Raw genomic sequence first — 55,064 nt, 5'->3', positions numbered from 1 at the left:
TTCGATTTTACCGATCCGGCAAATTCCAAGCTTTGCTTGGCAACTGGCGTTTCATAGAAATCGAAATCGCTGTCTTCCCGGTAATCTTCCACTAAGCGAATCACTTGCAGTTCAATATAATCGATTTCCTGATCGCCGCCTCCCCCGTCCAAGTAAACCGTGCCGTTCAAGGTTTCGCCTTCTTCAAGATGCGGCCTTTCCACTACCGTGTCCACTTTGACCGAACCGATGCCGATCGAAGATAAAAAGTCTTTGAATTTCATAAAAATCTCTACCCCCAAAATTTGATAATTCTCCATACCACTTTTTCCTTGCCCGTAAACTGCAGCCCTAAAGCTCGGTGTAATCGTATTGTTTGTCCAAATCTGTCTCATACCGGTTATAACGCCGTTTGAACAGCTTGTACAGATGGCTGACGATGACCCGCAGCAGCGCATACATCGGGATGCCCAGTATGACCCCAACGACGCCAAATAAGGAACCAGCCGTCAACAAGACAAAAATGATCGTTACCGGATGGATGTACATCGTCTTGCCCATCACTTGCGGGGAAATCAAATTGCCTTCCACCAGCTGGACGACGGTCCACACAATCGCGAGCTTCACGAGCATGAACGGCGAGGTAACGAGTGCAATGATCGCAGCGGGCGTAATCGCGATTGCTGGGCCAATATAAGGAACGATACTGGTCACCATCGCCAGCGCGCCGAGCAAAAGCGCATAATCCATGCCGATGATCAGAAAGCCGATATAGACCATTACGCCAATGCAGAAAGCGACAATGAGCTGGCCTTGGATATAAGCCCCCAGTTGCTTGTCTGCGTCCTTTAAAACTTCTCTTGTATCACCCCGAAATCTTGGCGGCAGCAACTTCAGGAAATAGCCTGGAAGCTTATCGCCATCCTTCAATAGGTAAAACAGGATGAACGGCACGATGACAATCGACAGGATAACCCCCGTAATGGTCGAAATCCAGCTCGTGACGCGCGTGATGATGCCCGTCACAGTCGCTTGCAGTGTATCCGCGATGCTGGCCGGCAAGGTGGCGATCAAGGCTTCGATATTGAAGCTTGAATCCCGGTAATAATCACCGACTAAAGAATTGCGCAAGAATTGGTCAATATTGTTCAATAAGCGCATGAAATAATCCGGAAATTCCTCGATCAAGTTCTGGAACTGTTCCCTTAAAAATGGAAACACCAGGACGCTCAGCAAAGTCAAGAGCCCGATGCCCCCTAGGAAGATAATGAGAATGCCCCAGATTCTTGGAATTTTAAAACGTTCCAGAAGACGCAATACCGGCCGCAGCAAGTAATACAAAATAAGAGCCAGGACGACCGGCAAGACAACCGTTTTCATGAACACATTGAGCGGATTGAAGATAAACGATACTTCCCTGAAGATGAACACGACAAGCCCGATCAAGATCAAAATTAATAGGGTGAAGAGCGTATTCCTGCCGCCGAGAAAGCGAATATAGTTGGTAGCGAAAAACGGTGGTCTATTGTCATCTGGCGGCATGGCGATCCCCTTCTTTGTATAGGCTTCTACCTGTAGTTTAGCATATTATCTGACAAATTAGTCGAGTGGCTGGGACAAAAATTCTTCCAGCGCACGGCGGTTTTGCTCTATATCGATTTCAAGAACCGAGCCGGCTTGCGGGTAATTTGCATAGCTGTATCCGCCTTCCACCGGAATCGTCAAGCGTTCGATTTCGCCGCTGCCACCGGTACCAAGTTGTGTCGCCAACTTGATTTGGTCGACCAAAGGCATATCGGTCTGCACATAGCCTTGTGCCGCTCCTGCAAGCTTCGGCAGTTTCGGGATCGACGACACGCTGATCAATTCATCTTTTAAGGCAGCGATCACTTGCTGCTGGCGGCGGACACGGCCAAAGTCGCCTTCATTATCCGACCGGAAGCGCGCATAGCCGAGCAGTTCTTGTCCGTTCAACTGCTGGACTCCCGGAGATAAGGTCACCCCGATCTTCTCGGACATCTCTTTTTCAACATCGATTTCCACACCGCCTGGCGCTGCGATATCGACGAGCGTTTCAAAACTCTTGAAATCGACAAGTGCATAATTATGGATTTCGACACCGAACATCTCACGCAAAGTCGACGCCAGCAAGTCGACACCGCCCAAATAATACGCGGTATTCAATTTATAGGATTGATAGCCCGGAATATCTGCATAAATATCACGCATGAACGACGTGATCTTCACTTCATTGTTTTCACGGTCATGGGTCACCATCATCATCGTGTCCGTACGGGACTGCTCTTCCCCACGCGAATCCACCCCGAGCACGAGGATATTCTGGTACCCGCTATTGTCTTCGTCTCCTGAAAATGGTTCCGGTTCAATCTCCGTTTCGCCGGCTATGTTTTGCCCTTGTTGGTATTGGATAAAAAAATAGATTCCTGCGCCGAGCAATAAAATGATCAATAATAAGAAAAGTTTGCCTCTCGGGCGGAACCGTTTCCGTTTTCTTCTCTGCCTCGTTTCGTATTGTTCTTCCATGATGTTTACATTCCTTTCTGAGCTGTAGCAATTGATTAGACGCATATGAATGAAGACAGGTTTCCCTTCAATACGTTTTTATTGTCTGTGCTTGGCTGGAGTGGTAAAATTCTTCTTATTCTCAGGCGCTATTTTCCATCTCTGACCGAACATCCAGCCGGCTCATGTCCAAAGCTGGGTGTCCGGATGGAGGGTGGCTGCCAGTTTAATAGATAGAGGGAGGCAATCCGATGTTTGAAAAAGCGACATTCGCTGGCGGCTGTTTTTGGTGCATGGTCAAGCCCTTCGATCAATTCGATGGCATTGAATCTGTGGTTTCTGGATATACAGGCGGCCATTTGGCGAATCCTTCATATGAGCAAGTAAAAAGCGGCCATTCCGGCCATTTGGAAGCAGTCGAAATTACCTTTGACCCTGCGGTATTTCCGTACAAGCAATTACTGGATATTTTTTGGCAGCAAATCGACCCAACCGACAATGACGGACAGTTCCAAGACCGCGGGGCTTCCTATCGCCCGGCCATCTTTGTCCACAATGAAGCGCAGCGGCAAATGGCGCTTGCTTCCAGAAAACAGCTCGACGCAAGCGGCCGTTTCGATAAGCCGGTCATCACTGAGATTCAAGATGCGGAACCTTTCTATCCGGCAGAAGAATATCACCAGGATTTTTACCTGAAAAATCCCGAACATTATGCACAGGACCGCGCCGAATCCGGGCGCGATGAATTTTTGACTGCTGCGTGGAAGAAAGCCGACGCTTGATGCGCCGGCTTTTTCTAGTTGTGTAAAACCGTGAGCACCGCTTTGCCATTTCTGCTCTCCACAAGGTTTCTATATTTTTTATTGACAGATTATTCACTTAGTTTAAAATCAGGATACGCGGGTCTTCCCGCCACACTGCGTTAAACAGGAGGCATCATTATGCAATGGCTCAGCACATTGGACATCTTTTTCGTGCAATTGATCCTTTTTCCGCCGATTGTCATTCTGCTTGGCGTCTCATCCGCTATCCTAGCCAGCCGGATATTCATCGGCCCTCTCATCACGCTCGTTTCAGCGCTTGAACTGAATTATTGGTATTTCTCAACGATCCTTCCGGAGGCGGATATCCCTCCGATGATGATTGCTTCATGGGCCATTCTGTTCCCGCTTTTGTCGCTATATTTTTCATGGCTGGCGCTCGCCCCGCCCCATAAGCAAACCATCAAGGCTTTCGATTGAGCAAATAAGCAAACATGATCATGAAAAAGACGAATGCCAGGAACAGCCACAAAGTGATATCGTGGTTTCCTGTCTGGTCATAAACCACTCCGATGACAAAAGGCATGAATGCCGAAATCAAATAACCGCCGGATTGGGTCATTGCAGCCCAACTGTTCGCTTCGTCAGCTGAATCCGTGGCATCGAGGGGCAAAAGCAAAGCAATCGGAAACAAGCCGCCAAGCGCCACGCCGATCGAGGCGGCAGCGAGCCACACCGCCCAGGTTCCCGCTAGCATCAATAACAGGATGCCGGCAGTCCCGAACGCAAGCACAGCCACTACCCATAGGAAACGATTCGGATAACGGCTGAATAACAGCGGGATGGAAATATTGCAGACGATCTGTACCGCTGTCATGATCGTGACGACCGCGCCAGCTGACAAGACGCTTAAGCCTTTATCGATCGCAATAGGCGCAAGCCATGTCAGCATCGAGAAAAAGAAGGCTGATTGGAAACCGAAAAACAGCAGCATATACCAAGCTTTCAAGTTTTTCCACGGGCTGACGCTAATCGGCACGGGACCGTCCGGCGCCTTTTGCACTTGTGCCTTCGTCTCAGGCATCCTCAGCCACATGATGAGGGCAACAACCGCCAAGCCTGACCAGACCGCAAGCCCCGCCGGCCACCCGGATGCAGCATAGACAACGCTCGTGAGCCCTGCGGCAAGTGTCGCACCGAGCCCCATGCCGAATGAATAGACCCCAATCAAGGAAGCGGTCCGGTTTGGGAAATCCCGTTTGATCATCGCTGACAGCATTGGCCCGATGATTGCGATGGCGATGCCGATGAAAAATGAACTGAGCAATAAATTGAAATAACTTGGCCAAAAGCCACGCCCTAAAGTAAAGACGCCGATGACGGCCAGTAAAAAGCCGATGGAACGCTTCAAGCCGAACCGGCGGTTGAAGATGATGGCAAACGGCGCGAACAGCCCCATGCACAGCACAGGTACAGCGGTCAATAAACTGACTTGCCCATTGGTCAGCCCGAGATCGGAACGAATCGGCTCGAGCATCGGGCCGATCGAAGAAATGGCCGGCCGCAAATTGAGCGCCACTAAAAGGATGGCGAAAATGACACCGGTCAAGGCCGCTTTTTTCCTGTCTTCCCTCATATTTCCTCTCTCCTTCTCCTTCAGCACCAAACTTGTGTTCCTGCTGCCGCTTACCTTAAAATAAGATTGGAAAGGCGGGGTGCTGGATGAAGCTCATAAATTGGAGCTACGCAAAACGATACAACATTAAAGCCACGTTTGATGAATTTCCGCACGTCGTCGTGCTGTTCCGCCAGATCGGCGGCTATTACTTTATTTTCTCGATGAAAGGCCTGACGCCGGAACATGTTCCGGGCAGGCGCGAATATGTACAGATGGAATACCTTTTGAATAAGGAACTCGGCCAATTGGATGCTTATCTCCGCAGAAAAAACCGATAACGTTTATCCTTTATTAGTTTAGCCGACAAGGGCTTTGAACGCTACCGGTTTCGGGCGGATTCGTGTTATACTATTCATATTGTGAATTTTAGGAGGACGAATAATAATGATAGCAGTAAACGATGTATCCTTGCGTTTCGGCGACCGCAAATTATTTGAAGATGTCAACATCCAGTTCAACCCGGGCAATTGCTACGGCCTCATCGGGGCGAACGGCGCCGGTAAATCGACGTTCATCAAAATTCTTGCCGGCGAACTTGAAGCACAATCCGGAAATGTTTCTATGGGCTCTGGCGAACGCCTCGCCGTATTGAAACAGAACCACTTTGAATATGAAGAGCATGCGGTTCTTGAGACAGTCATCATGGGCCATAAAAAACTCTACGAGGTCATGTCTGAGAAAAACGCCATTTATATAAAAGAAGATTTCTCCGACGAAGACGGCATGCGCGCAGCTGAACTCGAAGGCGAATTCGCGGAGCTGAACGGCTGGGAAGCTGAATCCGAAGCCGCCATCCTCTTGCAGGGCCTTGGCATTTCCGAGGATCTTCACGACAAAAAAATGGCCGAACTCTCCGGGTCCGATAAAGTCAAAGTGCTTTTGGCACAAGCTCTATTCGGCAAACCGGATGTTCTGCTTCTGGATGAGCCGACCAACCACTTGGACTTGAAAGCCATCCAATGGCTGGAAGAATTCCTGATCAATTTTGACAACACTGTCATCGTCGTGTCGCATGACCGCCACTTCCTCAACAAAGTGTGTACGCATATCGCCGACCTTGATTTTGGGAAAATCCAGCTCTATGTCGGAAACTACGACTTCTGGTATGAATCCAGCCAATTGGCAACTCGCCTGGCATCCGACCAGAATGCGAAAAAAGAGGAAAAGATCAAAGAGCTTCAAGCCTTTATCGCCCGTTTCTCTGCCAACGCATCGAAATCCAAGCAGGCGACGTCACGTAAGAAAATGCTCGATAAGATCGAGTTGGACGATATCCGCCCATCTTCCCGTAAATACCCGTTCGTCAACTTCACCATCGGCCGCGAAATCGGCAATGATGTATTGACTGTTAAAGACTTGAGCCAAACCGTCGACGGCAATCAATTATTGAACAATATCAGCTTCAATATGAACAAAGACGATAAAATCGTCTTGATGGGCGACCCATTGGCGAAATCGGCGCTCCTTCGCGTACTTGCTGAAGAAGACGAGCCGGCTTCCGGTTCTGCCCGCTGGGGTGTCACCACTTCACGCGCCTACTTGCCGATCGACAATACCGAATACTTCGAAGGCAATGAAACTTCTTTAGTGGATTGGCTGCGCCAGTACTCGCCAGAAGATGAAAGCGAAACTTTCCTTCGCGGCTTCCTCGGCAGAATGCTGTTCTCGGGTGAAGAAGTGAAAAAGAAACCTTCTGTTTTATCCGGTGGCGAAAAAGTACGCTGCATGCTATCGAAAATGATGCTGTCGCATGCCAACGTACTGCTATTGGATGAACCGACCAACCACTTGGACCTTGAATCGATCCAAGCCTTAAACAACGGCATGATCGCCTTCAAAGGCGCCATGGTCTTCACTTCCCATGACCATCAATTTATCCAGACCGTGGCCAACCGCGTTATCGAAATCCAGGAAGATGGCTCGATTCTCGACAAGCAATTGACCTACGATGAATTCTTGGAATGGAAAGAAGCTCAAGGCATCGCCAAATAGCATCCTGACACGTAAAATCCCGCAGAAACGGCTGTTTCTGCGGGATTTTTTATGTGTTTTGGGTTTATTTCAGGAAGCGTTTCACGGCTTTCCCGGCTGGCAATTTCGCTGCCCACCGGTCCCCGGAATTCGCCAGTTTGCTGAGTACTTTCAAAAGATCTTCGTCTCCTGCCCAGTGCTCTGTCACCACTTCTTTCGGGAATCGGTTCAACACCGTGTTGATGACGTACACTGCGACGATGACATCGTCCATGAATCCGCCTGGCCCGACGAGAATTTCCGGAAGTAAATCGATCGGCGCCATGAAATACAGCACACCGGCGCCAACGTAAGCTTTGCTTTTCTTATCGATCCGGCTGTCCAGCAGCAAACGGGTCAATAAATGGAAAAGGTCCGGTGCAAATAACACGAATTGGCCAGCGGAATCCAGTTTTGGCGATTTGTTCTCCAGCCAATTGTGCACCCTGACACGAAGCTTTTGATAGAAATCCCGTTGTTTTTCTTCACTTGGCAATGGCTTCTTTAAATATTCGTTAACCATATGTGTTCCCCTTTCGTCCAGCAATTAGAAGACTAATGTGACGTTCGTCGCTACCCGTTCCTTGCCGGGAGCCCCGTCGTAAATGGTAAATTCAACGTGCTGGTTTGGCACAAAACGGCGGAAGCCGTCTTCGTTGATATTGATTGTTTCGAAATAGAACAATTCGCCCGTATCACCTTCGATATAACCGAACCCTTTATCGTCATTAAATTCCTTGACTTTTCCTTGCATGGATAAATCCCCCTTTATCATTCTTGGCAATCTACTTTAGATATACCCGAAAGAGCGGGAATATTAAACAAGGGTAAGCTCCTTAAAAAATCCATCAAAAAAGAACTGCCGCAATGGCAGTTCTTGGATTGGAGAATTAAAGTTTAGTTACGTTAGTAGCTTGAGGTCCGCGGTTGCCTTCCTCTACTTCAAATTCTACGCGCTGTCCTTCATCAAGCGTTTTAAAGCCTTCGCCTTGAATCGCTGAGAAGTGTACGAATACATCGTCGCCGCCTTCAACTTCGATGAAGCCAAAACCTTTTTCTGAGTTAAACCATTTTACTGTACCTTCTTGCATCTTAAATTACCTCCTGTGGTAAAAAAAATTTTTCAATATGCGAACTTTCATAAAAAAATTCACATATTCCCAAAAGTACCGACACGTGCTGATCACTTTTGGGAATATGTGAATAGCTGTTGCGGAAGTTCGTATGTTGAATTACCTTAATTATATCAAATTGACTATAAAAGTCAAACAAATCTAAAAACTTTCTGAATTTTTTCCAAACTATTTTTTAACCTCTCTAAAAAAACCTTATAAGCATTATGCCAAATTTATGGGAAATTGTAAAGGATTAATGCGTTCAATAGCCGAGGGTCCGGAAGTTTGTATTGGCTCTCCTGTTCACGTAAAATAAAGGATAGAGATGCGCATAATGAAACTTTTTCCTGCGCCGCACGTATAGTTTAGTAGCCGTTAAGGAGGTTAAAGCATGAAACCCATTAAGCCGATCGAAAACTTCATCAAAAGACAATCGGTCAGCCTCCCTCTCATGTCCGCCATGTTCCCGATTCTTTATCTGGGCGCGGAAATCGGGCTGCTTGCTTCCGGTGCTGTTGCAGCCGGCACATATTTTGCCAGCAATACGTCGATGAAGCAATACCAGCTGTCGAGCGACTCCAAGCAGCTCGGCATGACCAGAAGCGAGTACCGGAATATCCGCGTGCAGCTCAAGGAAGGCAAAGAAAAAATCAAAACCTTGCAAAGCCAATATTATAAAGTGCGATCCATTTCCTCTTTCAAGCAATTGATGGACATGGTCAAAATCGCCAATAAAATCCTGCTCATCGTCCAGCAAAACCCGCGAAAGTTCTATCTGGCTGAGCCGTTCTTTTATTCACACCTGGATTCAGCCATCGAATTGACCGGCAAATATACATTATTGGTCGGGCAGCCTGTCAAAGACATGGAGATGCGCATCGCTTTGCAGGAAACACGCGAAATGCTGCGCTCATTGCAGCATGTGATGGAAGCCGACCTGAAGCGCGTGCTGTCTACGGACGTGGAGCAATTGCGCATGGAACTCGATTATGCGCGGCTCGCTGTCGACCAGCACAATACGAGGACGATTGACCAGCAACAGCAAATCGAACATAAAGGAGACATGGAAAATGACCAACAATCAGACGAGAAATGAGTTGGATGAGCTACTTGGCACCCCTTTTGGCATGGAAGAAGCATCCCGGCAAACACAATTAGCGGAGACAGAAGGACAGCCTGTCGCGCTGCTCGACCGCCTGAGTGCCGAAGAACAGGACAAAGCCCGCGAATTGGCCAAGCAAATTCCGACCGGCAACCGCGAAGCCATCCTCACTTACGGCGCCAATGCACAAAACCAGCTGAGCCAGTTCTCGCATAAAATGCTCGATCACGTTCAGCGGAAAGATATCGGGCCTGTCGGGGATGTGCTCCATGACCTGATGAAAAAGCTCGAACAGCTGAACCCGGAAGAATTGACCCAGAAAAAGCAAAAAGGGCTGCGCAAAGTGTTTAACCGCGCGAAGTATTCCGTCCAGGAAATGATGAGCAAATACCAGAAGTTAAGCACGCAAGTGGACCGCATCAGCGTCCAGCTCGACCATTCAAAACGGGGATTGTTGGAAGATGTCCAGATGCTCGAGCAATTATACGACCAGAACAAGACCTATTTCCAGGCCTTGAACGTCTATATTGCTGCAGCCGAAATCAAGCGGGACGAGATTATGAACGAAACGATTCCCGCATTGCGCAAAAAAGCAGAAGCATCCAACGACCAGATGGCCTATCAGGAAGTGAACGATATGGTCCAATATGTCGACCGTTTGGAAAAACGCCTGTATGATTTGCAATTGTCGCGCCAGATCACCATCCAAAGCGCCCCGCAAATCCGCATGATCCAGCAGACCAACCAAACGCTTGCAGAGAAAATCCAATCGTCGATCATGACGTCGATTCCGCTATGGAAAAACCAGATTGCCATCGCTTTGACCTTGAACAAGCAAATGAAAGCGGTCGAGGCGCAGAAACAAGTAACCGCCACTACTAATGACCTGCTGTTGAAAAATTCGGAAATGCTTAAGATGAACTCGATCGAAACGGCACGTGAGAACGAGCGCGGCATCGTTGAAATCGAGACCTTGAAGCAGACCCAGGAGAATTTGCTTGAGACGATCGAAGAAACCTTGAAAATCCAAGCAGAAGGCCGCCGCAACCGAAAAGCGGCAGAGCTTGAAATCGGCCGCATGGAAGAAGACTTGAAGCAACGCCTGCTCGCCATCCACGATGGCCAGGAAAAGAACTGACAAAAAACCCTTCCGCAAAAAATTTGCGGAAGGGTTTTTTAGGTTCTTCACTACAAAGCCTGGACGACCAAATGCAAGGTGCGTTTCAGTAACCGCAGCGTCTGTTCGACAAATTGCTCCAATGAATCGGCACTGACCGACTTATTGCCGTACAGCATCCGGTAGAACGCTGCTTGTTCCTCGCTCGTCGCCTCACCGCTCAAAAACAGGTGCATCACTTCGATGCCCATTTTCTCGGTTTCCGAAACGGCTTGAGCCGTATCGATAATGCCGTTGTCGGCATAATTATAGGCAGACGGCTCGCCGTCCGAAAACACCAGCATGAAACGGTGTTTCTCCGGACGCTGTTTCAGGCGTTCAGCCATCCAGCGAATCGCAAAGCCGTCGCGGTTGTCTTCATGGGCATCGAGCGAAAGGATTTCAGCTGCATGGTCTATTGTCCCGTCGGTGAATTTATGCAGCCATTCGAAGTAATTGGGCTGTTTGTCATCTCCTGCCTCATAGGCATCTTCATAAAATACTGCAATTTCATGCGGAATGTTGAGCGCCCTGAGCACATCGTGGAACAACAATACCGACTGCTTCGTTTCGTCGAGCTTGTCGACCATCGAAGCGGAGCCGTCGATCATCAAGCTGAAAACCGCATCCAATTGTTTCGATGGGGCGGTTTTCCGGTAGAAAGGCTTGGGCCGTTCGTCGGTGACGAGCGGCAGCAGGTTTTTCGACAGGCGGCCGGCATGCAAGTTCGTCCGGTGGCTTTCAATTCGCTGCTGCATGCGCTTTTGCATTTCCTTCAGCAATGCGCGCACATATGGTGCTTGTTCGCTCCGCCACAGCTGCAGTTGCTGGCGGTCGAACGGCAAAGCTTCGATACGCGACTCGTAATAGACGACGCCATCATTCGCTGAGCCAAAACGGCTGTTTGCTTTTTTCGGTTTCTTTTCGTCTTTCCTCTGTTCATCAGCGAGATTGTCCTCTCGGTGTTCGCCTTTGGACTCTCCGGTTCCGGTCTGTTCGACTTCCCCGGCGCCTTCTTCTTCCCTGCCCCCATCAGCGAGCTTCGAATCTCCGCGCTCGAGTTCATACTCCAAAGCAGCCGCATCGTTCAATTCGGTTTCACGGTGCCAGGACTGGAACCATTCTTCGATCGTGTCGATCTCCTCTTCCCCTTCGGCCTGTTCTGCCTCAATGCCTTCATGATACCTTGGCGGCGGCATTTTTTCAGCCGGTTCACCAAATGTATAATACGTATGGAGGGCATCCGAACCCAGCAAATATTCCAGCCGCGGTAAGATTTTTTGGACGGTGCGTACGGAATCTTCCGTTGTGTCGGCACTGAATAATTCCGTCCATGCCAGAAATAACGGATCCAGTTCATCACTTAACGATACATCTTTGCCCCGTAATTTTAAGTAGGCGGCATTCAAGAAAGCATCGGCCCAAAAGCCTTTTTTTCGGTTCTGTTCCAGCTGGTCGGAGTGAAAGCCCGTGACGATTTTCTCCCTCACTTCAAATGCTTGCTTCGTTCCAGGGCGCTCCGCTGTGATGCGGTCACTCAAGCGGAATTCTTCCGCCATCAACAGCAACTGCGTGGCAAGTTCCGGCAAGCGGGTCTCCACCTCCCGGAAACGGCGCCACGAACGCATACAGAAATGGCGCCAAAAACCCGCGCTCATCAAATAAATATCCGAAAGATAACCGGCTTGTTCGATTTCCTTTGGCCGGTGGCGCCAGAATACGCTCATCGAAACAGCGCCTTCGGATGGCCGAAATTCCCAAAGCTTCCGGGTCGTCAACCGCAGGTAAGGCGCGGATGACAGTGCTCTCGCAAGCTGTTCCATCCGGTTGAGGAGCCTCGTATCAACCGTTTCGTTATTGAATTGGATAAAGCGATTGATTGAAGTCATCCTGCTTCCCTACTTTCGCCAAGTATTCGCTAAATCCATCAACAAATTCCGTTCGCTTTCGTCGTCCAGTTTTTCCGCAATGGCGTAGCGGACGGCGCGCAGCGCATCGATATGCATCGCGAGCGCAGTGGCGTCCAACAAGCTTCGGATCGATGCAGCTTCTTCTGACATTAGGCCGCTCTCCACTTGCTTCATCAAATCCGCTGCCAAGTTCAACATGAACGTTTTCAGCTCCGTGTCGGCATCCGGAAATTCCCTGTCCCATAGGCCCCGGAGCTGCTCGCCTGACAAGTAGGGAGTTGGATAGGAAATGAATCGGTTTTTTAGCGCTTCATTCATTGGCGATGTTCCGATATACCCTTCATTGATGGCAGCCACTACCGAAAAATCAGGATGTGCCTGGATCACTTCGCCGGTGAATGGATTGGTCAGCATCCGGCGATAGTCGAGCGCACTGTGTAGGATTGGCAAGGTTTCGGCTTTCGCCATATTGATCTCATCGATGTAGAGGATATGGCCATGCTTCATGGCGGTCACGACAGGGCCTTCAACAAATTCGATTGCGCTTTGCCCACCGCGCTGCACCAATGTCTTAAAGCCGAGCAGCGCTTCCGCGTCCAAGTCGACAGAACAGTTGATGCTTTGGATCGGCTGCTGGAACAGCTCAGAAATGCTTTCGGCGAGTTTCGTTTTCCCGGCTCCCGTCGGCCCTTTCAACAGCACCGGTTTTTTCAGCACGACAGCTGTCAGGATATCGTTCCATAAATTTTCATCCGGCGGGATATAACCGCCTTCCCCGATCAGGTTTGAGTCTTCTGCGTGGTCTCGCTGCGTCCGTTTTTTGATTTCCTCATCAATAATTGTCATCTGTTCCACTCCCGTCTCCATAGAAAAAACCGATGGATTCATCGGTTTTTGTCATCACTCGAAATAAGTTTTGTAATAGCCGCCGACTTTACCTGTGTTGTCGACAACAAACAAAAATTCTTCAGTTTCATTTTTCACGTCGTATTGCTGTCCGGGTGTCAGGACATTCGATACTAAAAATTTGTCGGCATCGGTGTGCTTGCACGTAACGGTGCGGACGGTTTCTTTTTCCAGCCAATTGGTATGTATCATCGATATCATCCTTTTCTGTCAATGTAAATGTAATGTTTTCCTGCTCTCTTCAGTATAAGGAAAACTGCCCGGGAATTCAAACTTGCCCACCCTTGCCGCCTTTTCGAACGATGGCCAGATACCCGATCACCCCGATGACCGCGATACTCGATAAGGCAATCAAAAACCATTGCAGATGCCCGAGAATCGCTTCATAGGCATATGGGAAACTGCGGCCCAAAGTGAAATAAGCGAAAGTCCAGACAAATCCGGCAGGCAGCGCGAACAATAAATAGCGCGCAAGCGGAAAGCGGTCAGCCCCCACCACATAAGGCATTGCCCAGCGCACGCCCGGAAGGAAAAAGCTGAAAGCGATCGCCCAATTGCCTTTATGGGCTAGAAACTGCCGGAACCGTTCAATGCCGCTCTGCAGGAACGTCGTCTGCAGCCAACCGATCAAGCGATGGCCGAACAGCCACCCGAGCCCATAGGCGAATAAATTGCTTGTGACCAGCCCGCTATACGCTGATAAAAAGGCCGGAAACGGCTTGAAGTCGCTTGTCTCCGTCACGACGCCTGAAAACGCTGCGGCGAATTCATTCGGAATCGGCAGGCCAAACAGCAATAGCCAATTCACCAAGAACATACTTAAATATCCATATTCCTTCGCCAATTCCCATAAAAAATCCAGCTCCATCAAAATCCCCCGTCTCTATGCCACATTATCCCATAACAAAAGGCAGCCCCGCAATGGAGCTGCCTTGTGGAATGTGGACTTAAGATTCGAGCAATAGGTCTTCTGGGTTCTCGATCAATTCTTTCACTGTTTTCAAGAAGCCGACAGAATCGCTGCCATCGATGACACGGTGGTCATACGATAGCGCTACGTACATCATCGGGCGGATTTCAACATTGTCGCCTACTGCGATCGGGCGCTTCTGGATCGTGTGCATGCCGAGGATCCCGACTTGCGTACCGTTCAAGATCGGTGTAGACAAGAGTGAACCGAAGACACCGCCATTTGTGATCGTGAACGACCCGCCGGTCATATCGCCGATCGACAATTTCTTGTCGCGAGCTTTTGTCGCCAATTCGCCGATGGACGCTTCGATTTCTGCAAAGTTCTTTTTATCCGTATCGCGGACAATCGGCACGACAAGGCCTTCCTCAGTCGACACAGCAATCCCTACATCATAGAACTGCTTCATGAGCACGTCTGTGCCATCGATTTCAGCGTTAACGTACGGGTATTTTTTCAATGCAGCTGTCACTGCTTTGGTGAAGAATGACATGAATCCAAGCTTGACGTCGTGGTCTTGCTGGAATTTATCTTTCTTGCGCTTGCGCAGTTCCATTACATTGGTCATGTCGATTTCGTTGAACGTCGTCAGCATCGCAGTCGATTGCTTCACTTCAAGCAAACGCTTGGCAATGGTCTGGCGGCGTCTTGTCATTTTTTCACGGACCACGCGGCCGCTTTCCTCATCGGAAGAAGGTGCTGCCGATGCAGAAGCTTTCGGTACTTCTTGCTTAGCTGGAGCTGGCGCCGCTGCCGGTTTCGAACCGTGCGCTTCAACGTCCTGGACGCGTACGCGGCCCATTGGGTCAACTGGCGTGATGGAAGCCAGGTCGATGCCTTTTTCACGAGCCAATTTACGGGCTGCCGGGCTTGCGATCGTGCGGTCGGAAGAGGCGCTTTCTTCTTCTGTCGGCGCAGCTTCCTGATCTGCAGGAGCTTCTTGCTTCGCTTCTTCTTTGGCAAGGTCCTCTTTTGGTGCTTCTTCTTTCGGTGCTGAAGCTGCCGCTTCGCCGGAACCTTCTCCGACAGTTGCGATTACTTGGCCGACTTCAACTGTATCGCCTTCTTCTGCGAGCAGTTCCTGGACGACGCCCGCTTCTTCGGAGATGACTTCAACATTGACTTTGTCTGTCTCAAGTTCAACGATGAATTCCCCTTTTTCTACCGTATCGCCCGGCTGTTTCAGCCACTGGGCGATTGTTCCTTCTGTAATCGATTCTGCTAATTCCGGTACTTTGATCTCTGCCACAATTAATTCCTCCTTAAAAGTTCATCATTTCGATTTAGCTAAAGCTTCATCGATGATGCGTGCCTGTTCGACTTTATGTGACTCGCCGTCGCCTTCTGCAGGGCTTTGGCGCTTCATGCGTCCGTAGTATTTCACTTCTTTGCCATCTGCGAGTTCGCGCAAGTAAGGGTCGGCAAATGACCAAGACCCCATATTTTGCGGCTCTTCCTGGACCCAAGCCAATTCCTTGGCATTCGGGTAGCGGTCGACAATCGCTTTGATTTTTTCGGCCGGGAACGGATACAATTGCTCGACACGGACGATATGCGCCCACTCGTAGCCTTTTCCGTCTTTGACGCGTTCCGCCAAATCAATGGCCATCTTACCGCTAGCAAATAGCAAGCGTTTCACTTTCTTCGCATCTTGCCCTGTGCCCGGCTGTTCAATGACTGTCTCGAACTTGCCTTCTGCCAATTGATCGACTTCAGCCCCAACAAGCGGGTGTCTCAGAAGTGATTTCGGCGACACGATGATCAATGGGCGGATGGCTTCTTCGCCAAGCATTTTCGCCTGGCGGCGGAGAATGTGGAAATAGTTCGCTGCGCTGGATAGGTTAGCGACTGTCCAGTTGTTTTCTCCAGCCATCTGCAGATAACGCTCAAGGCGTGCACTGGAGTGTTCCGGTCCTTGTCCTTCATAGCCGTGCGGAAGCAGCATGACCAGGCCGGATTTTTGGCCCCATTTTGCGCGGCCGGACGAAATGAATTGGTCGAACATGACTTGTGCCATATTGGCGAAATCTCCATATTGAGCTTCCCAAATGACTAAAGCTTTGTCGTTTTCAACATTATAGCCGTATTCGAAGCCGAGAATCGATGCTTCACTTAGCGGGCTGTTGTAAACGACGAATGATGCTTTCGAGTCGGAAATGTGGTGAAGCGGAACAAGTTCGTTGCCGTTCTTCTCATCGTGCAGCACAAGATGGCGGTGCGCGAATGTTCCGCGCTGTGCATCTTGCCCTGTCAGGCGGATCGGGTTGCCGTCTTGCAAAATGGCACCGAACGCCAATGTTTCTGCATGGGCCCAGTCGATTTTGCCTTTTCCTTTAAACGGCTCTTCGCGGCGTTTCAAGATGCGCGCCAATTTGCCGAATGCGGAAAAGTCTTGTGGCCACGACAACAGTTCATTGTTCATTTTTTCAAGGATGTCTTTGCCGACGCCCGTTTCGATTTCAGGGAAACCATTCAAGACAGCTTCTGGCATCTCCAATTTCGGATGATCGTCGGATTTGTTTTCTTTTACTTTATCATACGCTTCCTGCATCACTTTTTGGATGTCTGCATCAAGCTTTTTGACATCATCTTCCGAAAGCACGCTTTCAGAAGCCAGTTGTTTTCCGTATAATTCACGGACCGTATCGTGCTTGTGGACGCCGTGGTACATCATCGGGTTCGTCACCAAAGGCTCATCCATTTCATTATGGCCATAGCGGCGATAGCCGATCAAGTCGATCAGGATGTCCTTGCCGAATTTCTCGCGGTATTCAAACGCGAAGCGGGCAACAGCTACAACAGCTTCCGGATCGTCTGCATTGACATGAAGTACCGGAACTTCAAAGCCTTTTGCAGGGTCTGATGAATAATGCGTCGAACGGGAATCGTGCTGTTCCGTTGTGAAACCGATCAGGTTATTGGCGATGATGTGGATCGATCCGCCCGTCTGGTAACCTTTGATGCGGCTGAAGTTCAAGGTTTCCGTCACGATGCCTTGCCCTGGGAACGCGGCGTCGCCGTGTACGAGGATTGAATAGGCTTTTTTCGGATCGTGCGGTGCCAAGCCGCTCTGTGCAGTCATCTCTTGCGCAGCGCGTGTTTGCCCTGTAACGATTGGGCTCACGACTTCCAGGTGGGAAGGGTTATAGGCAAGCTTGATCTTTGTTCCTGCTTTGGAACGGTGTGCAGCCCCCATATGGTATTTCACGTCGCCGAACCAGCCTTTGGTGATTTCAAGCGATCCGTCTTCCGGAAGGAACGCTTCATCGCCGACATGCGCGAACCCAGCGAACATCATTTCATACGGTTTATGGAGAATGTGCGTCAAGACATTCAAACGCCCACGGTGGGCCATGCCGATCATGATGTTTTCAGTGCCTGCCGATTCAGACATGCGGACCAGCTCATCCATCAAAACGACGAGCGAATCGACGCCTTCGATTGAAAAGCGCTTTTGGCCGACGAATGTGCGGTGAACGAACTTCTCGAATCCTTCAACGCGCGTCAAAAGATCCAACACCTGTTGTTTCTTGTCGGCATCGAGTTTCGGCTTCATGTCGCCCGCTTCGATTTTCGACTGGATCCAGCTGCGTTCCTGCGGTTGGATGACATGCGAAAATTCATAAGCAATTTTGTCCGTGTAAAGTGATTTCAGGTAATTGATGGCATCAAGCCCGTTTTTTACCTCGGCTGGGGCGTTTTCCAGTATTAGGGATACGGGGACATCTTTCAAATCCGCTTCAGTCAAGCCGTATTTTGAAATTTCCAGTCTTTCCGTATCCCGCGGCTGGTCTTTTAGCGGATAGATATCCGAAGCCAAATGGCCGTGTGCACGGATGGCTTCCGCCAAATTAACCGCTGCCAATACTTTTTCAAAACGGTTCGGTTCGATTGCAGCACCCGCAGCAGTGCCAGTGGCATCTCCTGTCTGTACGACAGGCTGCTCTGCAGGCGGGCCGTATTGTTTGAATAGCTCTGCAAACTCAGGGTCGATCAATTCAGGGGATTCCTGATAAAGCTCGTACATCTCCATTACGTACCCTAGGTTCGGGCCGGTTATGGAATTCCATGGGGATTTTGTGTCCGGTTGATTGGTAGACATTGAATAACCTCCAACTATTTGCCTTATGGCATTCACTTTTATTTATAGGTCTTTCCTATTTTAGCACGCCCCTCGCCCGACTTAAAGCGGCAGGGCTGTAGCGGTACTGAACGAATTTCCATATCAATCTTACTACTTCCACCGAAAAAAACAATGCTTTTACTTGAAAAGATTCAGTTAAAGCACAATGAAGCGCTTACATGCAGCCAAGGGGGCAGAATTTCCGAATTATAATGGAAGAAACTCATGCTTCGCCGTGAAAACAGACAATGCCCCCGCCTTTTTTCTTCGCTTCATACAGGGCATGGTCAGCTTTTTGGATCAGCTCCTCAAACTCGCTTCCATCTTCCGGATACAAAGCGCTGCCTATGGAGCACGTCGGCGAGAAATGTTGGCCATCGATGACCCATCCGTCTTTCAAAGTTTGCTGGATGCGCGAGATGATGTTTTTGATCTGTCTGCGGCTATTGATCGCGGATATGCCGGGCAGCAGGATGAGGAATTCGTCTCCGCCGATACGCGCCGCCACATCGTGCTTTCGGATGCTGCGTTCAAGCGCGCGGGCAAATTGGTGAATGAATTCATCGCCGATTTCATGGCCGTGCCGATCGTTGATTTCCTTGAAATTATCGCCATCTATGTACAAAACAGCGACTTGGTCTCCCGTTCGGCTGCTCTTGGCTGCCATTTCACGGAAATGCTTGACCATCAACCGGCGGTTCGGCAAATTCGTCAACGGGTCGTGATATGCCATATGATGCAATTGCTCTTCCATTTCCTTGCGGTCGGTGATGTCGAATAAGATGGACAGCATCTGGTAGACACGCCCTTCGACGTCAAACAGCGGAATGATCGTGGCATCCACCCAAAACGCTTGGCCATTCTTCTTCAAGCTGCGCACTTGGCCGCGCCAAATCTCGCCTTTTTTCAAAACCGACTGAAGATGGGCGAGTTGCTGGCCGGACATGATGGCCCGTCCAATCGACTGGATATTCATCCCCGTCAATTCGCTGCTGTCAAAGCCGGTCAACTTCTTGAAATTATCATTGGCAAATTCAATCATACCGGAGATATCCCAGATGAGTACGAGCGCTGCGTAATTCAGTGCATCTTTGTAGCTTTCCAGAATATTCTCCGTCCGTTTCAGTTCATGCTTCAATAATAATTCATTCGTCAGCTCACGGAACACGACATGAAAAGCGCGGATAATCCCGTTTTCCTTGATCAATGAATAGCTGGCCGAAAACTTCGCCTCGCGTCCATCGCTTTTGATCCGGCTCAGGAAAATCGAACTCGCCTTATGGGTACTTGTGCTGTTTTCAAGGAGAAGCTTGCCCATCTCGAAGAATTTCTGCTTGTCCTGCGGGATGTCTTCGTAATTGCGGCCGAGCCATTCCTGCCGTTCCACGCCGAAGGTTTTTTCGTAAGCCGGGTTCATATCGAGGATGGTAAAATCCGCTGAGATCATCAACATCGGATCGACTGAATTCTGGACGAGCGATTGATAGAAAAGATAATCCTCTTCGATTTTCTTTTGTTCGGTCACATCTCTCGTAATCGCCAGCACGTATTGCGCGCCTTCATGCTTGAATGGCGTCAATTCGGTTTCCATCGCGGTCCCGCGGTCAGAGAACAGACTATAGTCCCTGTACAGATGGCGTTCATTGCGCTTGATCGCAATCCGGTATTGCTTGTGGATTTCAAGCGCCAATTCCCTCGGCATGCATTCCTCTACGCTGCGGCCCGTCAAATCGACACCGAAAATCTCCTTGCAGACCGGATTGACCCAAGCATAAACAAAGCCGTTGCCCTGCTGCTGCATGAAATAGACCGGGTCGGCCGCTTTCCCATACAGCATCTCCATTTGCTCTTTCGTAAAAGGTCCCGACATCGAATCCACCGCTTTCTGTTATCTCAGCTCTGCTGTCGCATCGCTGATTTTCTCAATGAATTTTTCATAAGCCGATTGCTCATCGGACTGTTTCACCAGTTCCAACTTGCCCTCTGCAGAAGGAGCGCCTGCATTGAAGCGATAAACACCCAAGTACGTAGCATTGCCGCTTAACTTCAATTGATAATGGCCGTCCGCGGATTTTACCGAACAGTTAACCATACCACCTGGGTTAAAAACGGAAACGTCCCCGAATGGCACAAGGCCAGCAAGGCAGCTGACCAAAGCGGATGCCGTCATGGCTGTACCACAGGCGTCCGTAAAGCCAACGCCTCTTTCATAGGTCCGCACAAAAATACCTTCTGTCAATGGCGTCACATAACTCAAATTGACGCCATCCGAGAAATACGGGTTATCGCCGTTGAAATAAGCGGCCCATTTCTCTTGGTGGGACGGGTCTTTCTGTAAGTCCTTGCCGACGATCCCGATCAAATGAGGATTCGGCACGGCAACCGCCGTAAATGGAATATCGGTATCGATGAACGGCAGCGCTTGTTGGCGCCATTCCGTCTGCTGATCGTATGTCATTGGCAAATCGGCAAGCTGAAAAGATACCGGTGATATTTCCACGCCGTACATGTGAACCCCGGCGTCGATCTCCGCTTCTCTCTGCACAGCCAAATCCGCTTTCATCGTTTCGATCACTGCCTGATCGACGCCCTCCCGCTCGCACACAAAGCGCGCCACACAACGCAAGCCGTTGCCGCACATGGAAGCTTCAGAGCCGTCCGTATTGAAAACGCGCATTTTCGCATCGGCGTGTTCGGAAGGGGATACAGTCAACAGGCCATCTATCTCTGAGTCGAGCGATGCCAACTCTTTCGTCAATTCCGCAAAGTCCTTGCGATCATTTCCTTCATAGAGAAAAAATGTATTCATTGAACCATGTACTTTCAATAATTCCATAAGGGCACCTCTTCAGTTCGAATTTATTTTGCGTGGGCAGCGACCAATTTCGCCATTTCATAAGCGGTTTTCGGCGGTTCTGCTTCTGTCATCGCGTGAATCAATTGCTCTTCTTCAGCTACCAGGCGCTCAATCGCCGCCATGAAACTTTGTGCATCCAATTGTTCTTCCTCAAGGACATGGGCAAAGCCCTGCGCTTCGAATAAATTGGCATTCAGGATCTGGTCCCCGCGGCTTTTTTGCTTCGATAAAGGGATTAGAAGCATCGGCTTTTTCAATGCAAGGAATTCAAATATCGAATTCGATCCCGCCCGCGAGACGACCAGGTCCGTCAAATGCAAAAGATGCGACAATTCATGCGTCACGTATTCAAACTGGCAATACTGTTCGTGACCCTCAAGGCGCTCATCGATATTGCTTTTTCCGCATAAATGAATGATATTGAATTGCTTGGTCAAGATATCCAGGTTTTCGCGCACCGCATCATTGATAAGTGCAGACCCTTGGCTGCCGCCCATAATCATCAATACTTTATGGGTGTTGTCGAAATGGCATAATTCCCTGCCGCTCGCAGCTGAGCCATCGAGCAATTCGCTGCGGATGACCGATCCCGTGCAAGTCGATTTCTCTTTCGGCACATGGCTCATCGTTTCCTTGAAGACCGTAAATATATGGTCCGCAAAGGGAATTGCCAATTTATTCGCAAGGCCCGGCGTCACGTCGGATTCATGGATGATGACAGGCACGCCTGCTAAACGCCCCGCCATCGCGACCGGTACCGAGACGAAACCGCCTTTTGAAAAGATTGCGACCGGCTTCACTTTTCGGATGATGTTCAAAGCTTGCGTCAATCCTGCCCCGACACGGAACGGATCCGTGAAGTTCTTCATCGAGAAATAACGGCGCAGTTTGCCGCTAGAAATGGCGTGATAGGTAATTTCCGGATAGGAATCACGGATCAATTCGTTTTCGATTCCTTCTTTGGAGCCGATATATTCAACACGGAACCCGAGTTTCTCCAGTTCCGGAATAATTGCCTGGTTCAATGAAACATGGCCGGCTGTGCCGCCGCCCGTTAAAATGATTGTCTTGTTTTCCATCGCTTGTCCTACTCTCCTACTATGCATGTATGTGTCTTCGTCACTTTGCACGGTTTGTGTGATATACTCGTTTTATTTGGTATTGCAAGTGTATTGGGAGGCTATGAATATGTACGAAACGAAATCGACTCAAGAAAAACTTAAATTGCTAATGAAAATCGTCCTGCCGATTCTCATCACCCAAGTCGCTATGTATATGGTGACTTTTTTCGATATTTACATGACCGCCCGTTACGGGACAGAGGATCTTGCCGGCGTGTCGATCGGGTCCTCTTTTTGGGTTCCGGTCTATATCGGACTTGCCGGCATCCTCATGTCCATTACTCCAATTGTAGCACAATTGATGGGGGCCAAGAAAAAAGAAGGCGTGAAAGATGCCGTGCAGCAAGGGATTTATTTGGCTATCCTCCTGGCAGCCATCGTCTTCAGTTTCTTTTTCTTTGGCATCGACTGGATGCTTGGCTTCATGGATCTCGAACCCGGCGTCAACGAAGTGGCCAGCCGTTATATCTTCGCGATGAGCTTAGGCCTGGTCCCGCTGTTTGCCTATAATGCGCTGCGTTCGTATATCGATGCGCTCGGTGCTACACGTGTCACGATGTTCATCACTTTGATGTCGGCACCGATCAATGTCTTCTTCAATTATTTGCTGATTTTCGGAAACTTCGGCTTTCCTGAACTTGGCGGCCCGGGTGCCGGCATGGCTTCGGCGATCACGTATTGGCTCGTGCTGGCCATCGCCGCATTCATCATTCATACAAGTGAACCGTTCAAGTCATTCGGGGTGTTCCGCAAATGGGCGCGCCCTTCCTTGACCAGATGGAAAGAAATCACCGGCATCGGCGTGCCGATCGGCATTTCGATCTTCGCCGAAACGAGCATCTTTTCTGCGGTGACGTTTATGATGTCTGTTTACGGGACTATTACCATCGCCGCCCACCAGATCGCCTTGAATTTCGCTTCGCTCCTTTACATGTTGCCGCTCAGCATCTCGATGGGCGCGACGATACTAGTCGGATTTGAAGTCGGGGCAAAACGCGCGTCACATGCCAAGCAATACAGCTGGATCAGCGTCGGTGCTGCGGTGACGCTCAGTGTCATTTCGTCCGGCATCCTGTATTTCCTGAGAGAACCGATCGCCGCGCTGTACTCATCCGATCCCGCTGTTATCGGGCTTGCGGTCCAGTTCCTGATCTTCGCTGCCTTGTTCCAAGTGTCGGATGCTGTCCAAGCGCCGGTCCAAGGGGCGCTGAGGGGCTATAAGGACGTCAACATCACTTTCGTCATGGCGCTCATTTCCTATTGGGTCATCGGGCTGCCTTCGGGCTATCTGTTCGCCACGTTCACCGATCTCGGCGCATTCGGCTATTGGGTCGGACTGATCGCCGGGCTCACTGCAGGCGCCGTCACCTTATCGATCCGCTTGTTGATCATCCAGAAAAAACTGGCTAATGCTAATGAATCGCTGTAGCCGAACACGAGAGCGCTAAAGGTGAATGAAAAAAGACCTTGAGTCGCTTCGGCACTGCCCTGTAACTCCCGAATAAACAAAAACACCTTTCGCTGAAAACGGTATGAAAATACCGGTGACTCAACGTGGAGGTGTTTTTTCTATAGTGAAGCGATTCAGTTATTCCCATAGCAGTCAAGATGAAGACAATTGAAATGAGGTCGCCAAAGAGACCCATCACCCGTTCTTTTCACTTTGGTTATCGCCCCGTTCATTCCTTCTTTTAAGGTTAAAACAAAGAGATATGTTTCAAAACTGCTGCAACGGAGAAATAGAAAGTGAAACCTCTTTAGCGTCGACGCATTTGCCATCAAACTAAAGGAGGCTCAGCTAATGAGACAGGTTCTATTCATCCATAGCGCCGGCCCACAAGGAGAACAGGAAGGCAGTTCCGGGCTGTTGCAATATTTAAGGGAGCAATTAGACGCCGAATTTCAGGTAATTGCCCCAAAGATGCCGGACCCTGACGACCCGCATTACCGGCCTTGGAAACATGCATTACAGAAAGAAATCGCGTCATTGGACGATGGTGCAATTGTGGTGACCCACTCACTCGGAGGATCGGTATTGTTTAAGTTTTTATCGGAAGAAGCTCCGGAAAAGCCATTTGCCAAAATCATCACCGTTGCAGCTCCGTATTGGGAAAGCAATTCACAATGGGCAGTCGAAGAGTTTTTACTGGAAGAGAATTTCGGTTGCCATATGCCGCCCTTGCCGGAAATTGTTCTTTTCCATAGCGCTGGCGATCCCATCGTCCCTTTCAGCCATTCGCAAAAATACTCAAAAAAACTGTCGAATGCGACATTAAGAAAACTTCCCGGAAATGATCACCTCTTCCCGAATGGGATAAGCGAGCTTGTCTCGGAAATCAGAAAAACAGAGAGTGGCTCTTGACGTTCATAAAATAATAAAGCTACCGGAGAATTCCCGGTAGCCTCTACAGCTTGCCAGTCATTGAGTGGCAAGTTTTTTATATAGCTGGATCAATGCTGCTTGTTCCTCTTCCGTAAGCGTGGACTTTCCAATCCGTTCGACCGCCAATTCCAGCTTTTCGTCTACAGATTTGCGGACGCGCGGGTGGGTCAACTCGTCGTTCAGTTCCACACGTATGCTTTTTTCCAATTCGTCTTGCGTTGCGATGCGCTGAATTCCTTGCCGGTCCGGCCATAATCGTTTATATGCTTCAATCATGGCATCTTCAGCTCCTCGAGGTTTTCACCGATCAGCACGATTTGGTTGCGCAGCTTCATGTATTCCGGCAGCCACTGGACCATGCCGTAAGCGTATTGAAACGAATGCGGATAGCTATGGCCCGAAAGTGTGATATAGCCTTTGATCCGGTAAACGGTATCCGGCAAATTGCGCAGCCATTCTTCGAACGCTTCCCGCTCGATTGGTTCGTCAAATGACACGATCTTCGTCTGCAAGTTCAATTTCGACACCGGCGCCTGTTCGACCGGCCCACGCTGTGCGGGGCTCACGGATTCAAGTAATTTTAACGGCACTTTGGCATGGACCGTCTGGACGATGCGCGCCGTCGGATTGATTTGCTGGATTTCAAAAATGGCCTGGCTTTGTTCCGGCTCGCTCAGCAAATCCGATTTGTTCGCCAATAATAAATCGGCATGCCGGATCTGCTCGATGAACAGCGACCGGATCTGCGGAGACAATTGCTGGCGCTCTAAGAAGCGTTTGCTGTCCGCCACAGTGACAATGCCGCGGAAGTTCAAGCGCTCCGCGAACAAAGGCGAGAAAATCGCATCGAGCGCTTCGACGGGATGTGCCGCTCCTGTCGTTTCGATCAGCAACACATCGAATTCCGACTCCGCGAGCAAGGTCTGGATCTGCGCTTCCGATTTTTCCGATCCGCTGCAGCAAATGCAGCCATCCAGGATTTCCTTAAGCGGCACCCCGTCACCGACTTCTTCCGAATCGAAATTCATCGAGCCGAGTTCATTCATGAACACTGCCGGCTTCAAGCCTTTTTCTTTAAATTCCAAGATCATCTTCTTCAGCAAAGTCGTTTTCCCGCTGCCGAGAAATCCGCTGAACAAATACACATCAACCATCAACTCACCCTTTCTCTCATATGCAAGAAAAGGCCCGCCGGAAGCGGGCCTTATCCACTAACTTATTCTTCTGTGTCGGCTTCTTCATCCGCCGGTTCTTCAGTTGCTAAGCCAGCCTGTTCCATCAGGATATCGGTTGCTTCCTGGAGCTGCGGGTCTTCCGTATTGATCTTTTCGCGCAATTGGTCCATGACCGCATACGTCGTGTCTTCAGTCAATACACCGTCAGCTTCCAACTCGTTCGCTTCCTGGAACTCGATAACTGCCTGCTCCATCTCTTCTTCGAACACGCCGTCGATTTCCCCGACTTCATAACCGAGGGCATCGAGCATTTTCTCTGCCGTTTGCACTTGTTCGGATATGCTGCCGTCTTTCAATTCGGCTGACGGGTCAAGGAACGGGAGGGACGCATACTCTGGATATGGGACCACTTCATCCGGCTCAATGCCTTCTTCATGAATCCAGTTGCCATCCGGCGTCAACCATTTGGCGGTCGTGAACTTCAAGTTCGAGCCATCCGAAAGGTCATTCGCCGTTTGGACAGTCCCTTTCCCGAAGGTTTTCTCGCCGACCAGGGTTACATCTGCGGATTCGCTCATCGCTCCTGCCAAAATCTCAGAAGCCGATGCACTGCCTCCATCGATCAGCAAGGTGACCGGTATGTCCAACTTCTCTCCGCCTGTGGCCAAGTACACTTCCGGCTCTTCGCCTTTTGCCTGCACTTCGAACATTTCCTTGCCTTCTTCAATGAAGAGGTTGGAAATATCGAGCGCCGTATTCAGCAAGCCGCCTGGATTCTGACGTACATCCAGGACTGCTGCTTCCATGCCTTGTTCTTCCATTTCCGCAATGGCTTCCTGCAGTTCATCATAAGTGTTCTCTGAGAAACTCGTAATGTTGATGTGAGCAACTTGGTCATTGACCATTTCTGCATACACCGTTTCAATCGGGATCTCGTCACGGACGATCGTGATCTCGATCGGGTCAGCGTTTTCGCCGCGCTGGATCGTCAAGGTCACTTCGGTTCCTTTTTCCCCGCGGATCAACATGACCGCTTCGGTCGTTGAAAACCCTTGAATGCTTTCGCCATCAACTTCCAGTATTTGATCGTTCGGCAAGACGCCTGCTTTTTCAGCCGGCGAGTTTTTGATCGGTGAAACCACTGTTACATAACCGTTGCGCTCTTGCACTTCTGCGCCGATTCCTTCAAAGCTGGACGAAATGCCTTCCATGAACTGGGCAGCTTCGTTTTCATCCATATAGTCGGAATACGGGTCGCCAAGTGCATCCACCATGCCGTTGATGGCACCGTTGATCAAGTCTTCCTGCTCTACTTCCTCAAAATACTGAGCTTCTATTTGATCGTATGCAGAATATAATTTTTGGAATTCCTGGCGTTCAGGACTGTTCACTTCCACTGCTTTATCTTCTCCGAAGGTCAAAGCGAAAACGGTAATGCCCGCTGTCGCGATAATCAAGAAAAAGACGAGCATGATGAAATAGAAGGTCTTCATTCGAATAAAATGCGGCTTTGGTTCCTCTGCCGCCTGCGCTTCGGGTTGCTGTTCTTCGCCCGGTCGCTTTTCGTCCATATGTTTCACCACTTTCTTCATTCACCTGACAGCAAGTTTCAAAAAACTCCCGAAACTTGGCGGGGTTAAAAGAAAAAGACTGCCTCGACAGTCTTTTTTCCTGTTAGTCTTGGATCGCTGCGTCCAATGCCACAACAATCATATCGTTGAAAGTTGTTTGGCGTTCTTCTGCAGAAGTGACTTCGCCAGTCAACAAATGGTCGCTGACTGTCAAAATTGATAGCGCTTTGCGGCCGAATTTCGCTGCCAGCGTATACAATGCGGAAGATTCCATTTCCAGCCCAAGAATCCCGTACTGCGCCCATTTTTCGTGCTCTGCGTGCTCGTTGTAGAATACATCTTCAGTGAATACGTTCCCGACGCGTAAGTTCAAGCCTTTTTCCTGCCCGGCTGCATAAGCCTTTTGCAGAAGGTCGAAGTTGGCGATCGGCGCATACGTGATGCCGTTGAAAATGATGTCGTTCATTTTCGAATCCGTCGAAGCTGCCTGTGCAAGGATGACATCGCGCACTTTGACGTCTTTGTGGATCGAGCCGCACGTCCCGACGCGAATCAATTTCTGCACATCGTATTCCTGCATCAATTCCGTCACGTAGATCGAGATCGACGGGACGCCCATGCCCGTTCCTTGAACGGAAATGCGCTTGCCTTTGTATGTACCCGTGTAGCCGAACATATTGCGGACTTCGTTATACAATGTTACATCTTCCAGGAATGTTTCCGCGATGTACTTCGCGCGAAGCGGATCTCCAGGAAGCAGAATTGTATCGGCGATATCGCCTTTTTTAGCATTAATGTGGACACTCATCATAAAACCTCACTTTATTTTAGTCGATTTAATCATACTGTTTTTTTTCGCCGAGTGCAATGAAGAGCCTCAACCTGCCTCGTATTCTTCCCACATTCGGTCGAATGTGGAAGCTTGGAGAACGGGGTGCGCCTTTTCTTCGACATATTGCGAGATCTCCTGGAAATCCGTGCTCATTTTCGGAAAACTGTGGTCCAAAAACATCGCCTCGGCAAATTGGGAATATTCGTCCTGTACAAGCTTGCCGCGATATTTCAATGCAAATTGATAAAACGAGCGATTCATGACAGGCCTCTCCTTTCAGCAAAAAGCCCGGACCGGAGTCCAGGCTTTCCCATTATTCGAATAGTTTCAGGTATTCACTATAGCCTTGTTGTTCCAATTGGTCTTTCGGGACGAAACGCAACGCTGCGGAGTTGATGCAGTAGCGCAAGCCGCCGAGTTCAGATGGCCCGTCCGGGAACAGATGCCCAAGATGCGAATCGGCAGAAGCAGAGCGCACTTCAGTCCGTCTCATGCCATGGCTCGTATCAAAGCTTTCCTTAACTTCATCGTCTTCAATCGGCTTGGCAAAACTTGGCCATCCGCAATGGGCGTCGAATTTGTCTTTCGAGCTGAACAAAGGCTTGCCCGAGACGATATCGACGTAGATGCCTTCTTCGAAATGCTGGTCGAATTCGCCTTGGAACGGCGGTTCAGTACCGTTTTCCTGCGTGACGTGGTATTGCATCGGCGTCAATTTCGCTTTCAAATCGTCTTTCATTTCGATTCCCCCCAATGGTTTTGGATAAATGCCTTGCGACCGGATCCTGTCGCATAGCGGTTATAATGAGTTGGGTTTTTCTGGTAATAATCTTGATGATACGTTTCGGCCGGATAAAATTCCTTCGCCGGCAAAATATCCGTGGCGACCGGTTTATTGAACTTGCCCGATTGCTCCAACTGCTGTTTGGATTGTTCGGCAGCAATCCGCTGTTCTTCCGTATGGTAATAAATAGCGGTTTTATAGGAATCGCCACGGTCGAAAAACTGCCCGCCCGCATCGGTCGGGTCGATCTGGGACCAATACACTTCAAGCAGCCGCTCATAAGGGTAAAGTTCCGGCTGGAATGTGATTTCAACTGCTTCCCGATGGCCGGTCAAGTTGGTACAGACTTGTTCATATGTTGGATTCGGCAAATCGCCGCCTGTATAGCCACTGACGACCGCTTCGATGCCTTCGAGCGAATCAAAAGGCTGCACCATGCACCAAAAACAGCCGCCGGCAAATGTTGCTTTTTCTGTCTTCATCTTACTCCTCCTCACATTATGGCTGAATCGTTACTAAAAGACGGATGTCGTCTTCTTCAAGGTCGAACGATGTTGCGCGTACTGAAACGCCGCCGTTGATGGGAATTTCGGTGAGATTCAGCAAGACTTCCTCTTCTTTCGGCATGACTTCCATAAATTCTGGAAGATCCACGGAGTCTCGAAGCAATTTTAACGCTGATTCCGGGGGGATGTCGAGCCGTCCGACTTCGACCGAACGCTGTTCCAACAGCAAATTGCCATTCGGCAGCACAACCGGGTCGAAAGTCAACAGGATTGGCAAAGTTACCCCGAATACCGTCAGTTCGGTAGACAAGCTGACATTATCGGTTACTGCGAGACGCAAAGGCATCGGCTGGCCTTCCATCGCATCAGCGATATAGGTATTCGCAATCCCTTCAAAGTCGGCTTTGGTCGTGTTGACGACAACGGTATTGCCTTCAGGCGGTGGGCTGCTTTCCGCTTGATAGGTTTTGAAATTATCGGATGGTGTCGTAATGAACAGGAAAAATCCAATGACGGCAACAAGGTTCAACACCAATAGCACAAAGAATGCAAAACGCCATTTTTTCATTTTTCCACCTCCTATCCCTGGAAGCTGATGCCGCATTGTTCCATTGTTTCCGATACCCGTTTAGCCATCAGGTCATAACCTTTGCTGTTCGGATGAAAGAAGTCGGTATGGTAAACCAAATTCTCGTTGCCGACGAACAGGTCGCTGACGGGCACGAAACAGGCATGCGGATCATCTTCCACTGTTTCTTCCATAACTCCATTATAGGAGGCGATAATTTGATCGAATTCCTCCACTTCATCCGTCACCAGTGAAAACGGGTTGTACAGGCCGACAACGATGAGCGGCGCTGACGGATTCAGTGATCGGATGGATGCGTAGATGGTCTCAAAGCGGTTCTGGTAAAGAATCAACTCTTCGCTGAAAGCTTCGACATTCAATGAAAACAAATCCCGTTTGACAATGCGCATGACGTCGTTGCCGCCGATCGTCATGAATATATAATCGGAAGCGAGCAGCGGGCCGGACAGCTTGCCTTGCTGGAACAGCGCCAATAATTGGTCGCTTCTCCTGCCGCGTTTCGCTGTATTTTCAAGGGCGATGCCTTCCACGCCCGGCCATTCCGCCATTTCGAGCGCCAGGCGCCCGGCATAGCCCCCGCGGTTTTCCGTATCACCCACGCCTTGTGATAAAGAATCGCCAAGTGCGGTAATGATGACGGTCTGCGGGATGAAGTTCGGTGGGACCGTGTAGGGGGTGAACTCTACCGGCAAACGCGGCGCCGCTTCTTCTTTACCGAAATTGAACGTCGAAGCACATCCCGCAAGCACAATCGATAAAGCGATGACAATATACAGGATGCGTTTCACGTTCGTCTCTCCTTCATGTTTCTTTTAGTTTACTCCGTATAATACATGAAACCGATGGCACCGATTCCCGTGTGGGTGGAAATGACCGGAGTCGTAAAATCATAACGGATATCGGTAAATCCGGTCTCCTTGATTTTTTCGCGCAGCGGCTCGGCCATCGATTGGCCATTTGCCTGGGCGATGCCGACGCCTTTGACCACTTTGCCTTTTGTACGTTCGATAAAATCTTTTACCAGATAATCCACCACTTGCTTATGGCTGCGCATTTTGGCCACCGGCGTGTATTCCCCGTCATCAAGCGAAGCAATCGGCTTGATCTTCAGGAACGACCCGATCATTGCACGGCCTTTGCCGATGCGTCCGCCCTTGACCAAATTATCGAGCGTATCGACTACGACATACAGTTTCGTATTGCGCCGCACTTGCTCCACGCGTTCGACGATTTCCTGGACTGCTTTCCCTTCTTTCGCCATTCTCGCGGCTTCGAATACCTGAAAGGTCAAGGCATGGGAAATATAGCGGGAATCGATGACCGTGACATCGGAATCCGTCAATTCAGCAGCGGTGCGCGCAGATTCCACGGTGCCGCTCATGCCGCCGGTCATATGGATGGAAATGATTTGGCTTCCGTCCTTGCCGAGTTCGTCATACAGCTCTTTGAAGACGCCCGGCGCCGGCTGGGAACTCTTCGGGAATTCATCTGAATTTTTCATTAGTTCAAGAAAAGCTTCCGGTTCCAAATCGACGCGGTCAAGATAGGTCTTGCCCCCGATCTGGATCGACAACGGAACGACGTGAAGCCCGTATGCGTCTATTTCTTCTGCCTTCAAATCAGCAGTCGAGTCCGTTACAATGTGAATTTTCGACATTCGCTCACTTCCATTTCATCAGCTTATAGGGTGTTAATGGGATTAGCTTTCTACGCACAAGGTTTACTGGACTTCAGCCAGCGCTTGTTCGATGCGGCTTTTGACCAATTGCGCCGCTTTTACGCCCGCAGCGTCCAATTCTTCCGGCATAAACGGCTTAAGCACTTGAACCCTTACATGGGCCGGCCGGATTTGGTTGTTGTTGTTTTCCATGATGCGCGACGTGCCTTCGATGGCAATCGGCACGACCGGCACGCTTGCTTCTTTGGCGATGCGCATGAATCCGGCTTTGAACTCCTTGAGCCCCTGGCCTTTGCTTCTCGTGCCTTCCGGGAAAATCAAGATGGAATGGCCTTCCCGAAGCTTTCCGATCGTGTCGGTAATGGACTTGAAGGCGCTGCGGCGGTCGGTACGGTCGAGGAATACGCAATTCATCTCTTCCATATAAGACGGGATGATCGGAAATTTCCTCACTTCTTCTTTGGAAATAAAGCCAAACGGTTTCGGGATTGACGACAACAGCACCGGGATATCGAAATTGCCTTCGTGGTTGCTGACAAACAGCACCGGCCCTTCCGGCAAGTGTTCGAGCCCGCTCACTTCAACCTGGCTGCCGGTTCGCTGCATAATGCCCGACGCCCATTTCTGGGGCTCGCTATGGATCAGCTGGCTATATTCCTGTTGGTTCATGCCCGCTTTGCGCTTTTTAAACTTCGCCAAATTTTTGGCGGCAATCGGCAAATAACCGAATAGATACGAAAATGTGCGGGCCGACTTAATCACGCGTTTGTCCCCCTGCACGTTCGTACACTAAATAAGAATATGGGATGCCGTTCGAGTGATGGCGTTCAGATTCCGATACTAAGGTCCATTCCCTTCCGTATTCAGGAAAAAACGTGTCCCCTCCGAACGGCTGGTGGACCAGTGTAATATACAGCCTGTCGGCAATCGGCAAGGCTTCACGGAAAATCTGCTCGCCGCCGATGACCATTACTTCCTCGTGCTGCTCTCTGGCCAATTCAATCGCATCAACCAAGTTATGGGTGATATCAACGCCTTGTGCGGTATACTCGGTGTTGCGCGTCACGACGATATTACGCCGCTTCGGCAAGGGGCGCCCGATCGATTCGAAGGTATTGCGCCCCATCACCATGCCTTTTCCGAGTGTATGTTTTTTAAAATAAGCCAAATCTTCCGGAATATGCCACGGCAATTGGTTGTCTTTGCCGATTACGTGATCCGGGTCATGCGCCACCATCAATGAAATCATAAGTTCTCCTCCTTGGGCGTTATACAGCAACAGGCGCTTTGATCCGCGGATGCGGGTCATAGCCTTCGATTTGAATGTCTTCCATGTCCATCTCGAACATCGACTTGCCTTCCGTTAATTTTAATGACGGCAAGGCTTTCGGTTCTCTGCTTAATTGCTCCTGCACTTGCTCCAAATGATTTACGTAAAGATGTGTATCGCCGGTTGTATGGATAAATTCCCCAGGCTCAAGCCCGCATTCCTGCGCGACGAGGTGGGTAAGCAATGCATACGATGCGATATTGAACGGCACGCCGAGAAAGACATCTGCGCTTCTTTGGTACAGCTGGCATGACAATTTGCCGTCCGCTACATAAAATTGAAACATGATATGGCAAGGCGGAAGCGCCATGTCATCGATAAATTCCGGATTCCAAGCCGTCACCAAATGGCGGCGCGAGTCGGGGTTGTTCTTGATCGATTCGACAACATTTTTCAGCTGGTCAATCTGGCTGTCGTCAGTCGCTGCCCACGATCGCCATTGTTTGCCGTAGACCGGCCCCAAATCACCGTATTTTTTTGCAAACTCGTCATCCGCCAGCACTTTTTCCTGGAATAGCGTCATTTGCTGTTTGTACAGTTCCGCAAATTCCGGATCGCGCTGTGCCCGCCGGCCGAAATCACTCATGTCGGGCCCGGCATAATCATCGCTCTCGACCCACTGGGCAAATGCCCACTCGTCCCATATATGGTTATTATCCTTCAATAAGGTCTGGACGTTCGTATCGCCTTTGATGAACCATAAGAGTTCTGAGACAATCAGCCGGAACGCCGTTTTCTTGGTGGTCATGAGCGGAAAGCCCTCCGCCAGGTCAAAACGCATCTGGTGCCCGAATACGCTGAGCGTCCCGGTTCCCGTACGGTCTTCTTTCTTGGCTCCTTGGTCCAAAATATGTTCACACAACGCTAAATATTGTTTCATGCAATTCCCTCCATTATTAGTATCATCATAACAAAAACAACTCGAATAAGAAAAACTTTAAGAATACCATGTTTTCAGAAAAAATAAGGATATTAAAAAAAACCGTTATCGTGATAACGGTTTCAGGAAAGCCATTTAGGCGGTGTGTTTTTTGACCAGTAGATGTCCCCAATGCTGATGTGGCGCTGGTACCCGTCGCTTGCCAAATGGTAATGGAAATTGAACGAATAGCCTTCAAGCGGCTTTTTCTCGGTCCGCACGTGGAAGCGGATTTCATCTTGCCCGCTGTCTTTGTCGTAAACGTGGAAGATTTTCTCGGCGTGGTCGCCGGACGGTTTTTCGGATATCGCCAAATTACGCAATTTGTCTTTGCCGTAAGCGGCCAGTTCCGTGTCGATGACATCCTGGATCGTCGGCAAAATGCGCGTGCGGAATTCCGAATCGATCACCGGGCCGATGCGTGAACCGAATTTCATATAGGACTGTTCTTCCGCAGCTTGGCGGAAATCGGCCAAAATCGAATCAGCCGTCACATAATATTCTTCCGGGTCAATCCATTCGATCGTATATTGTTTCGTTTGCCCTTGGCTTGCATGGGTTTTTGGGCCATCCTCCTCGTCGAGCAAGGATTCCCAGATCATATGGTTCGGTGTAATGGCTCCTAGCGTCAGAACCGTTACAGCAACCATCAAGGACTTCTGCCACCAACTCTTCACTAAACATCACCCTCAATTTTGAACATTTTGTCAAGATAGTTATAGTAATAAACGATTTGTATGTGGAAAGGTTTCATCTTGTTCCATTTCATTGTACAATAAAGCAAGTAAGTACGCCTTGTTTTTTTAAAAAAGGAGGAATTTTCATGGACGCTTCATTATTGATCGGATTGGGTCTATTGTTTATGCTTGTGTATTTGACTTCTCTATCCATCACAGACTAAAAAAATCTCCCGCTTTGGGAGATTTTTTTATTGGCTTTTATTCATTTGTATGACGCCGAAATGGAATTTCGTATTTGGGCGCACGCGCCGCTTGAAGCCGAACGCCTCAAAATCAGTCGAGCGGAAATGCGCCTTCAAGACGACGCTTTTTCTTGCGACTCGCTTCGCTTCCTCTACCCACTCGTCTGTCAGTTGGCCATGATTCGCATTATTGCGGAGCGGCGCGAAGTTTGACGCTTCGGCAATCTGTTCCGTGAACATCGGGTCCATGTAAACGACATCGAAGGAATTCTCATCAAGCCCCTTCAAATAATCGACCGCATTTTGCGGGACGACTCTGATGCGCCTCATCGATTTGTGCAGTTTCGGCATGTCCTGATAATTTTTCAAGCCTTCACCGATGATATGGGCGATGACCGGGTCGCTTTCACAACCAACCACTCTTCCGGTGTCCCCGACGACAAGTGAAGCGATGAGCGCATCACTTGCCATGCCGAGCGTGCAATCCAGATAGGCATCGCCCGGCTCGAGTCCTGAGATTTCAACGAGCGGATCGTTTCCGAGCGGCCGCTTCGAGCGGAATGCCGCCGAATTGGGATGAAAAAAGAACGGCTCGCTTTGTCCGACTGGATAAAGCTCGAGCCGTTCTTTTTTACAGACGAGAACGTCCGCAGCTAGTTCTTCGTGCAGTTTGTAGATCGGCCGCTTGTTGCGCTCGACTGCCTGCTGGCCAAGGAGCTGTGCGGTCTCTTGTGCACGGCGCTTGGTCGCATCAGTCGGCCGGTAAGCGGTCGTGACGATCGTCTTCACTGCGCTGCTTCCTCGATCGCTCGCTTCACGGCATCACGCACTTGTTCCATCTCGAAGCCTTCGATTTCCTCGCGCGGGATGAAATGCGAGAGCTGTCCGTCTTTTACGACTGCGATCGAAGGAGACGATGGCGGCACTTCCTCGAAATACTGGCGCATCTGCGCTGTCGCTTCCTTGTCTTGTCCTGCAAATACCGTTACCAAATGATCTGGTTTGTGCTCGGCGAGTTCCACTGCTTCACGTACGGCTGGGCGTGCAAGCCCTGCGGCGCATCCACAGATGGAATTGATGATCACGAGGCTCACGCCTTGTGAATTGCTCATATGTTCGTTGACGTCTTCTGCCGTCGTCAGCTCCGTGAACCCGGATTCTGTCAGTTCTTTGCGCATTGGGACGACAATGCCTTTCATGTACTCATCGTATGCGTTCATCTATCTCCCTGCTTTCTATGGTATTTTTTATGCCTTGTTTATAGATCTTCACTCATCATTCTAACTTAGTTTCGGTTTAATTTCATTGATTTGGATGCGTTTTATCGCCACCATCGGCCTAAGCACAATTAAAGAAATACACTCATACTCTGTAAGGCCTTCTAGAAGAGCTTAAGCTGAACTTGTCTGGAGCTAATAATTCTTGAAATCTGATAAGCACTCTTAAAAGTTCTGGTAAACTGAAGCTAAAAAGGAAGTGAACCGCATGAAACCGAGAATCTCTGTCATTACAATCGGTGTGGACAATCTGGAACGGTCACTGGAATTTTACCGCGACGGTTTGGGCATACCGACAGAAGGAATCGTCGGGGAAGAATTCGACAACGGCGCCGTCGCCTTTTTCGACCTTCAGCAAGGGCTGAAACTCGCCATCTGGAAACGCCAAGACATCGCCCACGAAACGAAAGTCGCGATGGGCCCGCCAAGTCCTACAGAATTCACGCTCGGCCATAACGTCAACAGCAAAGCGGAAGTCGATGCGGTGATGGCCCAGGCGGAACAGGCAGGCGCCCTTATAACCGATCCGGCCCACGATACGTTTTGGAGCGGCTATTCGGGCCATTTTCAAGATCCGGACGGCCATTTATGGGAAGTGGTATGGAATCCTGCATGGGGAGAAGTGGATTAATTCCTGTCTTAAACTAAAGGGGGATTGACATGAAATTACGCAATTTCTTTTATGAATCTTTCCTGTTCCTGCTGGTGATCGTTTCCGTTATCATTGCGCTCGTTTCCAACGAACGGTTCACTCTGGTTCACTGGGTCATCTGGGGAATTTTCTTCGTTGATTATTTCATCCGCTTTTTTGCAGCAGAACGCAAATGGGCATTTATCAAATCCCATCCGCTCGAATTGGTCGCCATCATCCCGCTGGATGCGATTTATCAGGCGGCGCGCTTTTTCATGTTTTTCCGGATGTTGAAATTATGGGGCATCCTCCCCCGCTTTTTAAAGCCTGTGTACGCCGTTTTAAAAACGAATGGCTTGGAAAAACTGCTGATTTTCGCGGTTGTTTTGATTTTTCTCGTGCCAATCCCGATGATCCTGATCGAACCCCAGATCGTTACTTACAACGATGCCATCTGGTGGGCGATTGTGACGATTACGACTGTCGGATATGGCGACATCTACCCCGAGACCGGCGTTGGGCGTTTGCTGGCTGCCGTTTTGATGTTTGTCGGAATCGGCATCATCGGAACGTTCACCAGCGCCATTTCAGCTTATTTCGCCTCTCGCAGGCGAACCGTGGAAGAAGACCCAGTGCTCGATATCGTCAATTCGATTAAGAAAATCGAAAAACTGAGCGTAGAAGATCACCAGCTTATCCAAGCTTATTTAAAGAAAAAAATGGAATGACAGGCTTTTTGAAGTTCTCACCACTAATCATAAGAAAGAGTCGGCCGCTTGTAGAGTTCACAGGCGACCGACTCTTTTTTTCGCATTCAATTCTTATTTTTTCTTATACTGCCCGTTGATATACGACAGCATATCCCCGAAACTATCGTAATGGAACCAGTCATAGCGCATTTTCTGGTCCACTTCGCCTTCGTCGCCGATATGCATGGAATTGGCGCTCAGCTGCAGGATTTCCGTATCTTCCACATCTGTTGGTTCTTCTTTAAACGCATGATCAGCAAACTTTTTCTTCACCGACTCATAAAACCTGTCGCGCTCCTCTTCTTCTTCAAATTCCCACGATTCGTATTTGCCGCGGCATAGGACTTCAATTGAATACACTTGTTTTTCAGCCATTATTCTCTCTCCTTCAAGTAAAGCGTCGTATTGCTCTTTACCTCAAGGAAGCAGGCGGGAAACATTTGTCTCTTACTTATTGTCTTTCATCGTCTGGCGGGCTTCGGTCATTTGCTTCCATACCGAGCCGCGCGCTTCTTCGCCTTGTTCGATGCGGGCAATCGCCATCTTGATCTGAAGCTTCACTTCGAACTCAGGGTCGTTTTCCGCATCTTTCAGTGCCGGAAGCGCTTTGTCTGTCCCGGTTTCATACAAGAACATCGCGGCACGCCAGCGCACGAGCTTGTTTTTGTCTTTCAATGTCTCGATCATGACCGGTTCGAACGCTTCGAATCCGAGATCGCTGATGGTGTCGCCAGCTGTGCGGCGGACCGCCCACGACTTGTCTCTCATCGCCTGTTCTGCATACGGCACGACCGCTTCGTCGTCGATGTCCCCCAGGTAGATGGCAGCTTGGCGGCGGATCGACATCTTATCGTCTTCCAACGCCTTGCCTAGCAGTGGCAAATCCTCGAGATCCGCTTCAACGAGTTGGCCGAGCAATTGGAAACGCGTTTCCCAATCGGGTGCGTCGAATTCTTCCAGTGACACTCTGCGTTTATTGATTTTGCCAGCCGCTTCATTCGATTCGGTTTTGCTCGTCAAGGATTCCAGGCGGTCATCAGGATAGGCCGCTTCGATTTCCTCGACCATGCTTTTGCCGATTTCCGCTTTTTCGCCGTAGCGGACGCCGTAATCCGCCCATTTGCGCTGGAAAATGAAGTTTTCATCGGTCGGGTCCATGACCTTGTTCATTGCCTGCACAAACCGTTCCGGCATCGCGAAGCGCTCTTCCGACTGGGAATCGAACACTTTAACTTGCAGTGGAATGCCTTTGAATTCCTGTACATGGACATACACTTCGCCGAAATGCTCATCGATCTCGAGTTCTTCCTCGGAACCATTGCCTTCGCCGAAGACGCGCCGCACATCCGCAAGAATGCCTTCCCAGTCGGATTTCGCGTTGCGTTCAACTGCAAGGAAATCCGCCACATGGTAGACGCCCTTGACGCCATCGATCTCTAAGATTTCCTGCACTTCTTTCGGTGCGCCTTCTGTCTGGTCTTTCTTGTAATTATGGCTTTTCCCGAACGGCAATTCCTGGTCGATGATCACTTTCATCGTATTCGGGCTTGGAGTCGGTTCAATCGCTAGTATTTTCAAGATAATCCCTCCTGAGTATATTACGCTTCTGCCAGTTCCTGCAGATAGCTCCACCGCTCAATTAATTCATCGTACTCGGCGGTGTAAGCATCGATTTGGTCGGTCAATTGCTGCAATCTATCAAAATCAGAGCCGGCTTTGGACATTTCTGCTTCAGCCTGTTCGATTTTCTCTTCCACTTCCGCGATTTTATCGAGTATGCCGTCATACTCCTTCTTCTCGAGGAAACTCATCTTCTTCTTTTTTTCCGGTGCCTGCGGTGCAGCTTCAACAGCCGGTGCGTCATTTGCCACAGTAGCAGCTTGCGGCTCAACTACCGGCTTTTTTTCTTTCAGCCAGTCGGTATAGAGCCCTTGGTACTCATCGACCGTTCCGCTACCGAGCGTCCATAGCTTTTTCGCGATTCGGTCGAGGAAAAAGCGGTCGTGGGAAATGGTCAAGACGACGCCTGGGAAGTTCTCCAAAAAGTCTTCCAGGACGGATAAGGTCTGGATGTCCAAATCATTCGTCGGCTCATCGAGCAACAGGATATTCGGTTTTTCCATCAACAATTTCAGCAAGTACAAGCGCTTGCGCTCGCCTCCTGACAATTTGCCGATCAAAGTGCCGTGGGCATTCGATGGGAACAAGAAGCGTTCGAGCATTTGAGTCGCAGACAAGCGCACGCCTTTTTCCGCTTCGAAATCGCTCGATACTTCCTGGATGTATTCGATCATGCGCTGGGATTCGTCCATTTCCGGCAAACGTTGTGTGAAATGCGCAATTTTGACGGTGCTGCCGTAATCCAACGTGCCGCTGTTCGCCTCCAAGTCACCGGCGATCAATTTCATGAGCGTCGATTTCCCTGCGCCGTTCGGGCCGACGATGCCGATGCGGTCGCCGCCTTGCAGGAGGAAGTCGAACGAATGGAAAATTCGATGGTCGCCGTATGAAACGGCCAAGTTTTTCCCTTCGATGATTTTCTTGCCGAGCCGCTGGCTTTGCATGGACAACTCAAGGCTCGTGTTATCGGACGTCGATTGAAGGTCTTCCGATAACTGGTCAAAGCGCTGGATGCGCGCTTTTTGCTTTGTGCTCCGGGCTTTCGCGCCGCGGCGGATCCATTTCAGTTCAGAGCGGAAACGGTTGTGCATCTTCTGTTTCGTCGCTTCGGCCATTTCTTCGCGCACGGCTTTCGCTTCCAGGTAATCGCCATAGTTTCCTTTATGCGTGTACATTGTCTGATCCGCCAGTTCAAAAATATGCGTTGAGACAGCGTCGAGGAAGTAGCGGTCATGCGTCACAAACAGCATCGCGCTGTTCATACGCAACAGCGTTTCCTGCAGCCATTCGGTAGAGCCTGCGTCCAAATGGTTGGTCGGCTCATCCAAGAGGATCAAGTCGGCCGGTTCGATCAAGGCTTTTGCGAGCGCCACGCGTTTGCGCTGGCCGCCGGACAATTCGCTGATCTGCTGGTCGTACATATCGATGCCAAGCTTGGTCAACGCCGTTTTGGCCAAAGCGTTGATATCCCAGGCATTTTCGCGTTCCATGCCTTCCTGGATTTTCATCAACTCTTCCTGTAATTGTTCAGATCCGGAGTCGGCGATCATGTTCTGCAGCGCTTTTTCGTAAGAGCGGTTAAGCGCGAGCAGCGGCGAGTCGCCGGAGAAAACCGTCTCGAGGACGGTCAGCGATTCGTCGAATTCCGGCTCCTGCATCAAATAAGTAATCCGGTATTTTTTTGGATGGTCCATTTCCATGGTGTCGGATTCGAGATCCCCGGCCAGGATCGACAGAAGTGTCGACTTGCCGGTGCCGTTGACGCCGATCAATCCGGCGCGCTCTCCCGGGTACAGCGAAAATTCAACATTGGTGAAGAGGGTTTTGACCCCCACTGATTTGCTTAAGTTTGTTACGTGTAAGTGGCTCATTTTTTCCCATCCGTTTCGTTTTGTAGTTGCTCTAGAAAGGATAGCATAAATCGGTGGCGTTCTTCAGCCATTTGCTTTCCGCTATCCGTCACCATAAGCTCTTTCAAGAGCAAAAGCTTCTCGTAAAAATGCGTCACGGTGCTCGTATCGCCATTCCGGTATTCGCTTTCGGTCATGGACGTGCGTGCTTGTTCACCCCGGTCATATAGTTTACGGCCTTTTGCGCCGCCGTATGCAAAGGCCCGCGCAATGCCGATGGCGCCAATGGCATCGAGCCGGTCGGCATCATGGACAATTCTGCCTTCGATCGATTCCGGTTCCTCGTTCGTGCCGCCTTTGAAGGAGACGGTCCGGATGATCGAGCGGATGTCGCTGCGCTCTTTGTCTGATAGCCCGAGCTCTCGGAGGATTTCTTGTTCCGGGTCTTCGCCTGCTTTTTTGTATTTTGGGTCGGAGACGTCATGCAACAGGACAGCAAGCTCGATCATCGCCTGATCGCCGCCTTCCGCCTGTGCAATATAGCGGGCGTTCTCCAGGACCCGTTCGATGTGCTGCCAGTCGTGGCTCGCATCGAACTGTTCATAGATGCTTTTTACTTTCGTGCGGCAGTCCGCTAATATTTGGGGATTCATGCATTCTCTCCTTTAAGGTGTCGTGTTTCCATTATAACGTGAAATGGGCTGAAACGGCGTCCCGGCGCCATGTTGACCTTATATGCACCATCATGTATAGTTAAGCCATCCATTGGCTCTACGGCTAAGGGTTTGACAATCTGAATATTAGGGGGAAGGTCCATGCACCACGGAATTGTGAAATGGTTCAATTCAGAAAAAGGCTATGGCTTTATCGAATGTGACAACGGTGATGATGTTTTCGTCCATTTTACCGGCATCCAAGGTGATGGTTTCCGATCGCTGCAAGAAGGCGCAGCCGTCTCGTTCGATATCATCGACGGCAATCGCGGGCCGCAAGCAGCAAACGTTGTGCAGGACCAACCGTAAAAATTGAAACAGCAAAAGACCCAGGAATTTTTTCCTGGGTCTTCTTTTTTATGGAATCAAGCCCATGTATAGGTCTGGCCCCAGCTTTCACGGGCCAATCGTTCGACTTGCTCCACATCGCTTTCCTCTACCATATACGTGTCGCCTTGTTCGTATGGGTTGTAATGGAATGCATACATCCTGGCGACAAATTGATGGAATGGCAGGGATGATTCGCCCTCGAGTTCGCCTTTTCCGGTGACACTCGTTTCGATTCCCTGCCCCCAGTTCTGGCCGCTGTCATTGTTCGGGTTATAGAAGTAGATGCGGTATTCCTCATCTGGATCTTCCGCCACGCGCTGTATGGATACCGCATGGAGCCCGAGCAATTTGCCGTGCACATTGGTGATGTAAATGCCGACAGGGTTCGGGTAGATCATTTCATGGCCTTCGTTATACTCCGGATGATGCGTCGCATAGAACAAGCGGACGAAAGCGTCGTAATCCGTCACAAAGCCTGTCAGCGGATCGATGATATTGGCGAATCCGCGAGGGATCCATTCCCCGTAGAATTCGGGATTGACCCACTTATGGCCGTCTTCGCCGCGCAAGAAAGTTTTCTTCATCATTTCGTTATAGATTTTATCGAGATGCGGAACGAGCACGCTCGACACAGGATCCAATTCGTGGTGGATTTCTGCAGCGACGCCGTCTTCAATAACGTTCGAATGTACTTCTTCGCCTTCAAAAATCATGTCGATATCGTTTTCCCGCACTGCGCGCGCCACGTAATCGAGCAATTGCGAGATGCCGTGCTGCGCCCATAAGCTGATGGCGCGTGCCGATTGGCAAGTCGGGTTCAAGCCCTGGCCGATGCCGAGCGGCTGGCCAAGAACTGAAATGACACCCCCAACGAGCACGCCATTTCCGGAAAGCCCGCCTTTGCGGAATTCAGGCCGCAAAATCCGTTTTTTCACTTCCGGGCGGATGTCGATATCAAATAGCCTCCGGATGCCCGGGATGATCGGATCCTGTGTCAATACGCCGCGGTCAAGCATGCGGGACAAGCCATACACGACGCGGCTCGTCTGCGGGTAGACCGCAAAGTGGATCATGTCCTGGACCAATTCCTGATTGGCGTTGAAGCTGGCCACACCCATTTCGGATAAATCCAGGAATGACGGGATGAGTTCCGGTTTGCTTCTATTGATAAAACGCAGGTAGATCGCCGCAATCGGTGCCACGAGCCCCGTTTTGTTCATGGAGGCCGCAAATTCATGCGCTTCCTGCTTGAGCGCTTCGTCATCTGCGTCGACCAATTTTTTGCGGTAGGCTTTCAAGTCCGGTTCTTGTGCACTTAACGCAGTAGGCGCAGTGACCGCCTTCTCGAAATAATGCAAAGTTTCTTTCGTCTGGCTATCGATGTCTTCATCGACCATCTGCGTTGCCGCATCAATCATCGAGACGATGCGGTCGACCATGATCGGCCGCTGTACCGTCAGCCGCTCGATCTCTTCAACAAGTTTTTGCGCAACCGCCCGGTAGGACAGTTTGTCGCCAAGAAAGCGGAAAAGGCGTTCCCCTCTTTCAAGATGCGCCCCGCCGCCTTCAACCCGTGCTTCTTCGGTCTCCGCCGGAAACAACAGATCCAAATTCAAAGCCAATACTTCATTTAAGAAAGCGCTGGCTTCTTCTGGCGTCACTTTTTCATGACTGTACTGCGCTTCCGAAATCGACAGCATGCGCAGCTCGCTCATCAATTCCACCACTGAATTGAGCCCTTTGACGTGAAGCGACCCGCCGACAAACGCCGGCTCCAGGTTCTCCGCTTCCGCCCATGGCCCCCCGTTGAATACGCCGGCTTTGTCGAAATCAGCCGCATAATCATACAGCATCGCCAATCCTTCGTCGGTTTCTGCCAGTTCCGTCGCTAGCTGGAATACTTCCGTTTGGTACATGCTCTTTGCAAACGGTTTTGCCTCTTCAAGCGTACGGAGGGCTTGCCCGAATTTTTCTTTTAATGTAGATGCTTCAGTCGCCATTGATAAACCCCCAGATTTTTAATGGTAGAAATCGTAGTTCTCGTACGTTTTCAGCAAGTCTTCCATGCGCTCGCTATCGTCCCCAAAGAAGAACAGTGTACCGTAATGGTTGCCGAATCCGACGCGTTCCGCCACTTTCGAAGTGACCGGAATGAACAAATCGTGCTTTTCAAAATAAGGATCGTTCTTCAACTCTGCCGGGACGTCCAATTTCTCGATCAACCGAACACGCGGATACACCATCAAGCTGCCGGCATAGCCTGTAGCCGAGCTGACTTCTTCCGGGAAAAATTCTTCTAGTTCTTCAGCCGTCGTATCCGGGTCGCTGCACAAGATCTGTGCCTGGAAGGCGTTGAATCCATATGCACGTTCGATCAAATCAAAGATATGGCCGCCAGGAACGCGCGCTGCCACTTCCCCGAAATTCAATGTGCCGTCGTGGGAAATGAAGTATTCCGGGTGGATGACGCCGTATTTGATCTCGAACGAGTCGATCAGCTTTTGGATTTGTTCTTTGATTTGAGGGCGCCATTCTTCGAGTGCCGGGGAGGCCGGCACAAAATTGGAATGCCCGAGTTTGACGTATTCCGTAATATTGAGGAATTTAATTTCCCCGTCATGAACGAACACTTCGCAGGAAAACTCCTGCCCGTCCAAATGGCTCTCCATCAGATAAGGGAACTCCTGCACTTCGATTTTGTCGATATCGTTGGCGTCCTGGATCATCATATGGCCAACTGTGCCAGCCTTGTTCAACGGCTTGATGTGGATCGGGTCATTGGTATCCCCGTCTATTTTGATCAATGCGTCATTGACGCGCTTCAAGAAGCGATGGATGTCATCTTTTGAATACGCTTCTTCGAATACGCCGACTTTAATGCCCGACATTTGCGCTTTGCGTTTCATCAAGCCTTTGTCACGCAGCAAGAGCGAGCGGTTGAATATACGCGGGTCATCCAAAAAGCGTGCATTCAAAACCCCGGCCCACTCCACCGTCTCTTCATAAATCGGGACTGACAGCTTGACATCCATTTCCTTTAACCGCTCGTATAATTCATCCGATCCTTCGTTTAAGCGGTCGAAATCCCATGGAATGAAGGGAATATCGTGTTCTTTCGCGAAACTGGCAAAATCCGGCGGCCCGACAACGACAAATGGCCTGTTCAATTTATCCATCGCTTCGATCGCCGGAATGCTCCAGCCCAAAATAGCAGTCTTTTTTGATGCGGTGTTCATTTCTGTCATAAATCTGCTCCTCCCTTTCGCAATATTTTCATTATACAGTTTATTATTGCCTAATCAAACCCCGATAAACATCGATGAATGTACACGTGCCGGTGTTCAAATCAAAAAAAGCCCCCTATGGAGAAACGAATATTCCTTCATAGGGGGTATACGGGGTTACTTGCTTCCCGTGCCGATCTTATTCAATTCCTGCCCCAAAAACTGCAATTGGGTGCCGACTGTGCATTCGCTGATGCAAAAGCGGTGCGCCGCTGTTTTTCCTTCGTCCTTGCGGAGTTGGGCTTTGACAAAGCAGCCTTCACAATACGTGTTTAGCATTTCATCGATTTCGTTGATGATGGATACTTTCTTCATTCGGGTCCCTCCGCAAAATGTCATTCTATTATTCTACTATGAATTTGTTTTTTTCTGCAACAATCGGTATACTGGCTTGGGACATTTTCGTCCTTTAGCGGTTCGAAACTTCCCGCTCTACCAAAACTAAGGAGGAAGCAGTTTGTTTAATGAATTTTTAGGGCTCGGCTTCGCCCTGTTCAATTTTGTGTTATTGCTTATCATGTACAAAGTGTTCGGCAAGACCGGGCTGTTCGCCTGGGTCGCGTTCGCCACCATCCTGGCGAATATCCAAGTGACAAAAACGATCGAGATTATCGGCTTGACCGCAACGCTCGGCAATAGCTTATACGCCTCGACTTTTCTCGCAACCGATATCCTCAATGAAAAATACGGCAGAAAAGAAGCAAAAAAAGCCGTATGGCTCGGCTTTTCCTCGCTTTTGATCATGGTTGTGACGATGCAGTTCGGCCTTCAATTCATCCCGGCGGAAAGCGATTTTGCACACGAAGCACTCCAGACGGTCTTCGGGTTGGTGCCGCAAATTGCCATCGCCAGCATGATCGCCTATTTGCTCGCACAGCATATCGACGTCATCGTTTTTTCTGCCTTGCGGAAAATTTTCCCGAAAGACAGCCAGTTCTGGATCCGCAACAACGGCTCGACCTTGCTCAGCCAATTAATCGATACTTTGATCTTCACATCGATCGCTTTTTTCGGTGTCTTTCCATTCGATGTCTGGATTCAGATCTTTATCTCGACTTACGTCCTGAAATTTATCGTGTCGGTGCTGGATACGCCGTTCGGTTATATCGCGAAGAAAATCCGCCCGCTCGATGAACAGGAGGCTGTGCGATGATTGAATTGTTCGTGGACGCATCGACGGCCGGCGGTGTCAACGTCAGCGCGGTCGGCGTGTTTTTGAGAGGCGAAGGGCATTCCATTAAATGGAGTGAATACGTCGGCGAAATGGATAATCACCAGGCCGAATTCACGGCGCTGTTAAAAGGCCTTGAACTTGCTCGCCCGCTCACGACCGGCATGGTGTCCATCAAATCAGATTCAAAGCTCGTTGTCGACGCCTTCGAAAAACGCTTCGTCAAAAATCCGCTCTACAAGAAGCTGCTCGAGGAATCCTTATCGATTGCGGACGGATTCGATTATTGCTTCATCAAATGGATTCCGGATTCCCAGAACAAAGCGGCTCATGCCCTTGCCAACGACAAACTGAAAGAACATAAATAAGGAAAGCAGCCGTTCGACTTTGAGCGGCTGCTTTTTACTTTGGGCATGCCAGTCACAGGCGATTCTGATATGATGGTGTCATACTGATTTACTGGAGGCTATTTATGAGATCGAAATTAGGAACCGCACTCGATATTTTCATCATCCTGATCGGCCCATTCATCATCTACGCTCGCATCGTGGACATCATACAAAACGGCGTATCGCTTTATCCGCTATTGTCGGTGATTATCGTCGGACTTGCACTCGCTTTCGCCGTCTACAATTTGGTCCAGCTGTTGAAAGAAAGGCAAAACAGCACTCCGCACAAAAAATAGCAGAAATGAGGATCTCCCTTGAAAATGCTTTTATTGTATCTCATTCCATTAATCGTTTATGCATTGATGAATAACCTGGTTAATCACAGCTTCAGCTGGCCCCAATACTTGATTCTGTTGTTCGCTTTTCTGGCGTTCCAGCTCGGCCGGCTGCGCTATCCGAAAAACGAAGTGCCGCCTGCTGCAAAAGTGACACAGGCCGTCTTTTACGTTTTGACGGTCGCCATCATTTTCCGCGATAAGTATTTGGACGCTGGGCTGGTCAATTTGATGATCGTCCTCGTGGCAGTGTTTGTCATCGTCGAATGGGTCATCGCCAAGCCGCAGCAAAAAACAAATGCATAACTGCAAAAACGTGAAAACGCGAACCCCGGGTCTTGGGCTTCGCGTTTTCCTATGCATTTCGTTAAATTACATACCACAGGATGAACAGCGCGACCGCGATGCTGATCCACGTGATGATGCGGACCAAATTGCGTTTTTTTCGCAGCTCTTCTTGTTCTTTGACATCCTTTAGTAACGGCATGTTCCGCCCTCCTTGCTGTTTTTCATTTCCCAACGCTTCCTGCTTCGATTATGATGAATAAAAAGGAGGTTTTCAAGTTGAAAAAATGGCTTTTTCCCGGGATTCTTGCAGCAGCTCTTGCCGGATGCAGCAATGCGCCGGCAAATCCCGATGAAGCGACCGCGCCTGCAGATGTGATCGCCACAGACCTTGAAGCCCCTTGGTCAATCAACAAGCAAGGAGATGCTTTCTATATATCGGAACGCCCTGGAACCGTCGCTTACATCGATGGCGATGGAAATATGGAACGCCAGGATGTCAATTTCTCTTCGCCTTTGTCTTCGGCTTCCGAAGCCGGATTTCTCGGATTCGTGCTGAAGCCGGACTTCGATAACTCACAGGAAGCTTACGGCTATTATGTTTACGAAGACAATGGCAATGCCTATAATAAAATTGCGGAATTCCGGTTGGATGGCGGAAGTTGGTCGGAAACGGCCGTTCTCCTGTCAGGTATTCCGACAGGCAAGGTCCATCACGGCGGCAGGTTAGAATTCAGTGAAGACGGCACGCTCTATGCGACGATTGGAGACGCATCCGAACCGGACCTTGCGCAAGACCCTGCTTCAGTCAACGGCAAGATTCTGCGCCTCAACGAATTCAATGAATTTGAAATCTATTCGCTCGGCCATCGCAACCCTCAAGGCATAGCCTGGGATGAGGGGATAATGTACGCCTCCGAACATGGCCAATCCGCGAACGACGAAATCAACATTATCGAACAAGATGCCAATTATGGCTGGCCCGATATCGAAGGGGAAGAAACCGCTGAGGGGTTGGAAGCGCCGCTTGTCACGAGTGGCGCAAATGATACCTGGGCACCGAGCGGGATCGACTTTCACGATGGAGCATTATACATCGCGGCTCTTCGCGGGACAGCGATCAAAGTGCTGGATCCGGAGTCGGCAGAAATCACCGATTCCATAGAAGGCTACGGGCGCATCCGCGACGTTCATTCGGACGGCGACAACTTGTATTTCATCACGAATAACACCGATGGCCGCGGCACCCCGACAGAAGGCGACGACAAACTGTATATTTTAAACGAACGCTAAAAAGCGGAGACCAGGGTCTCCGCTTTTTTCTGCTTTTCTAGAAAGGTAAGAAGCCGTATTTTCCGAAGCTTGTCGCACGACTCCAAATACTTGGACAGGACATTGATTTTGATATATTGAATAGGTAATCTCCTTTTGATTCATAGCCGATCACAGACTTCTTCAACACTTTTTTTCATTACTACAGCTTCAGCACCATCAACAATTCATCGATGTAACGGCCGTCCGCCTTTTGGGCATTCGGCGTGATGCCGATGCGCTGAAAGCCGAACCGTTCGTAAAAGCGAATCGCGCGCGGATTGGCGGAATTGACGGCCAGTTCAAGCTGCTCAAGCCCATAGCATTCGCTCGCATACGCCAGCAAATGATCAAATAGTACTGGCGCAACGCCTCTCCCCCTCGTTTCTTCCGCTGCATAGACGGCCAACACTTCAGCTCGGTGGCTGGTCTTCTTCCCCGTCAACCTGCGAAGCGTCATCATAGCGAGCAAACGCCCCTCGTCGTACGCACCGAATGTGATGGCGGCAGGATTGGCGAGATTGTTAGCGGTCGCACTCACCGGCCTTTGGCTCGCTTCGTTGAAGTCAGTCGAAAATGCATCGGCATCTGTCTGCAATGCCGTCAAGCGAAGTTCCCGGTACTGCTCAGCATCTTCTGGTTTTAATCGCCGGTAGTCCATGGCATTCATCCTTTCTTTAACGGAATTCCTGGACGACACGCCCTTTTCCATCGTCAACACGGACAACCGCGTGCGCCCCGTTGACCAAAGTCACTTGCGGCGGCTGATGGCCGATGTCCGCATCATAGACGACGGGAACTTTTAATTGCTCCGCCAGTTCCTGATACACCATCTCTGAGGTATAAGCTTGCACAGCATCGTTCGCTTCGCTTCTGCCGAAAACGATACCTGAACAATTATCGAACCAGCCCGCATACTTCATCTGCAGTAAACTGCGCTTTAAGTCCGGCGTATTCATTTCACAGTTTTCCAAAAACCAGACAATCGGCTCATTCGGAATGAATTTTTTCCGGAAGCTTTCCACATCGCCATATGGTGTGCCGATCAAGTGCCGGATCACGTCAATGCATCCGCCAAGAAGACGGCCTTGCAGTTGTTCTGCGTGTCCCGAAGCCGTTTTCCAAACGGTCCGCTCGGTTAAATTGAAGACACTCGGAGACGGCTTGTCATGGCTCCAATGTTTCTGGTATTTGTCCGACGAAACTTGCTTAATAGCTGCACCTTTCGTTGAAGACAACACATCGACCCAGCGCGCAGTGGTCGGATCGGTTTCACTGCCGCGCAAATCGACGATATTGGTGCCATGCGCTGTCGCGATTCCCGTATTTAATGTGATCGCCAATGACAGCAAGCTGACGTCTGAATACCCAAGAAGCCATTTCGGTGTAAATTTCTGAAAATCCAGATGCTCCAACACTTCCAATAACAACTCCCCGCCCCACGGCGGGATGATGGCGTCGACTGTGGAATCACGCCAAATGCTGATGAGTTCTTTCGCGCGGACAGCTGCAGGCGATGATTTGGCTTCCTTTTGGCTCCAAGCGTTTGGTGTGGCCTTAACTAAAAAGCCTTGCTTTTCCATCTGGGCAATCGCCCCGTCAAGCAAATGATGGAGTTCTTCAGGCACCCCTGAAGAAGGTGCCATGACGCCAATGGTTTTCAATGGTCTATCGGGGTAGCGGATCATCGTCTTTCCTCCTTACCAATTGATATAATTGAACAATACATACACGATCCCAAGCAGTAAAGCAGCTCCAAGCCCCGTTAAGACGACATGGACCAATCCGTCCACCAAGAGATTCGGCTGCTTGTCGAGACGCTTGCCTTTAAACTGTGAGAAATCCGGCGGCGTTTCTTTCAAATTGCGTTGCTGTATGGACAGGTCATTTTCCTCGAATTGCTTGCTCATATATAAACACTCCTATAATTTAACATTTTTAAATTATTTTACTTTTTACAATTATACTAAAAACTCCGGCAAGAGAACATGCTAGTTTTTTGCATCATATCCTATATTTTGGCTATAGCCTGATTTTTCGGGTATAGAGTGTAGGTAGTCTTATTTTAAGGAGGAAGTGGAAATGAAAACACTCGTAATCGGAGCAAACGGCAAAATCGGCCAGCACTTGGTGCGCCTGCTTGCGAAACATCCCAGACACACAGTGAAAGCGATGATCCGCAAACCGGAACAGCGCCCATTTTTTGAAGATCTCCAAGCGGAAACAGTCGTAGCAAGCCTCGAAGGAAGCGTAGCGGAACTGCAAAAAGCGATGGCTGACTGCGACGCGGTGGTCTTCACTGCCGGCAGCGGCGCTGCGACCGGTGCAGACAAAACGATGACCGTCGATTTGGACGGCGCAGCAAAAGCGGTAGAAGCCGCAGAACTGGCCGGCATCGATCGCTTTATCATGGTCAGCGCCATCCATGCCGATGACCGCTCCCATTGGACCAAGGAAATGACGCCGTACTATATCGCCAAATACCACGCCGATCGCATCTTGCAATCGAGCAGCTTGGCGTATACGATCGTCCGGCCCGGCTTATTGACCGACGATCCGGGAACAGGAAAAATTGCGGCGGCTGGGAAACTCGATGTCGGCAGCATTCCAAGAGAAGACGTCGCAGCTGTCATCGTCGCGTGTCTCGAATCCAACGATCTCACAGACAAAGTCTTCGAGCTGACCTCAGGCGACAGCCAAATCGAAGACGCCTTGAACCATATTTGATGAAACAAAAAAGCAGGTGAAGAGTTTCTCTTCACCTGCTTCAGAGTGTTGAATAAGTCTAAAATCTATTAATCCTTTAAAAAAGTGACTGCGTTTTGACAGTTAAAAATCAAAAATCTAGCTTAGTATTTGGAGAAGCGTTTGCTCGTAAACCCTTCTGCTCAATAATGCTGCGCATTACTTCGCAAAGATAAGGTCTCACGTAGTTCGACCTCATCTTTCCTGTGGGAGCAGCGAAGCGACGGGTTTGAGAGACCCCGCAGGCAATGAATGAGCGAAGCTATGCTGAGCACATTCATTTGCGACGCATCTGCTTGCAAATCTTTTTTGCGATGCCCGAACATCGTGAGGGTTGAGCAGATGTGGGAGCACAAGGGTTTTCGATAGCGGCTGAGGAGGCTCGATTCCCGCTACACGGAGTCGTGCGATAAGCTTCGGAAAATACGACTTCTTACCTTTCTCGACAGCCTGAAGCAGGTGAAGAGTTTCTCTTCACCTGCCTTATTCATGCTTTTGTATAATCATGGCCTTTCCAATTGCGGTAGCCGATCACCACTTGGAAAACGAAAGCGATCGAACAGACCACGATGGCGATATAGCCGAGCATCGTAATCGGCTGCATCAAAATCGACTGGACGACCAGCAACAGCATCAAAGCCGCGATTCCGAAATTGACGATATAGGGTTTATCGTAGAATTTCTTCGATGCGATCCCGACAAAAACCGCCACCCCGATAATTGCGATAAATAACAAGATGTCCATTGAATTCCATCCTTTTTTGAAAGATTAACTCATTTACTAAAACTAACTATAGCATAATTTGAATCCAGAAAGCGGCTCGCTTTCGGCTGAATCGACAGGCAAAAACCCCCAATCCACAAATTTCGGATTGGGGGTTTGGCTCAATGCGCTTTCAATTCCGCAACAAGCTTCCGGTAATAGTCGAAATCAAATTCAACGCTTCCTTTTTTATAGAACCACAGCACGGCATCTTTGTCGCCGCGAGCGAGCATGTGTGTAATAACGGCTTTCGGGCTCGACACGTCGACACCCGCTTGGTCCGCTTCACGCAATTTCGCCAGCATTTCCTGTTTCGTAGCCAATTGGGCTTCCCCCTTTTTCATTGCGGCAGTTCCCTCAAGTCAAGCAATACCGGCAAGTCATGAAAATCCGGTCGTTCCATCAACTGGATCAAGCCCGATGCCGTGTCTTCCGGACTGCTCAGTTTGCCGCTGCGCTTATAATCGCGGAAATGCTCGATTTGCGGAAAATCGGCTTCTCCGCTTTCCCGGATTTTCTCTTGCATGCCGGTATCGATGATGCCCGGCGCGACCGAAATCGCTTTAAGGTTTTCATATTCAGCATCCAGGCATGTTGTGTAATGATCAAGACCCGCTTTGCCGGCGCAATAGGCACTCCAGCCTTTGACCTGTTTTCTGCCGGCACCTGATGAGATGTTGACGATGCGGCGGGTTTCAAAAGTTTCTGTCTCACGTAAAAAAGCGGATGACAGGCTCATCGGCGCCGTCAAGTTCAAGGTGATGCTCTTCGCGATATCCTCTCCATCGTTCGTGGCGGCAAAGCCGATCGGTTCGACCGTGCCGGCGTTGTTGACCAAAGTGACCGCTTCGGTATCAACTGAAATATCTTTTGCCGCTCGCGACATGACACGTGAAATCCCTGCGATATCGGTCAAATCATGGGTGATGAACAGGGCACCCGTCCAATCTTCAGGTTCCGTGCGGGCGATGCCGATCACTTGATGGCCGGACGCTGCCAATTGCTTGCTGAGTGCGAGGCCGATTCCTTTCGAAGCTCCGGTAATGATAAATGTTTCCATCCTTACACCTCCACTCCATTTTTCTCATACATCACTTCGCCTGCGACAACCGTCATTTCCACTTCGGCGTTAAGCAATTGCTCTTCGGGCCCTTCGAACAAATCGAGGTCGAACACGGTGAAATCAGCATCAAACCCTTCTTTGATCAAGCCGCGGCGATGTTCCATGCAAATGGCTTGCGCACTGCCATACGTATACAGGCGGATCGCTTCGAAGCGGCTAAGTTTTTGTTCAGGCAAATAGCCTTCGTGCGTCTCTTCGGGCTTTCTGCGTGCGACAGCCGCAAACAAGCCTTGGCGCGGGTCGACTTCTTCAATCGGCGCATCGGATCCGCCAGCACAGATGATGCCTTCATCCAATAGCGTCTTCCAAGCATACGATAACGCGAGACGGTCGTCGCCGAGCCGCTCCACTACCCACGGGAAATCCGAAGGCACAAAACTCGGCTGCAAATCAAGCGCCACGTCCAGGCGTTTCAAGCGTTCAAGCAAGTCATCTCTCAGCACCATCGCATGGATGAGCCGGTCTCGCTTGCCTTCGGGTGTCGGATGGGCTTCAATCGCATCGAGCGCTTTTTCCATCGCAAAATCCCCGATAACATGGATAGCGACCGCTTCTCCGTGTTTTCTCGCGACCGACACTAGGCGTTTCAACTCTTCATCGGAATGAATCGCCACGCCGCTCGTCGATGGGTCGTCTGTGTATGGGCGGCTAAGCAAGGCCGTTCTGCCGCCGATCGAACCGTCAGCGAATAATTTCATCGGGCCCGGATCGATGAACGGCTCCAAGTACTCGGCGTTCTCCATCATTTCCTCGAAAGCGATATGGGCCCGCAGCAAATGGGCGCGGAATTTTGTTTCCTTGCCGATTACGTTTCGGAAAGCTTGCAGCGGCCGAGAGTAATGGCCGTAATACCCCATATCTTCCGTATGGCCGCCTGTCAAACCGAGCTTGAGCAAATCATCGACCGATGCTTTCAGCGCTTTCGTCAAATAGTCGACGCTTACTTCCGGCACGACTCCGGCGACGAGATCCTGGGCTGCATCGAGCAAATACCCTGTTGGTTCGCCGTTCGTATCGCGCACAATGACGCCACCTTCCGGATCTTCGGTTTCTTTTGTGATGCCTGCGAGTTCAAGCGCGCGCGAATTGGCGAGCACCGCATGGCGGCAAACGCGTTTCAGCATCATCGGCGACTCACAGATGGCGTCGAGTTCACTGCGGTGGAAAATTTTCCGGTCCGGGAAATTGTTTTCATTCCACCCTTCACCGATAAACCATTCATCGCCGGTATGGCCTTCGGTCGAGCGGATCAATTGCTGTTTCATGTCGTCCGAACTGTCGATTTTCGATAAATCGACGCGCATCAGCTTTTCTCCGTGCTGGATCAGATGCAGGTGGCTGTCGACCAGGCCCGGGTACATGGTACGGCCGGCCAAATCAATTTCCTTATCGGCCAGTTGACGCAATTCTTCATAAGACCCTGTTTTTTCTATGCGGTCATCAGAGACCAGCACCGCTTCTACGGTCTCGCCTTCTGTTTCCATCGTATAAATTTGTCCCCCGTAAATAAGCACCTTCATCTAAAACCACTCCTTTTCTCTTTGTTCATCATAAATATATTTTTCAGTGCATTCAATAAGTTTGGCTG

63 protein-coding genes (1 of these 63 running past the window's edge) are annotated in these 55,064 nt (G+C 49.9%); 17 read left to right on the top strand and 46 right to left on the bottom strand.

Going from position 1 to position 55,064, the window contains the following annotated elements; translation table 11 throughout:
* The 3 genes in view from AB9R92_RS17045 to AB9R92_RS17035 are tightly spaced (at most 57 nt apart) and all read right to left on the bottom strand, a layout consistent with a single transcriptional unit that may run on beyond the window.
* On the bottom strand, positions 1 to 299 hold the 5' portion of the coding sequence (locus AB9R92_RS17045) for a sporulation protein (protein ID WP_370670605.1). Its footprint begins 157 nt before the window's first position; 299 of the gene's 456 nt are visible here — the first part of the coding sequence; it begins with the start codon at positions 297 to 299; its stop codon lies off the left edge, out of view.
* A 31-nt stretch (positions 300 to 330) separates the two neighbouring features.
* A complete protein-coding gene (locus AB9R92_RS17040) occupies positions 331 to 1,521 on the bottom strand; it encodes an AI-2E family transporter (protein ID WP_370670604.1) in 1,191 nt (396 codons plus the stop codon).
* 57 nt (positions 1,522 to 1,578) lie between these two features.
* The gene (locus AB9R92_RS17035; RefSeq protein ID WP_370670603.1) at positions 1,579 to 2,523 is read right to left on the bottom strand and encodes an LCP family protein; all 945 of its coding nucleotides are present in this window, start codon (positions 2,521 to 2,523) and stop codon (positions 1,579 to 1,581) included.
* A gap of 230 nt (positions 2,524 to 2,753) precedes the next feature.
* On the opposite strand from AB9R92_RS17035, the gene msrA (AB9R92_RS17030) reads away from it, so the two are divergent.
* Positions 2,754 to 3,284 carry a peptide-methionine (S)-S-oxide reductase MsrA gene (msrA, locus tag AB9R92_RS17030; protein WP_370670602.1) on the top strand — a complete coding sequence of 177 codons (531 nt, stop codon included), beginning with the start codon at positions 2,754 to 2,756 and terminating at the stop codon, positions 3,282 to 3,284.
* Between the two features lie 159 nt (positions 3,285 to 3,443).
* Positions 3,444 to 3,743 (top strand): hypothetical protein, encoded by a 300-nt coding sequence (locus AB9R92_RS17025; RefSeq protein ID WP_370670601.1) that lies wholly within the window; start codon positions 3,444 to 3,446, stop codon positions 3,741 to 3,743.
* On the opposite strand, the gene AB9R92_RS17020 is transcribed toward AB9R92_RS17025, so the two are convergent.
* A complete protein-coding gene (locus tag AB9R92_RS17020; RefSeq protein ID WP_370670600.1) occupies positions 3,727 to 4,899 on the bottom strand; it encodes an MFS transporter in 1,173 nt (390 codons plus the stop codon). The genes AB9R92_RS17025 and AB9R92_RS17020 overlap by 17 nt on opposite strands.
* Before the next feature lie 86 nt (positions 4,900 to 4,985).
* Here AB9R92_RS17020 and AB9R92_RS17015 point away from each other — a divergent pair, with 86 nt between their 5' ends.
* A complete protein-coding gene (locus AB9R92_RS17015; protein WP_370670599.1) occupies positions 4,986 to 5,219 on the top strand; it encodes a hypothetical protein in 234 nt (77 codons plus the stop codon).
* Positions 5,220 to 5,325: 106 nt separating this feature from the next.
* Entirely contained in the window at positions 5,326 to 6,933 is a 1,608-nt protein-coding gene (locus AB9R92_RS17010) for an ABC-F family ATP-binding cassette domain-containing protein (protein ID WP_370670598.1), read from the top strand.
* 64 nt (positions 6,934 to 6,997) lie between these two features.
* Here AB9R92_RS17010 and AB9R92_RS17005 read toward each other — a convergent pair whose 3' ends face one another.
* From AB9R92_RS17005 to AB9R92_RS16995, 3 genes are all read right to left on the bottom strand, one after another.
* Entirely contained in the window at positions 6,998 to 7,474 is a 477-nt protein-coding gene (locus AB9R92_RS17005) for a YkvA family protein (protein ID WP_370670597.1), read from the bottom strand.
* Between the two features lie 24 nt (positions 7,475 to 7,498).
* A complete protein-coding gene (locus AB9R92_RS17000) occupies positions 7,499 to 7,705 on the bottom strand; it encodes a cold-shock protein (protein ID WP_370670596.1) in 207 nt (68 codons plus the stop codon).
* Between the two features lie 136 nt (positions 7,706 to 7,841).
* Positions 7,842 to 8,042 carry a cold-shock protein gene (locus tag AB9R92_RS16995; RefSeq protein ID WP_033541967.1) on the bottom strand — a complete coding sequence of 67 codons (201 nt, stop codon included), beginning with the start codon at positions 8,040 to 8,042 and terminating at the stop codon, positions 7,842 to 7,844.
* 415 nt (positions 8,043 to 8,457) lie between these two features.
* Between AB9R92_RS16995 and AB9R92_RS16990 the strand changes: the two genes are divergently transcribed.
* Together AB9R92_RS16990 and AB9R92_RS16985 are read left to right on the top strand one after the other, a co-directional pair.
* A complete protein-coding gene (locus AB9R92_RS16990) occupies positions 8,458 to 9,162 on the top strand; it encodes a 5-bromo-4-chloroindolyl phosphate hydrolysis family protein (RefSeq protein WP_370670595.1) in 705 nt (234 codons plus the stop codon).
* Complete coding sequence (locus tag AB9R92_RS16985) at positions 9,137 to 10,306, top strand: toxic anion resistance protein (protein WP_370670594.1); 1,170 nt, start codon at positions 9,137 to 9,139, stop codon at positions 10,304 to 10,306. The genes AB9R92_RS16990 and AB9R92_RS16985 overlap by 26 nt, the downstream gene beginning before the upstream one ends.
* A 50-nt stretch (positions 10,307 to 10,356) precedes the next feature.
* On the opposite strand, the gene AB9R92_RS16980 is transcribed toward AB9R92_RS16985, so the two are convergent.
* From AB9R92_RS16980 to AB9R92_RS16940, 9 genes are all read right to left on the bottom strand, one after another.
* Positions 10,357 to 12,213, bottom strand: a complete 1,857-nt coding sequence (locus AB9R92_RS16980) for a vWA domain-containing protein (protein ID WP_370670592.1) — start codon at positions 12,211 to 12,213, stop codon at positions 10,357 to 10,359.
* A gap of 9 nt (positions 12,214 to 12,222) precedes the next feature.
* Entirely contained in the window at positions 12,223 to 13,080 is an 858-nt protein-coding gene (locus tag AB9R92_RS16975) for an AAA family ATPase (RefSeq protein WP_370670591.1), read from the bottom strand.
* A gap of 54 nt (positions 13,081 to 13,134) precedes the next feature.
* Positions 13,135 to 13,332: a DUF6501 family protein gene (locus AB9R92_RS16970; protein WP_370670590.1), complete on the bottom strand. Its 198-nt coding sequence runs from the start codon at positions 13,330 to 13,332 to the stop codon at positions 13,135 to 13,137.
* A 76-nt stretch (positions 13,333 to 13,408) separates the two neighbouring features.
* Positions 13,409 to 14,008 carry a DedA family protein gene (locus tag AB9R92_RS16965; RefSeq protein ID WP_370670589.1) on the bottom strand — a complete coding sequence of 200 codons (600 nt, stop codon included), beginning with the start codon at positions 14,006 to 14,008 and terminating at the stop codon, positions 13,409 to 13,411.
* Between the two features lie 79 nt (positions 14,009 to 14,087).
* Positions 14,088 to 15,359 carry a 2-oxoglutarate dehydrogenase complex dihydrolipoyllysine-residue succinyltransferase gene (gene odhB, locus AB9R92_RS16960; protein WP_370670588.1) on the bottom strand — a complete coding sequence of 424 codons (1,272 nt, stop codon included), beginning with the start codon at positions 15,357 to 15,359 and terminating at the stop codon, positions 14,088 to 14,090.
* A 24-nt stretch (positions 15,360 to 15,383) separates the two neighbouring features.
* Positions 15,384 to 18,212 carry a 2-oxoglutarate dehydrogenase E1 component gene (locus AB9R92_RS16955; protein ID WP_370670587.1) on the bottom strand — a complete coding sequence of 943 codons (2,829 nt, stop codon included), beginning with the start codon at positions 18,210 to 18,212 and terminating at the stop codon, positions 15,384 to 15,386.
* A 244-nt stretch (positions 18,213 to 18,456) separates the two neighbouring features.
* A complete protein-coding gene (locus AB9R92_RS16950; RefSeq protein ID WP_370670586.1) occupies positions 18,457 to 20,103 on the bottom strand; it encodes a diguanylate cyclase domain-containing protein in 1,647 nt (548 codons plus the stop codon).
* 18 nt (positions 20,104 to 20,121) lie between these two features.
* A complete protein-coding gene (gene dapF, locus AB9R92_RS16945; protein WP_370670585.1) occupies positions 20,122 to 21,069 on the bottom strand; it encodes a diaminopimelate epimerase in 948 nt (315 codons plus the stop codon).
* Positions 21,070 to 21,092: 23 nt separating this feature from the next.
* Positions 21,093 to 22,169: an undecaprenyldiphospho-muramoylpentapeptide beta-N-acetylglucosaminyltransferase gene (locus tag AB9R92_RS16940; RefSeq protein WP_370670584.1), complete on the bottom strand. Its 1,077-nt coding sequence runs from the start codon at positions 22,167 to 22,169 to the stop codon at positions 21,093 to 21,095.
* A gap of 109 nt (positions 22,170 to 22,278) precedes the next feature.
* On the opposite strand from AB9R92_RS16940, the gene AB9R92_RS16935 reads away from it, so the two are divergent.
* Together AB9R92_RS16935 and AB9R92_RS16930 are read left to right on the top strand one after the other, a co-directional pair.
* Positions 22,279 to 23,640: an MATE family efflux transporter gene (locus AB9R92_RS16935; protein WP_370670583.1), complete on the top strand. Its 1,362-nt coding sequence runs from the start codon at positions 22,279 to 22,281 to the stop codon at positions 23,638 to 23,640.
* Positions 23,641 to 24,012: 372 nt separating this feature from the next.
* On the top strand, positions 24,013 to 24,573 hold the full coding sequence (locus AB9R92_RS16930; protein WP_370670582.1) for an alpha/beta hydrolase: 561 nt from the start codon (positions 24,013 to 24,015) through the stop codon (positions 24,571 to 24,573).
* A 57-nt stretch (positions 24,574 to 24,630) separates the two neighbouring features.
* Here AB9R92_RS16930 and AB9R92_RS16925 read toward each other — a convergent pair whose 3' ends face one another.
* From AB9R92_RS16925 to AB9R92_RS16850, 16 genes are all read right to left on the bottom strand, one after another.
* Positions 24,631 to 24,870 (bottom strand): hypothetical protein, encoded by a 240-nt coding sequence (locus AB9R92_RS16925; protein WP_370670581.1) that lies wholly within the window; start codon positions 24,868 to 24,870, stop codon positions 24,631 to 24,633.
* Positions 24,867 to 25,748, bottom strand: coding sequence for a CobW family GTP-binding protein (locus AB9R92_RS16920; RefSeq protein WP_370670580.1), 882 nt, complete (start codon positions 25,746 to 25,748; stop codon positions 24,867 to 24,869). The genes AB9R92_RS16925 and AB9R92_RS16920 overlap by 4 nt, the downstream gene beginning before the upstream one ends.
* Before the next feature lie 62 nt (positions 25,749 to 25,810).
* Positions 25,811 to 27,340 (bottom strand): lmo1851 family serine protease, encoded by a 1,530-nt coding sequence (locus tag AB9R92_RS16915; protein ID WP_370670579.1) that lies wholly within the window; start codon positions 27,338 to 27,340, stop codon positions 25,811 to 25,813.
* A gap of 103 nt (positions 27,341 to 27,443) precedes the next feature.
* The gene (gene deoD / locus AB9R92_RS16910; protein ID WP_121297508.1) at positions 27,444 to 28,148 is read right to left on the bottom strand and encodes a purine-nucleoside phosphorylase; all 705 of its coding nucleotides are present in this window, start codon (positions 28,146 to 28,148) and stop codon (positions 27,444 to 27,446) included.
* Between the two features lie 69 nt (positions 28,149 to 28,217).
* Complete coding sequence (locus AB9R92_RS16905) at positions 28,218 to 28,433, bottom strand: YozE family protein (protein ID WP_370670578.1); 216 nt, start codon at positions 28,431 to 28,433, stop codon at positions 28,218 to 28,220.
* 52 nt (positions 28,434 to 28,485) lie between these two features.
* Positions 28,486 to 28,911: a peptide-methionine (R)-S-oxide reductase MsrB gene (msrB, locus tag AB9R92_RS16900; RefSeq protein WP_370670577.1), complete on the bottom strand. Its 426-nt coding sequence runs from the start codon at positions 28,909 to 28,911 to the stop codon at positions 28,486 to 28,488.
* Positions 28,908 to 29,438: a peptide-methionine (S)-S-oxide reductase MsrA gene (gene msrA / locus AB9R92_RS16895; protein ID WP_370670576.1), complete on the bottom strand. Its 531-nt coding sequence runs from the start codon at positions 29,436 to 29,438 to the stop codon at positions 28,908 to 28,910. Before msrA (AB9R92_RS16895) ends, msrB begins: the two co-directional genes overlap by 4 nt.
* A 16-nt stretch (positions 29,439 to 29,454) precedes the next feature.
* The gene (locus AB9R92_RS16890) at positions 29,455 to 30,030 is read right to left on the bottom strand and encodes a YpmS family protein (protein ID WP_370670575.1); all 576 of its coding nucleotides are present in this window, start codon (positions 30,028 to 30,030) and stop codon (positions 29,455 to 29,457) included.
* 11 nt (positions 30,031 to 30,041) lie between these two features.
* Positions 30,042 to 30,839, bottom strand: coding sequence for a GDSL-type esterase/lipase family protein (locus AB9R92_RS16885; RefSeq protein WP_370670574.1), 798 nt, complete (start codon positions 30,837 to 30,839; stop codon positions 30,042 to 30,044).
* 29 nt (positions 30,840 to 30,868) lie between these two features.
* Positions 30,869 to 31,708: a DegV family protein gene (locus tag AB9R92_RS16880; protein WP_370670573.1), complete on the bottom strand. Its 840-nt coding sequence runs from the start codon at positions 31,706 to 31,708 to the stop codon at positions 30,869 to 30,871.
* Positions 31,709 to 31,771: 63 nt separating this feature from the next.
* Entirely contained in the window at positions 31,772 to 32,491 is a 720-nt protein-coding gene (locus tag AB9R92_RS16875; protein ID WP_370670572.1) for a lysophospholipid acyltransferase family protein, read from the bottom strand.
* Complete coding sequence (locus AB9R92_RS16870) at positions 32,484 to 32,978, bottom strand: dihydrofolate reductase (protein WP_370670571.1); 495 nt, start codon at positions 32,976 to 32,978, stop codon at positions 32,484 to 32,486. The genes AB9R92_RS16875 and AB9R92_RS16870 overlap by 8 nt, the downstream gene beginning before the upstream one ends.
* A 19-nt stretch (positions 32,979 to 32,997) precedes the next feature.
* The gene (locus AB9R92_RS16865) at positions 32,998 to 33,939 is read right to left on the bottom strand and encodes a thymidylate synthase (RefSeq protein ID WP_370670570.1); all 942 of its coding nucleotides are present in this window, start codon (positions 33,937 to 33,939) and stop codon (positions 32,998 to 33,000) included.
* Between the two features lie 122 nt (positions 33,940 to 34,061).
* On the bottom strand, positions 34,062 to 34,655 hold the full coding sequence (locus AB9R92_RS16860; protein WP_370670569.1) for a YpjP family protein: 594 nt from the start codon (positions 34,653 to 34,655) through the stop codon (positions 34,062 to 34,064).
* Positions 34,656 to 34,906: 251 nt separating this feature from the next.
* A complete protein-coding gene (locus AB9R92_RS16855; protein WP_370670568.1) occupies positions 34,907 to 35,689 on the bottom strand; it encodes a class I SAM-dependent methyltransferase in 783 nt (260 codons plus the stop codon).
* Positions 35,686 to 36,120 carry a BrxA/BrxB family bacilliredoxin gene (locus AB9R92_RS16850; RefSeq protein WP_370670567.1) on the bottom strand — a complete coding sequence of 145 codons (435 nt, stop codon included), beginning with the start codon at positions 36,118 to 36,120 and terminating at the stop codon, positions 35,686 to 35,688. The genes AB9R92_RS16855 and AB9R92_RS16850 overlap by 4 nt, the downstream gene beginning before the upstream one ends.
* A 265-nt stretch (positions 36,121 to 36,385) precedes the next feature.
* On the opposite strand from AB9R92_RS16850, the gene AB9R92_RS16845 reads away from it, so the two are divergent.
* Positions 36,386 to 36,808 (top strand): VOC family protein, encoded by a 423-nt coding sequence (locus tag AB9R92_RS16845; protein ID WP_370670566.1) that lies wholly within the window; start codon positions 36,386 to 36,388, stop codon positions 36,806 to 36,808.
* A 29-nt stretch (positions 36,809 to 36,837) separates the two neighbouring features.
* Entirely contained in the window at positions 36,838 to 37,536 is a 699-nt protein-coding gene (locus AB9R92_RS16840) for a potassium channel family protein (RefSeq protein ID WP_370670565.1), read from the top strand.
* A gap of 93 nt (positions 37,537 to 37,629) precedes the next feature.
* Here the strand turns inward: AB9R92_RS16840 and AB9R92_RS16835 are convergent, their stop codons facing one another.
* From AB9R92_RS16835 to AB9R92_RS16820, 4 genes are all read right to left on the bottom strand, one after another.
* On the bottom strand, positions 37,630 to 37,932 hold the full coding sequence (locus AB9R92_RS16835; RefSeq protein ID WP_370670564.1) for a hypothetical protein: 303 nt from the start codon (positions 37,930 to 37,932) through the stop codon (positions 37,630 to 37,632).
* Between the two features lie 72 nt (positions 37,933 to 38,004).
* Positions 38,005 to 39,135, bottom strand: a complete 1,131-nt coding sequence (locus AB9R92_RS16830) for a conserved virulence factor C family protein (protein WP_370670563.1) — start codon at positions 39,133 to 39,135, stop codon at positions 38,005 to 38,007.
* A 20-nt stretch (positions 39,136 to 39,155) separates the two neighbouring features.
* Entirely contained in the window at positions 39,156 to 41,048 is a 1,893-nt protein-coding gene (locus AB9R92_RS16825) for an ABC-F family ATP-binding cassette domain-containing protein (protein WP_370670562.1), read from the bottom strand.
* Positions 41,045 to 41,680 carry an HD domain-containing protein gene (locus AB9R92_RS16820; RefSeq protein ID WP_370670561.1) on the bottom strand — a complete coding sequence of 212 codons (636 nt, stop codon included), beginning with the start codon at positions 41,678 to 41,680 and terminating at the stop codon, positions 41,045 to 41,047. Before AB9R92_RS16820 ends, AB9R92_RS16825 begins: the two co-directional genes overlap by 4 nt.
* Positions 41,681 to 41,842: 162 nt before the next feature.
* On the opposite strand from AB9R92_RS16820, the gene AB9R92_RS16815 reads away from it, so the two are divergent.
* Entirely contained in the window at positions 41,843 to 42,049 is a 207-nt protein-coding gene (locus AB9R92_RS16815) for a cold-shock protein (RefSeq protein ID WP_058380613.1), read from the top strand.
* Between the two features lie 56 nt (positions 42,050 to 42,105).
* Here the strand turns inward: AB9R92_RS16815 and AB9R92_RS16810 are convergent, their stop codons facing one another.
* The 3 genes from AB9R92_RS16810 to AB9R92_RS16800 all read right to left on the bottom strand — a co-directional run bounded on the left by AB9R92_RS16810 (position 42,106) and on the right by AB9R92_RS16800 (position 45,669).
* Complete coding sequence (locus AB9R92_RS16810) at positions 42,106 to 44,070, bottom strand: hypothetical protein (protein ID WP_370670560.1); 1,965 nt, start codon at positions 44,068 to 44,070, stop codon at positions 42,106 to 42,108.
* An 18-nt stretch (positions 44,071 to 44,088) separates the two neighbouring features.
* The gene (locus AB9R92_RS16805; RefSeq protein ID WP_370670559.1) at positions 44,089 to 45,315 is read right to left on the bottom strand and encodes an ATP-grasp domain-containing protein; all 1,227 of its coding nucleotides are present in this window, start codon (positions 45,313 to 45,315) and stop codon (positions 44,089 to 44,091) included.
* 156 nt (positions 45,316 to 45,471) lie between these two features.
* The gene (locus AB9R92_RS16800; RefSeq protein WP_370670558.1) at positions 45,472 to 45,669 is read right to left on the bottom strand and encodes a zinc-finger domain-containing protein; all 198 of its coding nucleotides are present in this window, start codon (positions 45,667 to 45,669) and stop codon (positions 45,472 to 45,474) included.
* 142 nt (positions 45,670 to 45,811) lie between these two features.
* Here AB9R92_RS16800 and AB9R92_RS16795 point away from each other — a divergent pair, with 142 nt between their 5' ends.
* The 5 genes from AB9R92_RS16795 to AB9R92_RS16775 all read left to right on the top strand — a co-directional run bounded on the left by AB9R92_RS16795 (position 45,812) and on the right by AB9R92_RS16775 (position 48,827).
* On the top strand, positions 45,812 to 46,507 hold the full coding sequence (locus tag AB9R92_RS16795; protein WP_370670557.1) for a queuosine precursor transporter: 696 nt from the start codon (positions 45,812 to 45,814) through the stop codon (positions 46,505 to 46,507).
* Positions 46,504 to 46,893, top strand: a complete 390-nt coding sequence (locus AB9R92_RS16790) for a ribonuclease HI family protein (protein ID WP_370670556.1) — start codon at positions 46,504 to 46,506, stop codon at positions 46,891 to 46,893. Before AB9R92_RS16795 ends, AB9R92_RS16790 begins: the two co-directional genes overlap by 4 nt.
* Positions 46,894 to 46,997: 104 nt before the next feature.
* Positions 46,998 to 47,210 carry a hypothetical protein gene (locus tag AB9R92_RS16785; RefSeq protein WP_370670555.1) on the top strand — a complete coding sequence of 71 codons (213 nt, stop codon included), beginning with the start codon at positions 46,998 to 47,000 and terminating at the stop codon, positions 47,208 to 47,210.
* Between the two features lie 24 nt (positions 47,211 to 47,234).
* Positions 47,235 to 47,555 (top strand): hypothetical protein, encoded by a 321-nt coding sequence (locus AB9R92_RS16780; RefSeq protein ID WP_370670626.1) that lies wholly within the window; start codon positions 47,235 to 47,237, stop codon positions 47,553 to 47,555.
* A 258-nt stretch (positions 47,556 to 47,813) separates the two neighbouring features.
* Entirely contained in the window at positions 47,814 to 48,827 is a 1,014-nt protein-coding gene (locus tag AB9R92_RS16775; RefSeq protein ID WP_370670554.1) for a PQQ-dependent sugar dehydrogenase, read from the top strand.
* 181 nt (positions 48,828 to 49,008) lie between these two features.
* On the opposite strand, the gene AB9R92_RS16770 is transcribed toward AB9R92_RS16775, so the two are convergent.
* Genes AB9R92_RS16770 through AB9R92_RS16760 form a run of 3 tightly spaced genes read right to left on the bottom strand, consistent with a single transcriptional unit; the run spans position 49,009 to position 50,755 of the window.
* Positions 49,009 to 49,506, bottom strand: coding sequence for a GNAT family N-acetyltransferase (locus AB9R92_RS16770; RefSeq protein WP_370670553.1), 498 nt, complete (start codon positions 49,504 to 49,506; stop codon positions 49,009 to 49,011).
* A gap of 16 nt (positions 49,507 to 49,522) precedes the next feature.
* A complete protein-coding gene (locus AB9R92_RS16765; protein WP_370670552.1) occupies positions 49,523 to 50,533 on the bottom strand; it encodes a S66 family peptidase in 1,011 nt (336 codons plus the stop codon).
* Positions 50,534 to 50,545: 12 nt separating this feature from the next.
* Positions 50,546 to 50,755 (bottom strand): hypothetical protein, encoded by a 210-nt coding sequence (locus AB9R92_RS16760; RefSeq protein WP_370670551.1) that lies wholly within the window; start codon positions 50,753 to 50,755, stop codon positions 50,546 to 50,548.
* Between the two features lie 172 nt (positions 50,756 to 50,927).
* Here AB9R92_RS16760 and AB9R92_RS16755 point away from each other — a divergent pair, with 172 nt between their 5' ends.
* Positions 50,928 to 51,572 (top strand): SDR family oxidoreductase, encoded by a 645-nt coding sequence (locus AB9R92_RS16755; protein WP_370670550.1) that lies wholly within the window; start codon positions 50,928 to 50,930, stop codon positions 51,570 to 51,572.
* 505 nt (positions 51,573 to 52,077) lie between these two features.
* Here the strand turns inward: AB9R92_RS16755 and AB9R92_RS16750 are convergent.
* From AB9R92_RS16750 to AB9R92_RS16735, 4 genes are all read right to left on the bottom strand, one after another.
* The gene (locus AB9R92_RS16750) at positions 52,078 to 52,335 is read right to left on the bottom strand and encodes a hypothetical protein (RefSeq protein WP_370670549.1); all 258 of its coding nucleotides are present in this window, start codon (positions 52,333 to 52,335) and stop codon (positions 52,078 to 52,080) included.
* 140 nt (positions 52,336 to 52,475) lie between these two features.
* Positions 52,476 to 52,676 (bottom strand): hypothetical protein, encoded by a 201-nt coding sequence (locus AB9R92_RS16745; protein ID WP_370670548.1) that lies wholly within the window; start codon positions 52,674 to 52,676, stop codon positions 52,476 to 52,478.
* Between the two features lie 17 nt (positions 52,677 to 52,693).
* On the bottom strand, positions 52,694 to 53,413 hold the full coding sequence (locus AB9R92_RS16740) for an SDR family NAD(P)-dependent oxidoreductase (protein ID WP_370670547.1): 720 nt from the start codon (positions 53,411 to 53,413) through the stop codon (positions 52,694 to 52,696).
* A 2-nt stretch (positions 53,414 to 53,415) separates the two neighbouring features.
* The gene (locus AB9R92_RS16735) at positions 53,416 to 54,996 is read right to left on the bottom strand and encodes an amidohydrolase (protein ID WP_370670545.1); all 1,581 of its coding nucleotides are present in this window, start codon (positions 54,994 to 54,996) and stop codon (positions 53,416 to 53,418) included.
* Positions 54,997 to 55,064 lie beyond the last annotated feature (68 nt).

The organism is Planococcus sp. SSTMD024 (genome assembly GCF_041320495.1).
GTDB lineage: Bacteria > Bacillota > Bacilli > Bacillales_A > Planococcaceae > Planococcus.
This window is presented reverse-complemented; position numbering and strand designations above follow the sequence as displayed.

What these genes read in the sequence shown, in the direction of transcription:
- AB9R92_RS17035 (WP_370670603.1), bottom strand. Translation starts at nt 2,523, where the DNA reads ATGGAAGAACAATACGAAACGAGGCAGAGAAGAAAACGGAAACGGTTC.
- AB9R92_RS16750 (WP_370670549.1), bottom strand. Translation starts at nt 52,335, where the DNA reads ATGGACATCTTGTTATTTATCGCAATTATCGGGGTGGCGGTTTTTGTC.
- AB9R92_RS16825 (WP_370670562.1), bottom strand. Translation starts at nt 41,048, where the DNA reads ATGAGCCACTTACACGTAACAAACTTAAGCAAATCAGTGGGGGTCAAA.
- AB9R92_RS16865 (WP_370670570.1), bottom strand. Translation starts at nt 33,939, where the DNA reads ATGAAACAATATTTAGCGTTGTGTGAACATATTTTGGACCAAGGAGCC.
- AB9R92_RS16810 (WP_370670560.1), bottom strand. Translation starts at nt 44,070, where the DNA reads ATGGCGACTGAAGCATCTACATTAAAAGAAAAATTCGGGCAAGCCCTC.
- AB9R92_RS16840 (WP_370670565.1), top strand. Translation starts at nt 36,838, where the DNA reads ATGAAATTACGCAATTTCTTTTATGAATCTTTCCTGTTCCTGCTGGTG.
- AB9R92_RS16800 (WP_370670558.1), bottom strand. Translation starts at nt 45,669, where the DNA reads ATGAAGAAAGTATCCATCATCAACGAAATCGATGAAATGCTAAACACG.
- AB9R92_RS16760 (WP_370670551.1), bottom strand. Translation starts at nt 50,755, where the DNA reads ATGAGCAAGCAATTCGAGGAAAATGACCTGTCCATACAGCAACGCAAT.
- AB9R92_RS16770 (WP_370670553.1), bottom strand. Translation starts at nt 49,506, where the DNA reads ATGGACTACCGGCGATTAAAACCAGAAGATGCTGAGCAGTACCGGGAA.
- AB9R92_RS16915 (WP_370670579.1), bottom strand. Translation starts at nt 27,340, where the DNA reads ATGGACGAAAAGCGACCGGGCGAAGAACAGCAACCCGAAGCGCAGGCG.
- AB9R92_RS17015 (WP_370670599.1), top strand. Translation starts at nt 4,986, where the DNA reads ATGAAGCTCATAAATTGGAGCTACGCAAAACGATACAACATTAAAGCC.
- AB9R92_RS16805 (WP_370670559.1), bottom strand. Translation starts at nt 45,315, where the DNA reads ATGACAGAAATGAACACCGCATCAAAAAAGACTGCTATTTTGGGCTGG.
- AB9R92_RS17025 (WP_370670601.1), top strand. Translation starts at nt 3,444, where the DNA reads ATGCAATGGCTCAGCACATTGGACATCTTTTTCGTGCAATTGATCCTT.
- msrB (WP_370670577.1), bottom strand. Translation starts at nt 28,911, where the DNA reads ATGAAAGACGATTTGAAAGCGAAATTGACGCCGATGCAATACCACGTC.
- AB9R92_RS16975 (WP_370670591.1), bottom strand. Translation starts at nt 13,080, where the DNA reads ATGACAATTATTGATGAGGAAATCAAAAAACGGACGCAGCGAGACCAC.
- AB9R92_RS16735 (WP_370670545.1), bottom strand. Translation starts at nt 54,996, where the DNA reads ATGAAGGTGCTTATTTACGGGGGACAAATTTATACGATGGAAACAGAA.
- AB9R92_RS16955 (WP_370670587.1), bottom strand. Translation starts at nt 18,212, where the DNA reads ATGTCTACCAATCAACCGGACACAAAATCCCCATGGAATTCCATAACC.
- AB9R92_RS16925 (WP_370670581.1), bottom strand. Translation starts at nt 24,870, where the DNA reads ATGATTGAAGCATATAAACGATTATGGCCGGACCGGCAAGGAATTCAG.
- msrA (WP_370670576.1), bottom strand. Translation starts at nt 29,438, where the DNA reads ATGAAGACAGAAAAAGCAACATTTGCCGGCGGCTGTTTTTGGTGCATG.
- AB9R92_RS16870 (WP_370670571.1), bottom strand. Translation starts at nt 32,978, where the DNA reads ATGATTTCATTGATGGTGGCGCATGACCCGGATCACGTAATCGGCAAA.
- AB9R92_RS16880 (WP_370670573.1), bottom strand. Translation starts at nt 31,708, where the DNA reads ATGTCGAAAATTCACATTGTAACGGACTCGACTGCTGATTTGAAGGCA.
- deoD (WP_121297508.1), bottom strand. Translation starts at nt 28,148, where the DNA reads ATGAGTGTCCACATTAATGCTAAAAAAGGCGATATCGCCGATACAATT.
- AB9R92_RS16780 (WP_370670626.1), top strand. Translation starts at nt 47,235, where the DNA reads ATGCTTTTATTGTATCTCATTCCATTAATCGTTTATGCATTGATGAAT.
- AB9R92_RS16970 (WP_370670590.1), bottom strand. Translation starts at nt 13,332, where the DNA reads ATGATACATACCAATTGGCTGGAAAAAGAAACCGTCCGCACCGTTACG.
- dapF (WP_370670585.1), bottom strand. Translation starts at nt 21,069, where the DNA reads ATGGAATTATTGAAAGTACATGGTTCAATGAATACATTTTTTCTCTAT.
- AB9R92_RS17005 (WP_370670597.1), bottom strand. Translation starts at nt 7,474, where the DNA reads ATGGTTAACGAATATTTAAAGAAGCCATTGCCAAGTGAAGAAAAACAA.
- AB9R92_RS16990 (WP_370670595.1), top strand. Translation starts at nt 8,458, where the DNA reads ATGAAACCCATTAAGCCGATCGAAAACTTCATCAAAAGACAATCGGTC.
- AB9R92_RS16790 (WP_370670556.1), top strand. Translation starts at nt 46,504, where the DNA reads ATGATTGAATTGTTCGTGGACGCATCGACGGCCGGCGGTGTCAACGTC.
- AB9R92_RS17010 (WP_370670598.1), top strand. Translation starts at nt 5,326, where the DNA reads ATGATAGCAGTAAACGATGTATCCTTGCGTTTCGGCGACCGCAAATTA.
- AB9R92_RS17000 (WP_370670596.1), bottom strand. Translation starts at nt 7,705, where the DNA reads ATGCAAGGAAAAGTCAAGGAATTTAATGACGATAAAGGGTTCGGTTAT.
- msrA (WP_370670602.1), top strand. Translation starts at nt 2,754, where the DNA reads ATGTTTGAAAAAGCGACATTCGCTGGCGGCTGTTTTTGGTGCATGGTC.
- AB9R92_RS16890 (WP_370670575.1), bottom strand. Translation starts at nt 30,030, where the DNA reads ATGAAAAAATGGCGTTTTGCATTCTTTGTGCTATTGGTGTTGAACCTT.
- AB9R92_RS16930 (WP_370670582.1), top strand. Translation starts at nt 24,013, where the DNA reads ATGAGACAGGTTCTATTCATCCATAGCGCCGGCCCACAAGGAGAACAG.
- AB9R92_RS16845 (WP_370670566.1), top strand. Translation starts at nt 36,386, where the DNA reads ATGAAACCGAGAATCTCTGTCATTACAATCGGTGTGGACAATCTGGAA.
- AB9R92_RS16980 (WP_370670592.1), bottom strand. Translation starts at nt 12,213, where the DNA reads ATGACTTCAATCAATCGCTTTATCCAATTCAATAACGAAACGGTTGAT.
- AB9R92_RS16920 (WP_370670580.1), bottom strand. Translation starts at nt 25,748, where the DNA reads ATGGTTGATGTGTATTTGTTCAGCGGATTTCTCGGCAGCGGGAAAACG.
- AB9R92_RS16850 (WP_370670567.1), bottom strand. Translation starts at nt 36,120, where the DNA reads ATGAACGCATACGATGAGTACATGAAAGGCATTGTCGTCCCAATGCGC.
- AB9R92_RS16740 (WP_370670547.1), bottom strand. Translation starts at nt 53,413, where the DNA reads ATGGAAACATTTATCATTACCGGAGCTTCGAAAGGAATCGGCCTCGCA.
- AB9R92_RS16815 (WP_058380613.1), top strand. Translation starts at nt 41,843, where the DNA reads ATGCACCACGGAATTGTGAAATGGTTCAATTCAGAAAAAGGCTATGGC.
- AB9R92_RS16785 (WP_370670555.1), top strand. Translation starts at nt 46,998, where the DNA reads ATGAGATCGAAATTAGGAACCGCACTCGATATTTTCATCATCCTGATC.
- AB9R92_RS17020 (WP_370670600.1), bottom strand. Translation starts at nt 4,899, where the DNA reads ATGAGGGAAGACAGGAAAAAAGCGGCCTTGACCGGTGTCATTTTCGCC.
- AB9R92_RS16995 (WP_033541967.1), bottom strand. Translation starts at nt 8,042, where the DNA reads ATGCAAGAAGGTACAGTAAAATGGTTTAACTCAGAAAAAGGTTTTGGC.
- AB9R92_RS16985 (WP_370670594.1), top strand. Translation starts at nt 9,137, where the DNA reads ATGACCAACAATCAGACGAGAAATGAGTTGGATGAGCTACTTGGCACC.
- AB9R92_RS16820 (WP_370670561.1), bottom strand. Translation starts at nt 41,680, where the DNA reads ATGAATCCCCAAATATTAGCGGACTGCCGCACGAAAGTAAAAAGCATC.
- AB9R92_RS16940 (WP_370670584.1), bottom strand. Translation starts at nt 22,169, where the DNA reads ATGGAAAACAAGACAATCATTTTAACGGGCGGCGGCACAGCCGGCCAT.
- AB9R92_RS16950 (WP_370670586.1), bottom strand. Translation starts at nt 20,103, where the DNA reads ATGTCGGGACCTTTTACGAAAGAGCAAATGGAGATGCTGTATGGGAAA.
- AB9R92_RS16765 (WP_370670552.1), bottom strand. Translation starts at nt 50,533, where the DNA reads ATGATCCGCTACCCCGATAGACCATTGAAAACCATTGGCGTCATGGCA.
- AB9R92_RS17040 (WP_370670604.1), bottom strand. Translation starts at nt 1,521, where the DNA reads ATGCCGCCAGATGACAATAGACCACCGTTTTTCGCTACCAACTATATT.
- AB9R92_RS16835 (WP_370670564.1), bottom strand. Translation starts at nt 37,932, where the DNA reads ATGGCTGAAAAACAAGTGTATTCAATTGAAGTCCTATGCCGCGGCAAA.
- AB9R92_RS16905 (WP_370670578.1), bottom strand. Translation starts at nt 28,433, where the DNA reads ATGAATCGCTCGTTTTATCAATTTGCATTGAAATATCGCGGCAAGCTT.
- AB9R92_RS16755 (WP_370670550.1), top strand. Translation starts at nt 50,928, where the DNA reads ATGAAAACACTCGTAATCGGAGCAAACGGCAAAATCGGCCAGCACTTG.
- AB9R92_RS16935 (WP_370670583.1), top strand. Translation starts at nt 22,279, where the DNA reads ATGTACGAAACGAAATCGACTCAAGAAAAACTTAAATTGCTAATGAAA.
- AB9R92_RS16965 (WP_370670589.1), bottom strand. Translation starts at nt 14,008, where the DNA reads ATGGAGCTGGATTTTTTATGGGAATTGGCGAAGGAATATGGATATTTA.